This is a genomic window from Candidatus Finniella inopinata, from assembly GCF_004210305.1.
In the GTDB taxonomy this organism is placed as follows: Bacteria; Pseudomonadota; Alphaproteobacteria; order Paracaedibacterales; family CAIULA01; genus Finniella; species Finniella inopinata_A.
In genome coordinates this window covers 1-56,820 of record NZ_SCFB01000001.1, presented here as the reverse complement: position 1 = coordinate 56,820, position 56,820 = coordinate 1, and the positions used below count along the sequence as shown (strand labels likewise).

60 protein-coding genes and 3 tRNA genes (1 of these 63 only partly in view) are annotated in these 56,820 nt (G+C 42.7%); 33 read left to right on the top strand and 30 right to left on the bottom strand.

Annotated elements, in window-relative coordinates; genetic code table 11:
* Nucleotides 1-5: the 5' end (the start) of a hypothetical protein gene (locus EQU50_RS00315; RefSeq protein ID WP_165380268.1), read on the bottom strand. The gene continues 679 nt to the left of window position 1, outside the view; only the first 5 of its 684 coding nucleotides appear in the window; it begins with the start codon at nt 3-5; its stop codon lies off the left edge, out of view.
* A gap of 130 nt (nt 6-135) precedes the next feature.
* Nucleotides 136-855 (bottom strand): hypothetical protein, encoded by a 720-nt coding sequence (locus EQU50_RS00310; protein WP_130153178.1) that lies wholly within the window; start codon nt 853-855, stop codon nt 136-138.
* Between the two features lie 61 nt (nt 856-916).
* On the opposite strand from EQU50_RS00310, the gene EQU50_RS00305 reads away from it, so the two are divergent.
* Nucleotides 917-1,873 (top strand): L-threonylcarbamoyladenylate synthase, encoded by a 957-nt coding sequence (locus EQU50_RS00305; protein WP_130153177.1) that lies wholly within the window; start codon nt 917-919, stop codon nt 1,871-1,873.
* Nucleotides 1,874-2,082: 209 nt separating this feature from the next.
* Here EQU50_RS00305 and EQU50_RS00300 read toward each other — a convergent pair whose 3' ends face one another.
* Nucleotides 2,083-4,533, bottom strand: coding sequence for a hypothetical protein (locus EQU50_RS00300; protein ID WP_130153176.1), 2,451 nt, complete (start codon nt 4,531-4,533; stop codon nt 2,083-2,085).
* Nucleotides 4,534-4,792: 259 nt separating this feature from the next.
* Complete coding sequence (gene ftsA, locus EQU50_RS00295; protein ID WP_130153175.1) at nt 4,793-6,085, bottom strand: cell division protein FtsA; 1,293 nt, start codon at nt 6,083-6,085, stop codon at nt 4,793-4,795.
* A 240-nt stretch (nt 6,086-6,325) separates the two neighbouring features.
* On the opposite strand from ftsA, the gene EQU50_RS00290 reads away from it, so the two are divergent.
* The 4 genes from EQU50_RS00290 to EQU50_RS00275 all read left to right on the top strand — a co-directional run bounded on the left by EQU50_RS00290 (nt 6,326) and on the right by EQU50_RS00275 (nt 8,901).
* On the top strand, nt 6,326-7,132 hold the full coding sequence (locus EQU50_RS00290; RefSeq protein ID WP_242508794.1) for a cell division ATP-binding protein FtsE: 807 nt from the start codon (nt 6,326-6,328) through the stop codon (nt 7,130-7,132).
* Nucleotides 7,132-8,019, top strand: coding sequence for a cell division protein FtsX (locus EQU50_RS00285; protein WP_130153174.1), 888 nt, complete (start codon nt 7,132-7,134; stop codon nt 8,017-8,019). The genes EQU50_RS00290 and EQU50_RS00285 overlap by 1 nt, the downstream gene beginning before the upstream one ends.
* Nucleotides 8,016-8,591 (top strand): YdcF family protein, encoded by a 576-nt coding sequence (locus EQU50_RS00280; protein WP_130153173.1) that lies wholly within the window; start codon nt 8,016-8,018, stop codon nt 8,589-8,591. The genes EQU50_RS00285 and EQU50_RS00280 overlap by 4 nt, the downstream gene beginning before the upstream one ends.
* Before the next feature lie 82 nt (nt 8,592-8,673).
* Entirely contained in the window at nt 8,674-8,901 is a 228-nt protein-coding gene (locus EQU50_RS00275) for a type II toxin-antitoxin system prevent-host-death family antitoxin (protein WP_130153172.1), read from the top strand.
* Nucleotides 8,902-8,907: 6 nt separating this feature from the next.
* Here EQU50_RS00275 and lpxC read toward each other — a convergent pair whose 3' ends face one another.
* Nucleotides 8,908-9,831, bottom strand: a complete 924-nt coding sequence (lpxC, locus tag EQU50_RS00270; protein WP_165380267.1) for a UDP-3-O-acyl-N-acetylglucosamine deacetylase — start codon at nt 9,829-9,831, stop codon at nt 8,908-8,910.
* Nucleotides 9,832-9,984: 153 nt separating this feature from the next.
* On the opposite strand from lpxC, the gene tsaE reads away from it, so the two are divergent.
* Genes tsaE through EQU50_RS00255 form a run of 3 tightly spaced genes read left to right on the top strand, consistent with a single transcriptional unit; the run spans nt 9,985 to nt 12,121 of the window.
* Nucleotides 9,985-10,395: a tRNA (adenosine(37)-N6)-threonylcarbamoyltransferase complex ATPase subunit type 1 TsaE gene (tsaE, locus tag EQU50_RS00265; RefSeq protein ID WP_130153170.1), complete on the top strand. Its 411-nt coding sequence runs from the start codon at nt 9,985-9,987 to the stop codon at nt 10,393-10,395.
* Nucleotides 10,383-11,387, top strand: coding sequence for an aminoglycoside phosphotransferase family protein (locus tag EQU50_RS00260; RefSeq protein WP_130153169.1), 1,005 nt, complete (start codon nt 10,383-10,385; stop codon nt 11,385-11,387). Before tsaE ends, EQU50_RS00260 begins: the two co-directional genes overlap by 13 nt.
* Nucleotides 11,384-12,121, top strand: a complete 738-nt coding sequence (locus EQU50_RS00255; RefSeq protein ID WP_130153168.1) for a nucleotidyltransferase family protein — start codon at nt 11,384-11,386, stop codon at nt 12,119-12,121. Before EQU50_RS00260 ends, EQU50_RS00255 begins: the two co-directional genes overlap by 4 nt.
* A 96-nt stretch (nt 12,122-12,217) precedes the next feature.
* On the opposite strand, the gene smpB is transcribed toward EQU50_RS00255, so the two are convergent.
* Nucleotides 12,218-12,694 carry an SsrA-binding protein SmpB gene (gene smpB / locus EQU50_RS00250; RefSeq protein ID WP_130153167.1) on the bottom strand — a complete coding sequence of 159 codons (477 nt, stop codon included), beginning with the start codon at nt 12,692-12,694 and terminating at the stop codon, nt 12,218-12,220.
* Between the two features lie 246 nt (nt 12,695-12,940).
* Between smpB and EQU50_RS00245 the strand changes: the two genes are divergently transcribed.
* Nucleotides 12,941-13,273, top strand: coding sequence for an FYDLN acid domain-containing protein (locus EQU50_RS00245; RefSeq protein WP_130153166.1), 333 nt, complete (start codon nt 12,941-12,943; stop codon nt 13,271-13,273).
* Nucleotides 13,274-13,286: 13 nt separating this feature from the next.
* Here the strand turns inward: EQU50_RS00245 and EQU50_RS00240 are convergent, their stop codons facing one another.
* Entirely contained in the window at nt 13,287-13,964 is a 678-nt protein-coding gene (locus EQU50_RS00240; protein WP_130153165.1) for an ABC transporter ATP-binding protein, read from the bottom strand.
* Between the two features lie 151 nt (nt 13,965-14,115).
* Here EQU50_RS00240 and groES point away from each other — a divergent pair, with 151 nt between their 5' ends.
* The 6 genes from groES (at nt 14,116) to lptB (ending at nt 18,831) form a co-directional block, all read left to right on the top strand.
* Complete coding sequence (gene groES, locus EQU50_RS00235; RefSeq protein ID WP_130153164.1) at nt 14,116-14,415, top strand: co-chaperone GroES; 300 nt, start codon at nt 14,116-14,118, stop codon at nt 14,413-14,415.
* 44 nt (nt 14,416-14,459) lie between these two features.
* On the top strand, nt 14,460-16,100 hold the full coding sequence (gene groL, locus EQU50_RS00230) for a chaperonin GroEL (protein ID WP_130153163.1): 1,641 nt from the start codon (nt 14,460-14,462) through the stop codon (nt 16,098-16,100).
* Nucleotides 16,101-16,239: 139 nt separating this feature from the next.
* On the top strand, nt 16,240-16,899 hold the full coding sequence (locus EQU50_RS00225) for an MlaC/ttg2D family ABC transporter substrate-binding protein (RefSeq protein ID WP_130153162.1): 660 nt from the start codon (nt 16,240-16,242) through the stop codon (nt 16,897-16,899).
* Between the two features lie 74 nt (nt 16,900-16,973).
* A complete protein-coding gene (lptC, locus tag EQU50_RS00220) occupies nt 16,974-17,525 on the top strand; it encodes an LPS export ABC transporter periplasmic protein LptC (protein ID WP_130153161.1) in 552 nt (183 codons plus the stop codon).
* A gap of 122 nt (nt 17,526-17,647) precedes the next feature.
* Nucleotides 17,648-18,070 (top strand): LptA/OstA family protein, encoded by a 423-nt coding sequence (locus EQU50_RS00215; protein ID WP_165380266.1) that lies wholly within the window; start codon nt 17,648-17,650, stop codon nt 18,068-18,070.
* Nucleotides 18,071-18,072: 2 nt separating this feature from the next.
* Nucleotides 18,073-18,831: an LPS export ABC transporter ATP-binding protein gene (gene lptB / locus EQU50_RS00210; RefSeq protein WP_130153159.1), complete on the top strand. Its 759-nt coding sequence runs from the start codon at nt 18,073-18,075 to the stop codon at nt 18,829-18,831.
* Nucleotides 18,832-18,840: 9 nt separating this feature from the next.
* Here lptB and EQU50_RS00205 read toward each other — a convergent pair whose 3' ends face one another.
* From EQU50_RS00205 to EQU50_RS00195, 3 genes are all read right to left on the bottom strand, one after another.
* The gene (locus EQU50_RS00205) at nt 18,841-20,025 is read right to left on the bottom strand and encodes a glycosyltransferase (RefSeq protein WP_130153158.1); all 1,185 of its coding nucleotides are present in this window, start codon (nt 20,023-20,025) and stop codon (nt 18,841-18,843) included.
* A 398-nt stretch (nt 20,026-20,423) separates the two neighbouring features.
* Nucleotides 20,424-21,776 carry an NADAR family protein gene (locus EQU50_RS00200; protein ID WP_130153157.1) on the bottom strand — a complete coding sequence of 451 codons (1,353 nt, stop codon included), beginning with the start codon at nt 21,774-21,776 and terminating at the stop codon, nt 20,424-20,426.
* Nucleotides 21,777-21,955: 179 nt separating this feature from the next.
* Nucleotides 21,956-23,728, bottom strand: a complete 1,773-nt coding sequence (locus tag EQU50_RS00195) for an NADAR family protein (protein ID WP_130153156.1) — start codon at nt 23,726-23,728, stop codon at nt 21,956-21,958.
* A gap of 213 nt (nt 23,729-23,941) precedes the next feature.
* On the opposite strand from EQU50_RS00195, the gene EQU50_RS00190 reads away from it, so the two are divergent.
* Complete coding sequence (locus EQU50_RS00190) at nt 23,942-25,162, top strand: MFS transporter (RefSeq protein ID WP_130153155.1); 1,221 nt, start codon at nt 23,942-23,944, stop codon at nt 25,160-25,162.
* On the opposite strand, the gene EQU50_RS00185 is transcribed toward EQU50_RS00190, so the two are convergent.
* Nucleotides 25,130-25,375, bottom strand: a complete 246-nt coding sequence (locus EQU50_RS00185) for a DUF2312 domain-containing protein (protein WP_130153154.1) — start codon at nt 25,373-25,375, stop codon at nt 25,130-25,132. The two genes, EQU50_RS00190 and EQU50_RS00185, sit on opposite strands and share 33 nt — an antisense overlap.
* A gap of 232 nt (nt 25,376-25,607) precedes the next feature.
* On the opposite strand from EQU50_RS00185, the gene EQU50_RS00180 reads away from it, so the two are divergent.
* Complete coding sequence (locus EQU50_RS00180; RefSeq protein ID WP_130153153.1) at nt 25,608-25,940, top strand: hypothetical protein; 333 nt, start codon at nt 25,608-25,610, stop codon at nt 25,938-25,940.
* Between the two features lie 11 nt (nt 25,941-25,951).
* On the top strand, nt 25,952-26,959 hold the full coding sequence (locus tag EQU50_RS00175) for a hypothetical protein (protein WP_130153152.1): 1,008 nt from the start codon (nt 25,952-25,954) through the stop codon (nt 26,957-26,959).
* A 130-nt stretch (nt 26,960-27,089) separates the two neighbouring features.
* On the opposite strand, the gene EQU50_RS00170 is transcribed toward EQU50_RS00175, so the two are convergent.
* Entirely contained in the window at nt 27,090-27,305 is a 216-nt protein-coding gene (locus tag EQU50_RS00170; protein ID WP_130153151.1) for an Hsp33 family molecular chaperone HslO, read from the bottom strand.
* A 125-nt stretch (nt 27,306-27,430) separates the two neighbouring features.
* Between EQU50_RS00170 and EQU50_RS00165 the strand changes: the two genes are divergently transcribed.
* Nucleotides 27,431-27,517 (top strand) — tRNA-Leu (locus tag EQU50_RS00165).
* Nucleotides 27,518-27,610: 93 nt separating this feature from the next.
* Here the strand turns inward: EQU50_RS00165 and EQU50_RS00160 are convergent.
* Both EQU50_RS00160 and EQU50_RS00155 read right to left on the bottom strand, forming a co-directional pair.
* Nucleotides 27,611-27,687: transfer RNA gene (locus EQU50_RS00160), tRNA-Pro, on the bottom strand.
* Nucleotides 27,688-27,795: 108 nt separating this feature from the next.
* Entirely contained in the window at nt 27,796-28,383 is a 588-nt protein-coding gene (locus tag EQU50_RS00155; protein ID WP_130153150.1) for a peroxiredoxin, read from the bottom strand.
* Nucleotides 28,384-28,483: 100 nt separating this feature from the next.
* Here EQU50_RS00155 and EQU50_RS00150 point away from each other — a divergent pair, with 100 nt between their 5' ends.
* On the top strand, nt 28,484-29,578 hold the full coding sequence (locus EQU50_RS00150) for an alpha/beta hydrolase (protein ID WP_130153149.1): 1,095 nt from the start codon (nt 28,484-28,486) through the stop codon (nt 29,576-29,578).
* A 71-nt stretch (nt 29,579-29,649) separates the two neighbouring features.
* On the opposite strand, the gene EQU50_RS00145 is transcribed toward EQU50_RS00150, so the two are convergent.
* The gene (locus EQU50_RS00145) at nt 29,650-30,714 is read right to left on the bottom strand and encodes a protein-tyrosine phosphatase family protein (RefSeq protein WP_130153148.1); all 1,065 of its coding nucleotides are present in this window, start codon (nt 30,712-30,714) and stop codon (nt 29,650-29,652) included.
* Between the two features lie 288 nt (nt 30,715-31,002).
* On the opposite strand from EQU50_RS00145, the gene rpmB reads away from it, so the two are divergent.
* The 3 genes from rpmB (at nt 31,003) to EQU50_RS00130 (ending at nt 32,982) form a co-directional block, all read left to right on the top strand.
* A complete protein-coding gene (gene rpmB / locus EQU50_RS00140; RefSeq protein WP_130153147.1) occupies nt 31,003-31,299 on the top strand; it encodes a 50S ribosomal protein L28 in 297 nt (98 codons plus the stop codon).
* A 47-nt stretch (nt 31,300-31,346) separates the two neighbouring features.
* Nucleotides 31,347-32,144, top strand: a complete 798-nt coding sequence (locus EQU50_RS00135) for a queuosine precursor transporter (protein ID WP_130153146.1) — start codon at nt 31,347-31,349, stop codon at nt 32,142-32,144.
* 76 nt (nt 32,145-32,220) lie between these two features.
* Nucleotides 32,221-32,982, top strand: coding sequence for a hypothetical protein (locus EQU50_RS00130; RefSeq protein ID WP_130153145.1), 762 nt, complete (start codon nt 32,221-32,223; stop codon nt 32,980-32,982).
* Between the two features lie 63 nt (nt 32,983-33,045).
* Here the strand turns inward: EQU50_RS00130 and EQU50_RS00125 are convergent, their stop codons facing one another.
* The gene (locus EQU50_RS00125) at nt 33,046-34,953 is read right to left on the bottom strand and encodes a hypothetical protein (protein WP_130153144.1); all 1,908 of its coding nucleotides are present in this window, start codon (nt 34,951-34,953) and stop codon (nt 33,046-33,048) included.
* 212 nt (nt 34,954-35,165) lie between these two features.
* Between EQU50_RS00125 and EQU50_RS00120 the strand changes: the two genes are divergently transcribed.
* On the top strand, nt 35,166-36,440 hold the full coding sequence (locus tag EQU50_RS00120) for an MFS transporter (RefSeq protein WP_130153143.1): 1,275 nt from the start codon (nt 35,166-35,168) through the stop codon (nt 36,438-36,440).
* A 254-nt stretch (nt 36,441-36,694) separates the two neighbouring features.
* Here the strand turns inward: EQU50_RS00120 and dapA are convergent, their stop codons facing one another.
* Nucleotides 36,695-37,570 carry a 4-hydroxy-tetrahydrodipicolinate synthase gene (dapA, locus tag EQU50_RS00115; protein ID WP_130153142.1) on the bottom strand — a complete coding sequence of 292 codons (876 nt, stop codon included), beginning with the start codon at nt 37,568-37,570 and terminating at the stop codon, nt 36,695-36,697.
* Between the two features lie 27 nt (nt 37,571-37,597).
* On the opposite strand from dapA, the gene EQU50_RS00110 reads away from it, so the two are divergent.
* The 3 genes from EQU50_RS00110 to EQU50_RS00100 all read left to right on the top strand — a co-directional run bounded on the left by EQU50_RS00110 (nt 37,598) and on the right by EQU50_RS00100 (nt 40,855).
* A complete protein-coding gene (locus EQU50_RS00110; RefSeq protein ID WP_130153141.1) occupies nt 37,598-39,529 on the top strand; it encodes a transglycosylase SLT domain-containing protein in 1,932 nt (643 codons plus the stop codon).
* 11 nt (nt 39,530-39,540) lie between these two features.
* Nucleotides 39,541-40,131: a J domain-containing protein gene (locus tag EQU50_RS00105; RefSeq protein WP_130153140.1), complete on the top strand. Its 591-nt coding sequence runs from the start codon at nt 39,541-39,543 to the stop codon at nt 40,129-40,131.
* A gap of 163 nt (nt 40,132-40,294) precedes the next feature.
* The gene (locus tag EQU50_RS00100; protein WP_130153139.1) at nt 40,295-40,855 is read left to right on the top strand and encodes a hypothetical protein; all 561 of its coding nucleotides are present in this window, start codon (nt 40,295-40,297) and stop codon (nt 40,853-40,855) included.
* Nucleotides 40,856-40,868: 13 nt separating this feature from the next.
* On the opposite strand, the gene EQU50_RS00095 is transcribed toward EQU50_RS00100, so the two are convergent.
* Nucleotides 40,869-41,840 (bottom strand): glycosyltransferase family 32 protein, encoded by a 972-nt coding sequence (locus EQU50_RS00095; RefSeq protein WP_165380265.1) that lies wholly within the window; start codon nt 41,838-41,840, stop codon nt 40,869-40,871.
* A 452-nt stretch (nt 41,841-42,292) separates the two neighbouring features.
* Here EQU50_RS00095 and EQU50_RS00090 point away from each other — a divergent pair, with 452 nt between their 5' ends.
* Nucleotides 42,293-43,978 carry a hypothetical protein gene (locus EQU50_RS00090; protein ID WP_130153137.1) on the top strand — a complete coding sequence of 562 codons (1,686 nt, stop codon included), beginning with the start codon at nt 42,293-42,295 and terminating at the stop codon, nt 43,976-43,978.
* Between the two features lie 21 nt (nt 43,979-43,999).
* Here EQU50_RS00090 and EQU50_RS00085 read toward each other — a convergent pair whose 3' ends face one another.
* From EQU50_RS00085 to EQU50_RS00030, 12 genes are all read right to left on the bottom strand, one after another.
* A complete protein-coding gene (locus tag EQU50_RS00085; RefSeq protein WP_130153136.1) occupies nt 44,000-44,569 on the bottom strand; it encodes a cob(I)yrinic acid a,c-diamide adenosyltransferase in 570 nt (189 codons plus the stop codon).
* Between the two features lie 105 nt (nt 44,570-44,674).
* Complete coding sequence (locus tag EQU50_RS00080) at nt 44,675-45,172, bottom strand: hypothetical protein (RefSeq protein WP_130153135.1); 498 nt, start codon at nt 45,170-45,172, stop codon at nt 44,675-44,677.
* 167 nt (nt 45,173-45,339) lie between these two features.
* Nucleotides 45,340-45,429 (bottom strand) — tRNA-Ser (locus EQU50_RS00075).
* A 32-nt stretch (nt 45,430-45,461) separates the two neighbouring features.
* Nucleotides 45,462-46,826, bottom strand: coding sequence for a glutamate--tRNA ligase (gene gltX, locus EQU50_RS00070; RefSeq protein WP_130153134.1), 1,365 nt, complete (start codon nt 46,824-46,826; stop codon nt 45,462-45,464).
* Nucleotides 46,827-46,896: 70 nt separating this feature from the next.
* A complete protein-coding gene (locus EQU50_RS00065) occupies nt 46,897-47,790 on the bottom strand; it encodes a DMT family transporter (RefSeq protein WP_130153133.1) in 894 nt (297 codons plus the stop codon).
* Nucleotides 47,787-49,001 (bottom strand): cation:dicarboxylate symporter family transporter, encoded by a 1,215-nt coding sequence (locus EQU50_RS00060; RefSeq protein ID WP_130153132.1) that lies wholly within the window; start codon nt 48,999-49,001, stop codon nt 47,787-47,789. The genes EQU50_RS00065 and EQU50_RS00060 overlap by 4 nt, the downstream gene beginning before the upstream one ends.
* Nucleotides 49,002-49,122: 121 nt before the next feature.
* Nucleotides 49,123-49,707, bottom strand: coding sequence for a Fe-S protein assembly co-chaperone HscB (gene hscB / locus EQU50_RS00055; protein ID WP_130153131.1), 585 nt, complete (start codon nt 49,705-49,707; stop codon nt 49,123-49,125).
* A 14-nt stretch (nt 49,708-49,721) separates the two neighbouring features.
* Nucleotides 49,722-50,057: a HesB/IscA family protein gene (locus tag EQU50_RS00050; protein WP_130153130.1), complete on the bottom strand. Its 336-nt coding sequence runs from the start codon at nt 50,055-50,057 to the stop codon at nt 49,722-49,724.
* A 2-nt stretch (nt 50,058-50,059) separates the two neighbouring features.
* Nucleotides 50,060-50,449: a Fe-S cluster assembly scaffold IscU gene (gene iscU, locus EQU50_RS00045; protein WP_130153129.1), complete on the bottom strand. Its 390-nt coding sequence runs from the start codon at nt 50,447-50,449 to the stop codon at nt 50,060-50,062.
* Nucleotides 50,450-50,471: 22 nt separating this feature from the next.
* Entirely contained in the window at nt 50,472-51,686 is a 1,215-nt protein-coding gene (locus tag EQU50_RS00040; protein WP_207216272.1) for an IscS subfamily cysteine desulfurase, read from the bottom strand.
* Between the two features lie 47 nt (nt 51,687-51,733).
* Nucleotides 51,734-52,870, bottom strand: coding sequence for a cysteine desulfurase family protein (locus EQU50_RS00035; RefSeq protein WP_130153127.1), 1,137 nt, complete (start codon nt 52,868-52,870; stop codon nt 51,734-51,736).
* On the bottom strand, nt 52,861-53,367 hold the full coding sequence (locus EQU50_RS00030) for an Rrf2 family transcriptional regulator (RefSeq protein WP_130153126.1): 507 nt from the start codon (nt 53,365-53,367) through the stop codon (nt 52,861-52,863). The genes EQU50_RS00035 and EQU50_RS00030 overlap by 10 nt, the downstream gene beginning before the upstream one ends.
* 224 nt (nt 53,368-53,591) lie before the next feature.
* On the opposite strand from EQU50_RS00030, the gene EQU50_RS00025 reads away from it, so the two are divergent.
* From EQU50_RS00025 to EQU50_RS00005, 5 genes are all read left to right on the top strand, one after another.
* Nucleotides 53,592-54,254 carry an alpha/beta hydrolase gene (locus tag EQU50_RS00025; protein WP_130153125.1) on the top strand — a complete coding sequence of 221 codons (663 nt, stop codon included), beginning with the start codon at nt 53,592-53,594 and terminating at the stop codon, nt 54,252-54,254.
* A 65-nt stretch (nt 54,255-54,319) separates the two neighbouring features.
* Nucleotides 54,320-54,973, top strand: a complete 654-nt coding sequence (locus tag EQU50_RS00020; protein ID WP_130153124.1) for an LON peptidase substrate-binding domain-containing protein — start codon at nt 54,320-54,322, stop codon at nt 54,971-54,973.
* A gap of 33 nt (nt 54,974-55,006) precedes the next feature.
* On the top strand, nt 55,007-55,681 hold the full coding sequence (locus EQU50_RS00015) for an HAD family hydrolase (RefSeq protein WP_130153123.1): 675 nt from the start codon (nt 55,007-55,009) through the stop codon (nt 55,679-55,681).
* Between the two features lie 37 nt (nt 55,682-55,718).
* The gene (gene hfq / locus EQU50_RS00010; RefSeq protein ID WP_130153122.1) at nt 55,719-55,949 is read left to right on the top strand and encodes an RNA chaperone Hfq; all 231 of its coding nucleotides are present in this window, start codon (nt 55,719-55,721) and stop codon (nt 55,947-55,949) included.
* A 137-nt stretch (nt 55,950-56,086) separates the two neighbouring features.
* Nucleotides 56,087-56,785, top strand: a complete 699-nt coding sequence (locus EQU50_RS00005; protein ID WP_130153121.1) for a hypothetical protein — start codon at nt 56,087-56,089, stop codon at nt 56,783-56,785.
* The last annotated feature ends 35 nt before the right edge of the window (nt 56,786-56,820 follow it).

Genomic DNA, 56,820 nt, shown 5'->3' with positions numbered 1-56,820 from the left:
ATCAAACACAAAAAACTTTTCAAAAATTTCATTATTTACAACTGGTTAGGGAAAGAATATGGAATCAAGTCTAAAATTAAAAACCCTAACAAATCGTTAATTGATGGTTCACTTTTCATTTTTTCCAAATGGATCTTAAGCATTTTTGACAACTTTATACAAAGTCAACGTGCCATCAGATTTCAAAGTAGTCAGCATGTGATCTACATCCAATCTATCAATTCTGGGTTTTAAAGTACTATATAGCTCCAAAGTTGTTTTAAGCCCTGAAATAGACAAGGATGAAACCGTCAGATTCATTTTGCCACACGGTTTGGTTATTTCCGCCTTCCTGGAGTAAAGTAAGGAAAAGTAAGATGATGTATGCGAATATTTTTCCTGCAATCTTTTAAATTTAATGGGGTGAATCTCTTCGCCTTCTGTCACAAAACGTGTCTCATTAAAAACAAGCGGGGCATCTTTTTCTTTAAGGCATTCAATATCGGAAGATACAAAAAATTCATCTAAAAGCCCATTATTATCCTTATTCAACACTACCTCGCAGGTTGATCCAATCTGTTCTACAATTTTCCAGGCTGGCACCAATGGCGTTATAAGTTGTTTTTCAAAAAACAGAGCGACTTGATTTTGGGCATGAATTTCTTTGGCTCTTTTTTCAGGGAACCCCTGCGCCATTAATTTTTGCACTTCAGTTTTTTGGCGGTTTAAGTTAAGTTTTTCCTGATGAATCTGCTTTAATTGATAATGATCTGGTTTTTCAAAATCTTTGTCGGACATGCCTGTTGCATGAAGTTGGCTTTGATTGACGACAAAAGCAAACGAAAACAAAGTAAATTTTTTTAATTTATCATACATTGTTATTTTCCCCAAATAAAAAAATGAATGCTGATATACATATATTTTTAAATATTAATAAATGGTTAATATGCCCTCCAAAAAAAAAACCTCTATCAATCAAGCCTGCACACTTTTAGCACAAGGTGATCTGGTTGTGATGCCCACAGAAACAGTTTATGGATTGGCGGCTGATGCATTGAATGGGCACGCAGTGGCTAAGATTTATGAATTGAAAAAGCGCCCGCAGTTTAACCCATTAATTATTCATGTGTCAGATTATGTACAGGCCCAGCAATGGGCTTATTTCACCAAGGTTGCCGAAATACTGGCAACTTATTTTTGGCATACACAGCCCTCACCTTTGACCTTGGTTTTGAACAAAAAGCCAACAAATCTTAGCTCTTTGGTAACAGCTGGGTTAGAAACAGTGGCGATTCGGGTTCCCCATCATCCTGTGGCCTTAGATTTATTAAAGGCTTATGGAAAACCCCTAGCGGCCCCAAGTGCGAATCGGTCGCTTCATATCAGCCCAACAACAACAGAGGCTGTCCACCAAAGTTTAGGGCCTCGCACACCTTTTATCCTGGACGGCGGCCCCTGCCAAGTGGGCCTTGAATCAACCATTTTGGATTTATCCGGCGACGTGCCTGTTTTACTGCGCCCCGGCGGAACACCTGTTGAAATGTTAGAGGAAATTCTGGGACACGCGATCCACCAGGAAGTTGGCACAACCGCTATCAAGGCACCCGGCATGATGAAACGTCATTACGCCCCGCAACTGCCCCTTCGCATCAATTGTTTGCATGCTGAACCCGGCGAGGCCTTCTTGGGTTTTGGACACAACGATCAACCCGCCCACCTTAATTTAAGTAAAACGGGTGATTTAAAGGAAGCGGCAGCCAATTTATTCTCCATGTTAAACGAACTGGATAAACCAGGTTTGTTTAAGGGGATTGCCGTCATGCCCATCCCTTTGAAAGGTTTAGGGGCAGCCCTTAATGATCGCCTGCAACGGGCTGCCAGTTCGGAAAGTTAATTGTGACCCGATAATTCGTACGGATCAGCCTCTTCAAGAAATTGAATCAAAATGTGTAATTGGTGATCCCATCCCATAATTTCGTTATAAAATTCGAAAAACAAGATGAGATTTTCATTGTATTTGAAACCATTCCTTCCATCGGCAATTATCAATTGCGCATATTTGCCCCCATCAAGCCCCCTTCTTAAAAGCTCTCCATGGTTGGTCTATTTTATGGGTGGCAATAGATCTGCGTGATATGCGGCAAGGTTCTTTCTGCCTAAAATCTTGGAAACAATCGATGCACGTTCAGGTAAACGAAAATTTGCATTACCTACCCAGTTTCTAACGGTCTTGGCTACCGCTTCATGATATGGGGAAAGAGCATCTCTGTTTAAAATCAACTCAGCAAGAATTACGGAATTTCTGATAATAGAATAGTCACCTCTACCATCACCTAAATTAGACAGACAATTTTTAGCAGCTGCGGCTGCCTTTTCGTGATGTTCAATAAGAGCATCTCTCTTTAAAATGCTGGCAGCAAACCGTGTGCGAGCCTCGATAGCAATACGTGCATCATTCAGCAAACCTACAAGAACTAATGCTACCGTTCCGTGATGTACGGCAAGAGCATCTTCCTCCAAAATATAATAAGCAAGCCATCGGCGTGTATCGATATCAATACGTGCATCATTCAGCCAGCCTATTGCGATTGTCGCTACTTGTTCATCAAGATCATCTTGACTCAAAATATCCTGAGCAAGAAGTGCGCGCGTATTGATATCGATACTTGCATCATTCAGCAAACCTATAAGAGCTAATGCTACCGTTCCGTGATGTGCGGCAAGAGCATCCTCTTTCAAAATATAATGAGCAAGCCATCGGCGTGCATTGATACACATATCGGGCTTACTCAGCGTATTTATAGCCTCTTCTGGATATTGATCCACAATAGATTCAGCAATATCTGCGCGTGTAGATTCGTTTATGGCTGTATGATTTAGCATCCTTACAAGCGTGGGGTTTGAAACTCCGCTTAAAGGACCATCTACAATATACGCTTCAATCGTATTTCGAAGACTTTTCTCAATCTTTGTATTGCTCAACATATTCATCATTACGTCTACTGCGGGTTCCAAGGACGGGCCGCTAAGATCTATACTCAACATATACATGGCAATATCTCCACGCTTATTGATATCAATACGTGCATCACTCAACAATTTTATTGCTGCTACTGCAACCTCTATTTGCGTTTCTTCATAAACACCATTATAATTAACAAAAATTTTAAGAACAAGATTTGCGCAAGTATTTATATCAATATCTGCATTATCTAACCAACTGATCACCGTTTTCGCTACACTTGTACTATATTCACTGTCGTTTTCATCCCAACCGTTTGCATTCAAAATACCACTAGCCAGCTTTGCACGCTTTTGGATAGGTATATTATCGTTCGTCACCCAAGGCTCAACTGTGGATACCAGATCTTGTGTATTTTGATTATTACTAAAACCGGTCATTTTATCACTGTCAAATTCATTAAAAAAACGGATAGCAAGCTCTACACGACTATTTATATCAATATATTCACTGGCCAAAATATCACTAGCAATATCCTCGAAAGTCTTGATATGAATACTTTCATCACTCAGCCAACCTACTGCGATTGTCGTTACTGATTTATGATGTTCCTTAAGATTATCAGTAACCAAAATATTCCGAGCAAGCTTTGCGCGCGTATTGATTTTAATACGTGCATCATTCAGCCAACCTACTGCGATTGTCGCTGCTGGTGCATGATACAGATCAAGATTACTATTAGACAAAATCCTCCCAGCAAGCTCTGCGCGCTTAGTTTTATCAATAGTTGGATCATTCAGCCAACCTACTGCGATTGTCGCTATCGGCTCATAATGCGCACGAGGATACTTAACAGTAGCCAAAATATCCCCAGCAATAGCCACGCTCTTAGTTTTATCAATAGTTGGATCATTCAGCCAACCTACGATTCTCGCTATCAGCATATAATGCGCATCAACAAGATTATGATTAGACAAAAATTTCTGAGCAAGGCGTGTGCGTATCTCGATACCAATAGTTGGATCATTCACCAAGCCTACTGCGCCTTCTGTCGCTGCGCCTGCGTGATCCATTGCCACGAACATATTGTAAGCACGAACGACGCGTGCATCTGAATCAAGATTTGCATCCATCAATACATTACGTACCGATTCTATTTCTGTCGTTCTTTGTTGTTGTGCGGGTAGAGGTGGTAAAAAACCAGATAAGTCTTGATTAGCATCACTTGTAGGCCCTGCAGACGAGGAAGAGCTTGAGCTTGAGCTTGAGCTTGAGCTTTGGTTTGTGTCGCAACGCTTCTTAGCTTCAGTTTCAAGACCATCTTGCTCATTCTCAGAATCATCACGGTCTCTCTTCCGCGATACTGAAATTGCGGGATTTCTTGGCTTTTCAGCTGATTCTATAGGTCCTTTATCAGAGGAAGGAGGTAAGCTTTCCAATTTCATTGTTGCAGGAGTACGGAGAGATGAACCACTGGTTGCATCATACAGCTCCTCTCCAGCGCCACTACCTTTGGCTTGGGGGGCTAAGAAAGTTAGACCGATTAGCATTAATAATGCCTGCTCTTGCGCCTTATTCATTTTCTTCATCATGATCTTGGTATCCCTTATTGTATACGTCGAAATTTTAATACTTACGCGGTGGCGCAGAGTATTTCATGGCGAACATAATTCATTGGGATCACCCTTGCAAGTTAATATATCGTCGGTATATTTTTTTAATTGCAGTTTATTGTCTTTACCCCCCTCTTGTTTTTTGCTTGATTGCTGTGAATAAGTTCAGACAGATGTGAGACACTTGGGCGGCGAAGCGCGCTAATTATGCTAAATCTTGTATTTTTTTTGTAACAGTCTAAAAATTCTCTTTAAACCACAGCCCTAATCTTTGCGCAATTTGCCATTTTGCGGGCGCCAGCGGGCCCACTTGATCACCGTTATAATCTTGCAAGGCATAAAACAAAAGCCCCGCACAGGTTGAAAACGCGGGGTTGTTGATCATATCAACCGTCCCTGTCAGGCCCATAGGCAACCCAAGGCGCACTTGCTTTGTCAGCAGCTGACCGGTGACTTCCCTCAACCCCTGAAGCTGGCTTGCTCCGCCTGTAATAACCAAGCGCTGGTACACCAACGGGTCAACTTCAGAAGTCTTCATTTTTTGCGAAACCAAATCCAAAATCTCTTCAACGCGAGATCTGATTATATGAATCAGCATTCCTTTTGAAACGTGCTGCTGGTAACTGTTATCCGTTTCCCCCATAGACTGAATGAAGATGTTTTCACGATCATCGGAGCTGGATGGCATCAGCGTGCCATACAATGTCTTCAGACGCTCTGCCTGAGCTAAAGGTGTTCCAAGTCCTCTGGCAATATCTGCGGTGATACTGCCGCCGCCCAAAGGAATCGAATTGATTCGAACCAACGTACCATTGATGAAAGAGGCGATCGTAGTTTGCGACCCACCCATGTCAATCACCGTAACGCCCAGTTCCAATTCATCCTCAACCAACGTCGCCAAGCCAGAGGCGTACGCCGATGAAACATACCCAGCAATATCCAAATGACAACGACCGATGCAACCGCTTAGGTTTCGAATCAAGCTTAAAGGGGCGCTGACAACGTGCAGCGTCGCGGATAGGGTTTCCCCGACCATCCCTTTGGGGTCACGAATCCCTGTGATAGAGTCAAGGGTATATGATAAGGGTAAAATATGAATAATATGGCGGTTGTTTTTGACAATGCCTTCATAATTTAAGTTCAGCAAACGCCGTAAATGGCTTTCATCAACAGGGTTGCCAGAAAGGGAAATCTCTGTCCTTAAAATATGCGATTGGGTAAAGGAGGCCGGCAGGCTGACATAGACACTGTTAATATTCTGCCTTGCAGCCTGTTCGGCATTTTGAACAGCGCTTAGGATCGAATCTTCCAAAGATTCCAAATCTATAATGGCGCCTGATTTTAACCCTTTGGAGAGTTGATAGCCGACACCCACAACCCGAAGGGATCGACCCTCCATGGGCACGTCATCAGGCGACGGCCTTGCGCCATCAAGCTTTGCAATCGCACAGCAGACTTTGCTCGATCCTATATCAAGGGCCGCAAACAATTCTTTGCGTTGTATCGGTAATTTTTTAGTAAAAAAGCTCATAGCGGAAGACTACAATACTTTTGCGATAAATTACAGTTTTTCAAACAATTTTACCGCGAATGGCATCTAGCCTTTGGTTTGATGCGTTGATTTATCATTCTTCCTTTTGGTATTATCCACCCGTTTTTTGTTGAGTTTTTGAATTATTCGCCTGTTCGCCGGCAGTTTTAAGGAGCAACCCTGCACAACTAATGGACCTTAAACGGGCAACTAGCTTGTTATATAAATCGATCCTATCACGTGTTAGTGACACAAGAAAAACCCATCGTTGATTTCAAGGTCCAAAAACGATACTATCCAAAAAAACTTCAAGAAGAGCAGCCCTTGCCTTACCAACGGCGTCCTAATGTTGAAATTATTAAGTTTGAAGGGGTTGGATTACAATATTCAACAGGCCAAGCTGTCTTCTATGAATTAAACTATTCGTTGTTCGCCGGAACCTTTTACTTTTTAACGGGCCCCAGTGGCGCTGGTAAAACCTCATTACTGAAATTGATATACCGTGGATTTAAAGCCTCAGGCGGAAGAGTCAGCGTTTTCGGCCGTGATGTGAATAGTTTATCAGCTGCTGAACTGCCCAGCTTTCGTCAACGAATGGGATTGGTCTTTCAAGATTGTCGACTGATTGATCATTTGTCAGTAATAGATAACGTCGCGTTAGCTTTAAAAATAACAGGCACTGACACCCGTCGGGCTTACACATATGCGGCTGAGTTGCTTCATTGGGTAGGTCTAGGCGATCATCTTCATAACTTATCTTTTCAGTTGTCTGATGGTCAAAAACAAAGGGTCGCTATTGCCCGGGCGGTAATTACCCGCCCGTTGTTATTGCTGGCTGATGAACCAACAGGCAACTTGGATGCCCACAGCGCCCATCGCTTGATGTCGTTGTTTGAGGAACTTAATAAAATGGGCACAAGCATTGTTTTGGCCACCCACAACCAAGCATTGGTCAGTGCGTTTCCCTATATCGAACTGCAGCTGCATCAGGGGCGCATTCAGGCCAAACCCCCCGTTCAAAATCGCCGGCCTAGCGACTACTACTGATGTTGAAAACTCGAAACACTTCCCTGCACCAATTTCCCCTTAACCAAGATGGTGGGCAAACCTATCTGTCTTGGGCGGTTGGATTCCTTAGCATTATCATCGTTTTTATGGTGATGGGTTTTCTGTCGGTTTATGATCCGGACACAGGATCGAATCCGACCTTTACGGTGGAGATACCTTTAATCGAGAAAGATCCAGAACAATCGGCTGTTTTATTGGAAAAGGTGTCGACCTTTTTAAAAACCATCCCTTCCTTGCAAAAAATAGAGGTGGTGGAACGATCAGAATTGATAAATTTATTAGGTCCGTTAGCAAACGACTTGAACACGGTTGAGGATTTACCCTTACCCATTTTAATTGATGTCACTCTGGACAGTAAGGTTCCTGTAAAGATAAAAGGATTAACCCAACAACTCCGCCAGATAGCAGCCGGAATTCATGTGGAACCCTATGCCAAATGGCATTCGATGGTCCAAATTCATAACCGCACCCTTCAAACGTTGGTCTTAGGGGGCATTATTCTTATTTTGATGATTATGATGGCACTGGTCAGTTTAGTGACCAGAACATCGCTTACAGCCTATCGTTCAATTGTCGATATTTTGCGATTGATGGGGGCTAGAAATACCTTCATTGCACGGCAATTTCAAAACAAAACTTTTCTTAGTTGTTTGAAAGGAAGTTTTATTGGCCTGGTTATTAGTTTGGTTGTTTTGTACTGCCTGAGTATGTTGCCACCTTTATTGAGCTCACCCCTTCTGTTTGAGCCCTTAATCACATTCTATCAATTGCCTTTCTTTTTGTTGTTGCCCCTTGTGACAGCAATTGTCAGTGCTTTTGTATCCTATCTAACGGTCCTTCGCCTTTTGCACCATTTGGAACAATGACCTTTAAGAGTTGGCATTTTTGGGGTGTTGGATTCCTGATCCTTTGGTTGGGTGGATTTTTAGTCTTCGTTTACAATATTCCACGAACGGTATCAGACACCACCACCACGACAGACGGAATCGTGGTTTTGACGGGGCGAAAGGGACGCGTACAGTTGGGCTTTCAATTGGTACAGCAGGGTTTGGGTAGGAAACTGTTAATATCAGGGGTCCACCCTGCTGTTAAAATGTCCGCCCTTTTAAACCATCAACATGTCGAAGCTTTGGATTCAACTGCTGGAACGTCTGCCGAATTGGGATACCAGGCTAAGAATACATTGGGGAATGCAAAAGAAGCCGCCCTTTGGGTTGAGCAAAATCACATTCAATCATTGCGATTGGTGACGACGAATTACCATATGATAAGAAGTTTGCTGCATTTTCGATATTATTTGCCAGCATCCCTTATCATCCTTCCCCACCCCATCATGGAAAAGAAGGCGGGCAATACAGAAACAGTTATTCTTTTAATCGGCGAATATCATAAATTTTTGCGCGACTATGTGAAGTTAAAGTGGTTTTTAAGGAAATAAGTCGGCTTATTAAACACTTGAAATCTACTAACAATTGATTAGATTGGTCTAATTAGTAAAACTGGCCCTATTGGGGGATAAAATGCAATCTTGGCCATTAAAAGAGGCAAAGGCAAAGTTTAGTGAAGTTGTCCGCAAAGCAACAGTTGAAGGTCCTCAGGAAGTCACCATAAGGGGGCAACAACAGGTTGTTGTTCTTTCAAAGAAAGCTTACGAAGAATTATTAAATCCAAAGGCATCTTTCTTGGAATTTATTTCTAGCTCACCTCTTAAAGGGGTGGAGCTTGATTTGAGGCGTAGTAGCTCTTAAAAAATCCTAACACCACGCATCGGGCGTATTGAATAAAGCTCGAAGCAATTGGTTATTCAGGGCATGACCCGAATTGACGCCTCGGAAGTGTCCTTGAATGCGAACACCGGCCAGAGCCAAATCCCCAACCGCATCCAAAATCTTGTGACGAACCAGTTCATCGGATGATCGCAGTCCTTCTGGATTCATGACCGTATTTTCATCTTGAATGACGACTGTATTTTCAAGGGAAGCCCCCTTGGCTAAACCCATCGCCAATAGTTTTTGCGCATCATCATAAAATCCAAACGTGCGCGCATCAGCCAGCAAATCATTGAAGTCATCATGATCCCAATCAAAGGTCATCTCTTTCTTGGCAGCTAATTTCTTCAATCGACCATGGCCATCAAATGTCATTGTGACAAGGCGATCCTCACAGGGTACAAACTCTGCGTAAGACTGGCCAACAGTCACACGAACAGGCTTTAGAATTTTTATGCCACGGACAACGGTGTTTTGTGGTTGTATACCCGCCTTTTCAATAAGTTGGCTGAACACAGCAGAGCTGCCATCCATAATGGGAACTTCAGGGCCGTTGACCTCAATGATAGCATTGGTAATATGGGCCCCTGCAAGGGCGGCCAACACATGCTCGACCGTGCTGATGCTAAAACCTTCTGCATTCGCCAACTTTGTACATAATTGTGTATCTACAACGTGATCATAACGTCCCGCAATCTTGCTATTTGAGGTAACATCGGTTCTAACAAAAATATACCCACTGTCCACTTTTCCTGGCCGCAAGGTTAAACTCACCGGTTGGCCAGAGTGAACCCCTACCCCACTGCAGCTAACGGTCCCCCCCAAAGTAGATTGAAGCGTCTGTGCCATTTCAGAATGACAAACTGTTGGATGGTAAGACGTTTCTTGATAAAATTGTGGAGAAGGCATGGACATAATGCATTTATCACTTATTTGAGGCAGCTAACATTTCTAGAACCATAATCGCCTGATTATCCTGGTCTAACAATATCTGGTATGTTACAAACTATGACAAATTCTTAACAAAAACTTAACAAAGATAGTATTCAAACGCCTGAGCTTATGAAAAATCTTACACAACCCCAACTAGAAGAACAGGCACATTTTCTGGCAACAGCTGTGGCTGCCCCTTGTGTTATTGCGCTGTGGGGAGATATGGGAGCAGGAAAATCAACCTTTGCCAGGGCCTTCATACAAAGCCTTTTACCGACTACGGATGTACCTAGTCCAACCTTCACTCTGATACAGACCTATGACACGCCAAAGGGGGAAATTTGGCACTGTGACCTGTATCGTCTAAAGGGACCAGAGGACGCAGAAGAACTGGGATTACTGGAAGCCTTCAACCAACATATTTGTCTGATTGAATGGCCAGAACGTTTAGGTGATTTTTTACCCGACTTCCGATACAATATTTACATTAAAGTTTCAGACATAGATCAACGGAGTTGTAAAATAGAGTGTCCATTATAAGTCCATCTCGAACAGCACTTCGTCACCAGTTTCTAAGAAATAATGACTATCAGCCAGAACAACTTGAATTTTTGGCTAACGATATGTCGCTGCGTCAATACTTTCGGCTACCTCAATCCCAACGTATTTTGATGGATGCCCCCTCCCCTGAAAATCCAGCCCAATTCATTGCTATTGCCCATCATTTGAAAGAACTAGGTCTTCGAACCCCAGGGATCCTGGGTCATCATATAGAAGAAGGATTCGTTCTGTTAGAGGATTTTGGCGATCAGACATTCTCCAAAATTTTAGAAGACTCCCCCCAACGGGAAGCAAGTCTTTATAAAGAAGCTGTAAGAGTTTTAAAATATCTGCACCAAAACGGTTTGGAAAAACCCGCATTCATCGCTGATTACTGCCTTGAGAAATTATTGACTGAAGTTCAAGTTTTTATGGATTGGTATTGGCCAGCGGTTGAAACCCAAACCACTTATGAAATAGCAAAGCAGGATTTTCTGGGCGCTTGGCGCACCGTTTTTTCGAACCTTCCTGATCTACCGCACCGGTTGGTTTTACGCGACTATCATGTCGATAACTTGATGTGGTTGCCAGCCGCAAATGCCCCGTTGCAACAATGCGGCCTTTTGGATTTCCAAGATGCTGTATGGGGCCCTGTTGTTTACGATTTTATTTCTTTAGTGGAAGACGCCCGCCGTGATGTAAGCCTTAATCTGCAAAAAAGTTTATGGGAAATCTTTTTAGAAGAGGTTCCCTCAGCCCAGCAGTCTGATTACCGTACCGCAGCCGCTATTTTGGGGGCCGGTCGCCACGTCAAAGTTATTGGGGTTTTTACCCGTTATGCTTTAAGGCAGGGCAAGCCAAAGTATTTGTGCCATTTACCACGTTTATGGAACTATTTAAAAGATTCCCTTCAAAAACCATCTTTAAAACCTGTTCATGATTGGTTTGAAGCCTATCTTCCCTTACATAATCAAGGTATTCCAAGCGTATGACAAAAAGTATCAAACAAGCCATGATCCTAGCCGCTGGCTTTGGTAAGCGCCTTCGCCCTTTAACAGATGTCACGCCCAAGCCCTTGATTTCCATTGGATCAACAACATGTTTGGATGAAACGATCAATCGTTTACACGCGGTTGGGGTAGAAAAAATTGTCGTGAATACCCATCATTTAGCTAAAGAAATTCACCAGCATTTGGCAGAACAGCCTAAAATTTTGTTTTCCTATGAGCCTGTAATTTCAGAAACAGGTGGCGGCATAGCCAAAGCCTTAAAGCATTTTGGTGACCAGCCTTTTGTCTGCATTAATGGGGATATATGGTGGCAAGATTCGCCAACAGAACCTCTTTTAACGAAAATGGCAGATGCATGGGACCCTGACACGATGGATGTTTTGTTAGCAGTGGTGCCCAAACATCAAACAATTGGTTACTATGGACGCGGGGATTATAATAAAGATGACCGTAGTAATTTGCATTTAGCAGAACCAGAGAATCCTGGTGATTATGTCTACACAGGTATTCAAATTTTATCGGCTGAGGTTTTTCAAAAATCTCGGGTGTGGCCACACCAAACCATTTTCCCTGTGACGAAAATATTTGCCGAAGCAGAACATCGCAAAAGATTACATGGATTGACGCATGAGAATTTATGGGCTGACATCGGAAGCCCGCAAGGGTTAGAGGAAACAAGGCAAAAATTCGGGGGAGAAAAAGAACCGGCTATTTAAAGAACCACAAAATTCCCTTCACCGCATAGGCTAGAACAGCGACCGTTCCAATACCACCCAGACTTAGAGTAACAAACCATCCCCAGCTACCTATTTTTAGTCTCCCTTTAAGATTCTGGCTTTATCCCTTTGCCAATCGCGCTCTTTAATGGTTTCCCGCTTATCCACAGTTTTCTTGCCCTTGGCCAGGCCAATTTCCACCTTGATGCGTCCTTTGGCATTAAAATAAACCTGCATAGGGACAAGGGTCATGCCCTTGCGACGAATGGCGCCCAAGAATTTATTAATTTGGCGTTTGTGCAGCAACAACTTACGCGGACGCTTCGGTTCATGGTTAAAACGATTAGCCTCTAGATATTCAGGTATATTGGCATTAAAAAGGAAAATGCCACCCCCTGTTTCACCCAACATCTCGCCAGCAAAAGACTCGTTAATGCTGGATTTTCCAGCGCGCAAAGACTTCACTTCACTGCCGGTCAACATAATACCCGCCTCAATCGTTTCTGCAATGGCATAATCGAACCGTGCCCGACGATTCTGCGCCACAACTTTATATGCTGGTGCCTGTGCCATTGTTAAATCTTACCTTAATACATTCATTACGAGTATGAATTATGACTCAAATCCCATAACTTGTCTTTAATTAATCGCCAAAGAACAAACCGCATATCCAATTTTAGAGTGTATTAAGGATCGAGCTTGCACAAGATGATTCCACGCCTCAAGAGAGTATATTCAACAAACTTGTCATTTACGCTGATATCAGCTAAGTACATACAATGCAGTAAACATTGAGCTTTATAAAGGAAGGGTACCAACGTGATTAAGCCAGAATGGGGAATTAAAAGAAGCTGTCAAGGGTGCGGGGGTCGTTTCTATGATTTATTGAAAAGCCCAATCCTGTGCCCGAAATGTGGCACAACCTTTGAATTGCAAACCTCAGGCCGGGGCCGGCGCGGTCGAGCTGCAGTTGATGTAGCCAAAGCCGTTGGGTTAGAAGACAGTCTGTTGGTTGGTGATATCGATTTGGTCGATGATCTGGATACTGATCTGGCGGATGACAGCAGCTTAATGGAAGACACGTCGGAGTTAGGTGAAGATTTGGATGATATCCCAGACGTGCTGGATCATGCAGGCAGCGACGACCACTAGGTCGTACCTGCCTTCATGCCAACAGAACGCCATCTTTCAAATAAACAATCCGGTCCATACGAGCCGCTAACTCCATATTATGGGTTGCGATTAAAGCGGATAGATTGGCGTTGGAGACCAGATTAAGCATCTCAGAAAATACTTTTTCTCCTGTTGCATTATCAAGGTTTCCTGTTGGCTCATCTGCCAATAAAACTTTTGGACTGTTGGATACGGCTCGGGCAATGGCCACCCGTTGCTGCTCACCTCCTGATAATTGATTTGGTCTGTGGTGCAAACGATGTTCCAAACCCATATTTTTCAGCAACAGTTCAGCTTGTGCCCGTGCCTTTGGTTTTGTTTCCCCATTAATAAGCTGAGGGAACATCACGTTCTCTAAGGCTGAAAATTCAGGCAAAAGGTGGTGAAATTGATAGACGAACCCCAGATATTGCCGGCGTAAAATTGTTCGCTGGAAATCGTCAAGGCTTTCACAAGACTGTCCGTCAATTTTCAAAATTCCAGAGGTTGGCGCCTCTAATAACCCACAAATCTGTAGCAAGGTCGTCTTTCCAGCGCCGCTGGGGCCAACCAAAGCCACACTTTCGCCTTTTTTAAGCTGCAGGTTAATGTTTTTTAAAACTTCCAGAGTCTGACCACCTTGAACGAAATGGCGCTTCACCTGGTGCAGTTGTAACGAGTATTTAATCATAAAAAAAATCTAAACAATAATTCTGACATACCGTAACTCAATTTACTAAGTATGGGAAAAAAAACTTGACAGCGAGAAGGCGCCCGCCTTAAATTAGCACTCGAAAGCAGAGAGTGCTGATTTTAACCCAGATTATTTAACGGAGGATAACATGAACTTTAGACCATTGCATGACCGCGTACTTGTCAAGCGGGTAGAGTTGGAAGAAAAAACCACTGGCGGTATTATTATCCCTGATACTGCCAAAGAAAAGCCCATGGAAGGCGAGATTGTAGCAGTCGGAAGCGGAACACGCAACGAGTCAGGCAACCTGGTTCCTTTGGACGTGAAAGCTGGCGATCGCATCTTGTTTGGCAAGTGGTCGGGCACCGAAATTAAAGTTGGCGGTCAAGATTATTTAGTTATGAAAGAATCTGACATCATGGGAATTATTACCCACAAAGTAGCCTAAATCGAAATTACGTTAGTTAAATTTTATAAAGGAAGGAATTAGTTATGGCCGCAAAAGAAGTTCGCTTTTCAGCAGATGCCCGCGAAAGAATGTTACGCGGCGTCGATATTTTGGCTGATGCCGTTAAGGTGACGCTTGGACCGAAAGGACGCAATGTCGTTATTAGTAAATCGTTCGGTGCGCCTCGTATTACAAAAGACGGCGTTTCCGTTGCTAAAGAAATCGAGTTAAGTGATCCATTTGAAAACATGGGCGCACAGATGGTGCGTGAAGTTGCCACCAAGACATCAGACTTGGCCGGTGATGGCACCACAACGGCAACTGTTTTGGCCCAAGCGATTGTTCGCGAAGGCATCAAGGCTGTTGCGGCTGGTATGAACCCGATGGATTTAAAACGGGGTATTGATCTGGCTGTTGAAGCTATTATCACTGACCTTAAAAGCCGATCCAAGAAAGTTTCAACGCGCGCTGAAATTGCACAAGTAGGAACCATTTCTGCCAATGGCGAAAAAGAAATTGGTGAAATGTTAGCCACAGCCGTTGAAAAAGTTGGTAAAGAAGGCGTTATTACTATTGAAGAAGCTAAATCCTTGCAGACAGAACTTGACGTTGTTGAAGGTATGCAATTCGACAGAGGATACATCTCACCTTATTTTGTTACCAATTCAGAGAAAATGGTTTGCGAATTAGAGAATCCTTATATCTTGATTCACGAAAAGAAATTGTCTGGATTACAAGCGATGCTTCCTGTCCTAGAAGCCGTTGTTCAATCGGGTCGTCCGCTTTTGATTATTGCTGAAGATGTTGAAGGTGAAGCCTTGGCAACCTTGGTTGTTAACAAACTGCGTGGTGGTTTGAAAGTGGCTGCGGTGAAGGCTCCTGGATTTGGTGATCGTCGCAAAGCAATTTTAGAGGACATCGCTATTCTAACAGGCAGCCAGGTTGTATCAGAGGACGTAGGCCTTAAGTTAGAGAATGTAACTATTCAGATGCTGGGAACAGCCAAGAAGGTTTCCATCTCTAAGGATGATACTATTGTTGTTGATGGCGCTGGCCAAAAGAGTGAAATTGCAGCACGTTGCAATCAAATTCGCGCACAGGCGGAAGAGTCAAGTTCTGATTATGATCGTGAAAAACTGCAAGAACGCCTAGCAAAACTAAGCGGCGGTGTAGCAGTCATTCGTGTAGGTGGTGCGACAGAAGTTGAGGTTAAAGAACGCAAAGACCGCGTTGAAGATGCAATGCATGCAACACGAGCAGCCATTGAAGAGGGTATTGTCCCAGGTGGTGGTGTAGCGTTGGTTCGCAGCCTGAAAGTTTTAGATGGCCTAAAAACATCCAATAGCGATCAAGATGTTGGCATTCGGATTATCCGACATGCTTTAACGTCTCCCATTCGTCAAATTGCGATTAATGCGGGCGCTGATGGATCGATTGTTATTGGTAAAGTTTTGGATAACAGCGATTATAACTTTGGGTATGATGCGCAACAAGACATCTACGGTGACATGGTTAAATTGGGTATTATTGATCCAACCAAAGTCGTCAGAACTGCCTTGCAAGATGCAGCGTCTATTGCCAGTCTGTTAATCACAACGGAAGCCATGGTTGCTGAGAAGCCTGAACCAAAATCGTCAGCGATGCCTAACCCTGGCATGGGTGGCGGCATGGGAATGGATTATTAAAAATCTGTTCTTATAATAATAATAAAAGAAAGGCGAGCATACCTCGCCTTTTTTCGTTTGCAATTAATAATTTGTTAAACATACAACCGTTACAGTATAATTAATATTCTCGAATTAACTTCAAAAATGGACCGGCATAATGCTCACCAGAACACCAAAAAGGAACGCTTTGTTTCTTGTCTTTTGTACTTTTATTCTGTGCGCTGCATTGTTTGGGGCTCTACAAGCCTCACAATTTCAGATTCCCAACGAAGAAGAGTCTAAATCCTTTGTGGAAGATCTTGTCAAGCAGGGTATGGAAGTTGCCAACAGAGAAACCGCTGGGCAAGACGAATTCGGTCAATTACTGGAAAAAAGCTTTGTAACTAGGGAAATAGCTAATTTTGTTTTAGGAAGTAATGGCCGCTCGTTCACTCCAGAACAAAAGGAAAGGTTTCGTCAAATTTTTGCAAAGCGATTAGTGAAAATTTATTCCACCCCCGAAAGAGTTAAAACTTTCAGAAACACGACTCATAAGGTTGAATCTGCAGCGAAACAAATTGACGGTACTATGCAGGTGAAAACCCTTTTTTCCTTTAACGACTCACCAAGTTCTGAGCCTGCCAAAGTTTATTGGAAGGTTGTCAAAAAAGATAATGAACTTCGCATTTTCGATATCTTATTTGAAGGCATAAGCCAACTTTTAGCCCTTCGAAGCGAATATGGTTCTATTTTTACATCGGGAGATAAAGGGAATAATGATCCCCAGAAGTTTTTAGTGTACCTGGAAAAAGAAGTTGGCATTAAAACAGCCCCTTAAGTTTATTTGTGTTAGTCAAAAATTCATGTTAGAAATACACCAGTTAAGATGTCGGTTGTAGAAACGGATGTGAAATGATTTTTAAACGGCGTGTTGTCCTAACACAGTATTTGTTGGTTCTGCTTAGTGTTAGCCTTTTAGCATGTATTTTATTTTGGCCACTAAAAAGTATGACAAGTTTAAAAACTTCCAAACTACCACCATCGACATCTAATCAAGCGACTAGCTTGTGCTTTAAAAGTGTTGATAAGCAGAATAGGCCCTTTGTTATCAAATCTAAGACGGGTCAACAGATATCGCCGCAAGAAATTTTGCTACATGACATAGAAATCACCCTTCATTTGATTAATGGTGAGCAAATTAAAATGAAAGGCGATCAAGGGATTTATAATCAAACCAGCAGAAAAATGAATCTAACAGGTCAAGTCTGCCTTGAACATACAAATGGTATTCAGCTAACGACCCATAAGGCAACCGTCGACCTTGATAAAGGAACTGCACACAATAATGAACTTGTGGAAGGGCATAATAAACAAGCCAATATAAAAGCCCATGGGTTTAAAGTTTTGGAAGAGGGTCAACGTATTGTTTTCTTAGGTACACCTGAGCTGACTGCCCGTCGTTAAAGAAAAATGGAATGCACGTAAACTTTTTTATTTTTTGTCTTTTTATTATTGCAACTTCCTGGGTAGCCGCTTCTGCCCCATTAAAGGTCGCTCAACCTTCTTTTCTTATTAAGGGAAAGGAGATGCAATACGAGCCTAAAAAAAATCAATCTCATGTTAAGGGTGACGCCCATGCCATCAGAACCCGTCCCCCTTCGAAAACCTCCCCCCTACCCCGCACGCAGACTTTAACAGCGGACTATTTCCAAGTGAATTTTTCTAATTTATCGGATCAACAGTCATCTCAAAATATTGATACCATCGAGGCTGAGGGGAATGTTTATTTTCAAGAGGAAGATTTCAGTATAAGAGCAGAACGCTGTACTTATGATTGCAAAACAAATATCATCACGTGTGATGGAAAAATCGTATTAACTAAGGCCGGAAGTACCATTAAAGGTCAGAAAGCAACGGCCAACCTGGAGTCAGACTATTATAATGTGACAGGTAAGGACAAGTCTGATACAGTCCAGGCAGTTTTATTGCCTAACTCCATTCATCCTTAGACATGCGCACATCATCACCCTTCTCCATACCATCTTCCCCCCAAACCCTCAGTGCCCAGAATATTTATAAAAATTTTGGCAAAAGGCCCATTTTGCAAGGTATCGATTTATACGTACAGTCTGGCGAGGCTGTTGGTCTTTTAGGTCCAAACGGCGCAGGAAAAACAACCTGTTTTTCTATCATTAGTGGTCTTATTCAGCCTGATCGTGGGGAAATTCATCTGAACGACGTCAATATTATGGGCATGCCTTTGTATCAACGTGCCCGTCTAGGCATCGGTTATCTTCCCCAAGAAAGTTCTATTTTTCGGGGGCTGAATGTTGAACAGAACATTTTGGCAGTTTTAGAATTGTCTGAAAAAAATCCAGAAAAACGTGAACAACGCCTAAATTCATTGTTGGACGAATTCGCCATCAGTCACCTGCGACAATCCCCTGCCCTTGCCTTATCAGGAGGAGAGAGGCGTCGCGTTGAAATTGCGCGCGCTTTGGCGCGATCGCCAAAGTTTCTGTTGTTAGATGAACCGTTGGCTGGCATTGACCCCATCGCCGTTGGGGAGATTCGCGAACTCATAGCCCATTTGAAGACTTTAGGCATTGGTATTTTGATCACAGATCACAATGTAAGGGACACTTTGGATATTATTAATCGTGCGTATATCATCGCCCATGGCAGGGTTTTGATGGAAGGCGTCCCCCAACAGATTGTTGAAAATGCTGAGGTGAGACGCCTTTATCTAGGTGATAATTTTAACCTTTAGCGTTCAAAATTAGCCTTTGCTGCCAAACTCTGGCTTTAACCACGTTCCAGAAAATGCATGGACTCCAAATGCATTAATATCCCTTCCACCTTCATAGGCAAAGAAGACCTCAGGGGGAAAAATAATGGTGCGATCTGTTTGTTCGTTGACTTTTTGACTGATGTGCTCTCCGAATGATGTAGGTCCTTTGGACAGAAGAGCTGTGTGCAACGCCACACCTAAAGCAATAGGGCCAGTCGTACATAGTGTATGCAATAAATCTCCGTGCTTTTGTAGGGAATCTTGGATGTAAGCAGGAGCCAATTTTGGGTCAAAGTTACGTTTCATGTTCTCAATCATTTTTGACATGATGGGATGATCAGGACGACAACCCATTATGGCATTACAAGGATAGGAATAGGCATATTCAATCCCTGCAAAAAACGTATAGGCCAAAGCCAAACCCGTAAAGGGACGTGTCATGACAAAATCTATATCGCGGTAAATTCCGCCGTATTTTTTCAAAATAACGCAACGAAAGATATCGGCAGCCCGTCCAAACTTTGATTGGGAGATTTCGTGATAGACGTGATTCTTAAGACCACAAAAATCGTCATCGGTTAGTGTTTTGGATATTTCCTTGATTTCAATGCCACGGTGTTCCAAGAAACCTGTGGTGTGAGGTAGTTTTGTTCTATCCTGAACCCACAGATAGTGTTTCCATCCTTTATCCTTCAGATGAAGTCCACAAGAATACGTATACCATTCCAGAAACTGCTCTGTTAGTTCTTTTGGGGAATCTTGATTGGTGAACCATACACTGTGCGTAATGAAGGGCATGCTAGGTTCTTTTTTTGCCATAAGAGTTTCAAATTTGCAGGCTATGTCAGGATGATTTTCCCGATAAAGCTGGTCCAGCATTTGATAAGCCTTGTAGGTATCAATTCCTTCCTGGGGTAGAACACAATTTCGATAATAATTTGACCCTGGTTCCCATTGATGTTGCCTATCATTAGAATCCTTCACGAAATTGGAAACAGGGAAGATATTAATACCAAATGTGATTCCAAACTGTGGATGCTCAAAACTTTGATTACGAGCTGTTTGATCGTGATCAAAAAGATGGGAAGCTGTTAAAGTGTTGTAACTCACCAAAGCCATGAAACCTAGAGCATATATACTTTTGAAAATTTTTCTTTTTATAGAATTCGCCATAAAACTAACCAAAATAGATTAAATATATAATATATTTTAGGCATTAAGATGTTAATAAAAGTTTAATATGAGCGACTCTTTATCCATATTTTGAGATTTTCTCTCTTCTTGGCGAAGAACCACAAGGCAGGCCCCTGCAAACTCCAGTTATGGATTAAACTTTAGTTAAACTAATGGAATATATACCCCATTCAAATCATTTTGCGGGATTCCCCTCGTCATTGCGAAGAACATCGTTCTGAAGCAATCCATGTATTTTCCTGGATCACAGCGTTGCTACGGCTCCTCGTGATGACGGCGAAGGTGGAAAATGATTTGAATGGGCACTATACCCTTTGGGAACAAAGAACTGGGTTTTTCAAGGGGTAAGTTGGGATGGTCTAAAAAAATCAAAATACTTAATGTTGGTCCGCAACAGCGGCGGCGGCGGCGGCAGCAGCAGCGCCTGACGTCTGATGCGAATGTTGAAAGCTGTAGGACGCAGAGGACGAAGCAGTCGTAACACCATCAGTCTCTTTCAAATACTCACGCAGCGCAGCAAGCATAAGCCCTAACATATTTATAGGCTTACCCGCATAATTCACGTCGTTTATATCATTCCCCCAATATCCATCCGGATATTCTGGATAAGCTTTAGAGGTGTTTTCAATAAATGCGCGAGGATATGTATCCATCAATTTCTTTTTTATGTTCTTGTTCGCTGGATTTGTGAATTTATAGTACAACGCCCTAACCATCACACGGTCTTTATAAGTCAAGGATTCCAACTGTGTATTATAAACCCCCGGCTTAAACGGACAGAGTCCTTCTGAATCGATTGGCCCCGGTCCGATACCATGCCAGTTATTGCTTATTTTATTTGTTATACCGTTATGTATAACTGTTGCTAATTGCTTCGCCACGCCTGGATCGGATGCGGCAACCACGGCATTAAATGCTTGAGTGCCTTTGACAAATTTATGGGCCTGAAAGTAATGCTCACTGGTTTTGTAAATAGTCCCATCCGGCGCTGTAAACCCATGGGGCGAATAATTACTCCCCCAGCCGTTAGTGGGGTCATTTTCCATATGAAAGAATTCAGGCAAGCAACCCAGGCGTTCAGCTGTTATCTCTCCGAATATCCTCAGCCAATCATCTGCATCGATTCTGTCCGTAATTTTGTGCACGCCCTTAGCTCCCCCTGTCTTTAAAACTTTCCCCCATTTGCCAGCGGCTGCATTCTTGTCGTATGCTTTTTTAAAATCGTCTACCTGTTTCTGTACGTCAGCCCATATGCTTGTTCCTCGCAATGCGTTTGTAACAGCCCCCACCACGTCTTTCGCTGTATTAAGACCTATATTAAAATGCAGCTTATTCTTATAATCGTACAGGTTGCATTCAAAAACGTTATTCAAATATATAATTGCTGTTACGCACAAATAATGCACCAGCATGGGGTCTTTAGGATTGCTGTAAATTTTTTGCTGTAATAATTGCCCAGCGTGCAAAAGAGTTTCGAGTTTCTCAGGTATTTTCGTTAATGTTTTCAAAAGCATTTTGCCACATTGCTTTTGCAAGTCTTCGTCAGTTATGGAAAAAGACTTTGGGACATAGAAATGCGTTGAGTCATAAAAAGGATCTATGTCAGTAATGGATCCAGTCCCATGGGCATTTCTACCTATTGCTTGATGAAGGGAAGATTGAGCACATATTGGCTTGATAACCCCGCACCATGCAAACAACATATAAAGGATCAAAAGACTTTTTCGCACGTCAAAAACTTTTATCAAAATCTCATTTATATTTATTTTGAAGGAAAATGATTAACAGAATGTTAATATAAATTATTTGGGATTCGACTTCACCCCTATATCCTGCCTTGGTCTACCTCCCCCTCTAGGACCTTTGGAGGAGGCAGCGTGTAAACATTAAAAGTTAATATTGTGGGACGCTATCTATATTGATTCATAGACCAATCCCAATTGCATACGGATCCATCATTCATGAAAAGCTGCAATCCATCATGCGACGCACTAAGAGCCCACCGACGGCTGGGTAGCGTTGGAATCGGAAAAGGCACTATACCAGTCGGGCAGTCGTTATAGAACCACTGGCCATTGTTCGATAACTTCCAGATCCCTTTTGGCGATTGAAAAACAATTGAATATTGCTGGTTCTGAATATTACTCTGATAATGTTGAACAGAAGGAGCAACATAGTAGTTTGATTGCACTTGAGCATTATATTGCCCAGGTGCCCCAAAGGGAACCGCGGGAGCCGCAGCGGCGGCGGCAGCAGCGCCTGGAGTCTGAGCATATTGCTGAAGTTGAGGTTGGAAGGTGGAAGACGAGGCGGGGTACCGGTATGCCTGATGAGCACTTTGCGCAGGTGCCCCAAAGGGAACCGCAGGAGCAGCAGCGGCAGGATTATAGCCCGATGTCGGCTGTTGAGCCTGCCCATGTGAATTTGCTGGCGGAGGGAAAGTGACACCATTTTGAGGATCCCTAAAATGCTCACGAAGGGCAGCCAGTAAGAGACCCAACATATTTACAGGCCGTTTCTTAACACCGGGATCTTCTATATCATTTCCCCAATATCCATCTGGGTATGGTGCCTTAGAGGTGTTTTCAATCAGCGGCCGAAATCCGATAGCTATTAGCTTCTGTTTTATGAAGGGGTTTTGTGTGAATTTATAGTACAACGCCCTGACCATCACACGGTCTTTATAAGTTAAAGATTGCAACTGTGTATTATAACGACCTGGGTCGAACGGACAGGGTCCTTCTGAATCGATTGGCCCCGGTCCAATACCATGCCAGTTATTGCTTATTTTATTTGTTGGGCCGTTATGTATACCTGTTGCTAATCGCTTCGCCGCCCCTGGATCAGCTGCGGCAACCACGGCATTAAATGCTTGAGTGCCTTTGACAAATTTATGGGCCTGAAAGTAATGCTCGCTGGTTTGATAAACAATTCCATCTGGTCCTTTAAACCAACCCTCACTCTGCTGGGTAGTTGGATCCACTTTGTAATAATAATTACTACCCCAGCCGTTAGATTCAGTTTCCATATGAAAGAATTCAGGCAAGCAATCTAGGCGTTCGGCCGTTATTTCTGCGAATATCCTCAGCCAATCATAGCCATCGATTCTGTCCGTAATTTTATGCGTTGCTCTTTTAACTCCTCCCCATTTTCCAGCGGTTGCATTTTTATCGTATGCTCTTTTAAATTCATCCACCTGGCTCATAACACCTTGCCACATGCTTGTTCTTCGCAATACGTTTTCAACACGGTCCACAAACCCTTTCTTTGTGTCACCAGACGAGTTAGTACGATAATCAACCAGGTTGCATTCAAAAACATTGTTCAAATATATAATCGACGTTACGCACAAATAGTGCATCACCATGCTAGAATTTGAATTCGATCTAATTTGCGTTTCAAGATTGCTTACCGACCTTTGAAGCGCGCCAACCTTATCAGGCGTTTGCGTTAATGTTTTCAAAAGTAATTGCGCACATTCCTTTTGCTGTGCCTGTTCTTTGGAACTAAGAGGCCCCGTCGGCTCATAGAAATTAGCTGGATTATAGAAAGGGTCTACGCCGTTAACACTTTTGGGTTGAGTTCTAGCCAGTTCTTGTTCTAAAAGAGTTTGGCAAAATATTGGTTGAACGACCAAACATAAGCCAGCCAGCGACATCATTAATAATGATTTTCTTTTCATGCTTCACCTGATTTGAAATTCATATAGAAGATACATAGGTACTAGATTTATATTTATCAAGTCAATATTTCCGTTAACAATCGCTTTGTCGGAAAAATCAAACCAAAGAATTCATGCCGATCGTGCGTCCATGGAAAGGTTACTGCTTTCAAACAACCGGGGGCTTGTGGTATGTTCCGTAATATGTCTTAGAGAATAATCCCTTAAATTTCCGTGAACAATCAAATCGCTTCTTCTTGGCGCATCAAGTTAGTGCCCCCCTTGTTATTGATGTCCCTGGTCTTGAAAATTGCCAGCATGGATATCTATATCCCCTGTATGCCTCATTTAACTTGTTGTTTTAACACCAAGGAATGGGTCATTCAGCTCAGTCTGATGGTGTCCCCTTTACTCTCGTCCATAACGGCTCTATTTTATGGACGCTGGACTGATACGCATGGCAGACGAAAGATTATGCTGATATCCCTGATGATTTTTGTGGTGGGGTCTTTAATTTGCGCTCTTTCGTCAGAGATTTATTTGTTTCTGGTGGGGCGTGTCGTGCAAGCAGCCGGATCGGGCGGCATGAGTATCCTAACCCTTGTCATTTTATCAGATATGTTCCATGGCATAAAATATGCCCGTTATATTGCACTGTACCACACCATGTTCCCGATCACGTTTGCCATCGCCCCGGTCTTGGGTGCCCAACTTTTTGAACGATACAACTGGCAATTAAATTTTTGGGTCTTGATGGTTGGCGCCCTGTTTGTATTAATATCATTGTACTGGATTTTACCGGAAAGCTTGTCCCTTGAAAAAAAACAGGAAGATTCGTGGTCGTCCATATGGGGAAAAAGTCTTCTTTTGATTAAGAACTCTTACTTTATGACCATGACTTTTGGTCATTGTTTGCCTATTGCAATTGCTTGTATCTTTTCAGCAAATAGTGCGTTTTTGTTTATTGATCGTTTCCAATGCACGCCCATCACATTTTCTTATATTCAGCTGATCCCCGTCGGGGCAAACTTTTTAGGGGCTGTTCTTTACAGGCAATACTTGCCCCGTTTGGGCCTGGAAAAATCTTTACAAGTTGGAATAACAACCCTTGGATTATTTGTAAGCTGCGCGCTTTTTTGTTTAGTGTTTTCAGATGGGGGATTGCCTGTTTTTATATTAAGCACTATTTGCGTGTTAAATTTTGGACTGCCCTTTTCCAATTCCACCTGCGCCACGTGGGCCTACGAGAGCACCACCGCCGACAGAGGACTGGCGATTGCCTGGGTGGCATTGGTCCGAAATGCCCTGATTTCAAGTTGTGTGATGTTGACCGCTATTTTTTACAACGGATCAATTGCACCCATTTTTATCATTATGGCCAGCTTAAGCACAATCGCCGTCGTTATTTTGCAAAGCGGACTATCACTCGCCAAGCGCCTGGCGGTAAAGTCCTAAAAGCTCTTCCTGTTCAATCAGTTCTTCCTTTTTCATGCGCCGGATTTTAATCAATTGACGCATAACTTTCACATCGAATCCTTCTGATTTGGCTTCGGCAAAGGTTTCCCGAACAACCTCTCCAAGTTCAGCTTTATCTTGTTCCAAGCGTTCGATCTTTTCGATAAATAACCGTAATTGTTGGGCGGAAATTCCCCCGTGCAGTGCTTCCATTTTCAGGCTCTTGATTTGTGTTTCTAGCTTGCTTGGAAGATAATCATTCGGACTTCAAAATGCAATCAGATTGAGAAGATTGTGATTAACATGTGATATATATAAGTGTGCATAAGTCTGAATTTGAACACACGTAGTATTTTTATTAAAAAATCACCTATAATTAACTATACATTAACAAAATTCTGTAAAAATACAATAATTATGTTTTTTTATTTAAGGAATTTTCATTATGCGTAACAGTTTATTTTTGTTAGGTGCCAGCCTGTCGGCGTTGTCATGTGCGTATGGGAGTACGGCGGGGGAGTTGAATGGTGGGTCAAGCCATTCATCAATTAATGGGACGCTCAGGGCGGGATCCCCCCTTGCAACACTGCCGGCCCCGGCAGCCATGGACAGGTTAGAAAGAGTAAGAGTTGTGACAAGACAACAGGCAAGAGATTATCCCTCATGTTTTATAGGGGAGTCGACTCTTCGTTCTTTGTGCACGGCCATAGGGTTTCCTAACACAGACACAGCGGCAGTCACAACTGGTGCTAAAATGCCCCCCTTTCGGCCCTCGTGAATGATATTAATGTGCATATTGGAACACCCAGTGATACTTCTTCCAGTGTTGATAGCCCAACTATCTTTTCAGTACTAAATAATTTCTTTTCAGTGCTAAATAATTTGAACGACCATTGCCCGTCAACTTCCGCCAATAGTCAGATGCTTACCAGGGCTGTGGATAATTTGATGGATCATGTGTTTGGTTTTAACGCCCTTTCCGGGCCTATATACTTTAGTGGAACAGCAAGTGCGACACTAACCTCGGGGTCAATCACCGGAGAGTATACTATAACTGGCGGTGGGTCAGGCGTTTCTGCAGCAAACGTTGCCAACTTATTCACCCTACCAAGTCAATACTTCCCAAGTTATGGGAGAGCCGGCAGACCCAACAACGCTGACATGAAATCACCTGCCGATAAATTATCCATTTTCTTTAGGGCCATTTTTGGAATTACGGACAGCGCATACCAAGGGTTATTTGCAACGAATCCTATAGGTCAAGAAGATTCGGGAACAGTTTTGACGACTATTTTTAATTACGTGCTGGGAGCCGATCGTAGTGGATACCAGACAGCTGCCAATGGGATAACAAATCCGAATCCATCGACACGTCTTGCAACTTGTAAATTTGGGGGATTAAATACGAGTGTCTTTGGTCGCATCAATGCAACAGCAAACTCGTCTCTAAAACCTTATGGTTCTATCACTGCTAGCGCCAGTGCAAAAGCTTTAACAAATCCTGCTGACTATTTTGCCTTCACACTTCAAAAATACCCCATTGGTACCGAAAGTGGTATTTCCACTAAGACTGGCCATATTACCGCCCCAAGCAATGCCTATGACATTGTGCGTTTACAGGCGTTGATTCAAGATTTGATCTTTGTTCAGGGTTATACGACTACAATACGAGATACTCAAGACCAACATGACAATGAGAATTCAGGCCAGGGGAATGGCGACAACAATGGCAACAATGGCAACAATGGCGGCAATAAGGCTAGCCTAGGCGATACGAATGCAAGCGTCAGCAACTAAGGCACTTAAAACACTTCGCCATAACAAACCATCCTTAACAATCGCCAGCCCCCACAAAATTTTGTTGGGGCTGGGATTAGGTTTCAGAAGAATAACTTCGCTAAAACGAGTTTGCTGTTGCTGTTAGTAACTAAAATACCTCACAAACGGTGTATACCTTTCCAACCCTTTGCTGTTGACCCTTTAATTGGAAACCGATAAGGGCATTACAAAATTCGCGAATAACTTTGATTTCTCCATCAAGGGCTATGTCCATGCGATCCTTCAAAGGGAAGCTTTGAATAACCTTTTCGATACGACCTTTTGAACAAAAGCATTGGGCCATCGATGTATTTTCATGGAGCACCCTGTCTCTTAGCGTCCCTTGTGATAACGGTTTGGCGGCAAAAATGATCTGAATTGTGTATAACAACAAAAAATATAAAAAATTTGATATTTCCTAAGGCTTTTGCTAGGGTCTTTGTATGCGTCGCGGTCGTGGCGGAAATGGTAGACGCGCAGCGTTGAGGTCGCTGTGGGGGAAACCTCGTGGAAGTTCGATTCTTCTCGACCGCACCATTCTTATTCCATAATAAATAAATAAAAAAGCCCACCCAGAATAAGGCGTGGCTAGCTTTGTGCAAAATGTTCGGAAAATTTGGGAATGAAATTTGGTCGGGAAGAGAGGATTCGAACCTCCGACATCCTGCTCCCAAAGCAGGCGCGCTACCAGGCTGCGCTACTTCCCGACTATAACTACATATAACTTAAAATAAAAAAAAAACCAAGCGCAGAATCGTGGCTGTGCGAATTTTACTAAAATCGCACCCAACCACGACAAACCATCCACCCTCAAACTATGCTGTTTTGTTGGCTAGATAGGCGCTAACGCTTGCTTGAGTCGTCTGAATGGCTGCCTGGTTTTTATTCCAATCAGCAGGGCAGACTTCCCCATGTTTTTCAACATGCTGCAGGGCTTCCAACATGCGAAGGCATTCTGTCACGCTTCGGCCCAACGGAAGGTCATTGACCACCTGATGGCGCACAACTCCTTGCTGATCAATCAGAAAAAGGCCGCGATATGCGATGCCATCTTCGTTTAGAACATCATAATCTTTGGCTATTTTTCCACCTAAGTCAGAGATAATCCCATATTGTATTCCCTGAATACCCCCTTTCTCTTTAGGTGTTTCAATCCACGCTTTATGAGAAAAATGGCTATCAACACTGCATGCCAAGACAGTGGCGCCAAGACGGTTAAAATCTTGAAGCTTTTCTTGAAAGGCGTGAAGTTCAGTGGGACATACAAACGTGAAATCAAGAGGGTAAAAAAACAAAACAACATATTTACCATTGTAATCATCCAGATGAACGGTCTTAAATTCGCCTTCATAGACGGCTGTCGCCTTAAAAACAGGGGCTTTTTTTCCAACAAGAACAGACATTTTTAGTTCCTTTATAAATATGTTAATTAAGATCGATGGTTGACCATATCAGAAAACACCGCTTCATTAAAATTAGAAATCAGAAGAGGATCAAATCAGCATGAGGACATTTCAATTCATATTTGCATCTTTATGTTTCGCTGGAATGCCCTGCAGTGCAACGGTAACTCTCCCCTCTCCCACGGGCCCCTTTGGATGCGGCACCCAATCATTTGAAGTGACAGACACATCAAGGCAGATGCTTCGGGACTCACCGCCCAGGCGATGGATGGTCCAGGCGTTTTACCCAACGACTAAACACACTCAGACATATCCTTACAGGCCTGGAACACTTGATGAGGGTTTGGTTATAGACACAAAGATTCTCTCCCACTCAAAGCCAGAGGCAAAATTACTGCAAGGCAAAGCTTGTCCAGTCGTTATTTTCATACCGGGCCTGGGCCATGGGCGCCAAGATTATACAATTTTATGCGAAGAAATGGCTTCCCACGGGTATATGGTTTTAAGTCTGGACCAACCTTATGTTTCAAATTTTGTTAAATTTTCTGATGGGACCAGGATCGTTATGACCCTTAAAGACAGCTGGAAAGTGCCTCGTGATCGTGATTATCGTTATCAATATTACGATGAAGCTATGGGGGCAGCCATTGGGGATGTTCGATACATGCTTGACCATATCAGAGAAATAAGCGCCAAATACTTTGGCGGGCTTTTGGATGCCACCCACATTACCTTGATGGGGCACAGTTTTGGGGGAAATGTCGCCCACACACTTGGCTTTGAAGACAATCGCATTCAAGCTGTTATTGATATCGATTCGAAGATTACAGATCGCAAAATTTATGGTCGCCATGGAATTTTGCCCAATTCAACCGCTAAACCGGTCTTGTTTATCCGGGGGATGATGCAGTATCAAGACGATTTGGGTGATCAGCTGACCAAGATTCAAAACGCTGAAATGTGGTCCCCCAAGGTGGAACACAGCGCCTTTTCCGATGATGCCTTCTTGGTGCGACACATCCCTAAAATGGCCACCATTGGTTTCTTTTCTCTTTTATGGAATTGGATCACCAAAGGGGGGCCTTGTTTTAACGCCGTAGATTATAATCTTGGAGATAAGAATGCAGATGAATGGTTTCAGGAATTTAACGGGCAAATCATTAATTGGTTAAGGCTCCATGTGAAAGGTCGGTAAATGCTCGCATATTTCTTACGGGTTTTAATACCTTAAGAAAGAAACGAGCATTAGCTATTTCTAACAGCTCTTTAATATCCCATTACCTGTCTGGCCTTCTCATGCTCGTTACTGCCCCAAGTACGTTTGCTTTCCCAAACTTGCCATGAAGATTTTTTGGCCGCATACAATCCTTCGGAATTATCAGTTACGTAATTATGAAAAGTAGTTAACAATAACGAATAACCCTTTGAATAAGGGAAATGGCCGTATGGAGTTCCAGCACTATTTAAAGGAACCAGCCCCCCTAAGAGCCATTGTCTCATTAATATTGTCCCTATTGATGAACCTGATTGATTCCAATCACTTGGTCTGGCATTTTTCATTATGTCATACATGCTCATCCCAATGCTGGTTCTGCCAATGCCGCAACGACAATGAAAGTGTACCCAAGTATTGGAATCTATGAAAGTTTGCAAAGTCACCACGTCAGGAAATCCATGATCAGGAACAGGAATATTAATATACCCAACCCCCAGTTGTCCTGCGACTTCTGCTTCGGTTTCGAATTTAACACCATTAGCTAATTTCTTTTGTTCTTCAACAACCCCTTTGATAATAGATTCAATTCCTCTGCCGCGCTTTTTGTCTTCCACAATCTGATCTTCGCCCACAAAAAAATGATCTTCCTCTCTAAAGTCAACAATTGCTATTTTGGTGCATTTATTCCTTTTGTAAAATTCGTTATCTTGAATACGTTTTATAGTATTTCGCAATCCCGCTTTAGAAAATTGCGCGCTCCCAGAAATGCAAAGCGCTTCCAAACCACCTTTTAACAGTGCATTCCTCTCATGTTGACTTGATTTGGCATCAGGGTTGGGTTTAGATCCGGAAACTTCTTTCTCCATCCTATTGCAGGGCAGAAGAAAGTCTTCAGCTATATGAAAATTTTCAGGGAGGGTTTCTTGAACAAAACAATTACAATTAAACTGCTTACCTATATCAAGGGGCTCCTCTGCTTTCGCCCTACCAAAGAAACCGAGGGAAGGCATGGCTGAAGCTGCTGCTTGGGTTCCATTTAAAAACATCGTACTCAAGGTTAAAATGAGCCCGGAAAGAACTAGTTTGTTGTTGTCAAAAATTTTTGGAATCGTCATGTGTTCTCCTGATGATTGGATTTGTTTGCATAATGGTGTCTGCCACCATTATGGCGCATAAGTATGGTCTGCCAGTCAGTCACCATAAGTCAATTTGATTTTTATAAAATTATTGCTAAATTTTTTTTAGTTTAAGCGCGCATATACCCAATTCAAATTAGCAAGGAAGGTCCAAAGAAAATTTAAAAATTATTTGTTGTTCATCGCAGTAATATAAATGATTGCATTCTGATTGACGTTTACCTATGCATCTGCTAAGTTTTTGACACTACTATTGAGGAGAATAATATGGCTAGACGATGCGAAGTAACAGGTAAAGGTGTTTTGACGGGAAATAATGTAAGCCACGCTAATAACAAAACACGGCGTCGTTTTCTTCCGAACCTTCAAGAGACATCTTTGATGAGCGAGACTTTGGGCCGTATGGTTCGTTTAAGACTTACGACAACTGGCATTCGTACCATTGAATTTCATGGCGGCCTTGACGCGTTTTTGACGCGCACAGCGGCTTCGAAGTTGGGGCCAAAAGTTGCTGCCCTTAAAAAAACCATTATGCTACGTGCTGCGGCAAAAGCTGCTTCATAGTCTGCAAACATTAAAGGCTTAAGGCGTGCCTTGAACGCCTTCATCTTATGGATTCTATTGTTTTTCAACTTATCTCGTACCTGCAAGGCTTTTCAGTTGAATTCGCCTCATTTTTGACATTTTGCGTTTGCGCGTGCAGCATACTGTTCCTGTTGAAAGGATTCGGTCATTTAGGGTTGTGCACTTATAACGTTCTTGCCGTCATTGTTGCCAACATTCAGGTTTTACGTCTTGCAGAATACCATTTTTTTCCTGAGCCATTGGCGTTGGGAACCATTGTTTTTGCCACAACTTTTTTGGTAAGTGACATCTTAACCGAGCACTATGGCGCAAAGGCGGCTCGCCAGGCTTTATGGCTAAGCTTTATAGCCCAAATTTTGATGACCGTTTGGATGGTGTTAACCTTGGGGCATCCAACGGTTGATTATGGAAAGCTTTCCTGCAATTTGGCCGACGTTTTTTCAAAAAATGACCAGGGAATGTTGCAAATTTTTGCCCCCTCCCCCCGCTTATTAACGGCCAGCCTTATTGCCTATTTTATCAGCCAACAATGCGATATATGGTTGTTCCAAAAAATTCGCGGGTTAAGCCATAACCGTTTTGTCTGGTTACGTCAAAACCTGTCAACTTCTCTATCTGGTCTTTTAGACAATTTTATTTTTGGGTTAATAGCATGGGTTATCTTAAGCCCAACCCCCCTTTCCTTTTCGCTTTTTTTCAGCAGTTATGTCATCGCCAGCTATATCTTACGCATGGTTGTTAATGCTGCAGGCACACCCGTCATGTATTTAAGTTATCATTGTCTGCCGAAAGCTGACAAAAACACACGAATCCAACAAACATAAAATCAATAGAATTAACCAATATTTAACATATAGACGATATTATCGGGCTCTAGTATCTAAACAATACGAGCTCTATATGAAATTAAATTATACATATTTATTTCTATTTTTAACAAGTATCAAAAATTTGTATGGATCAACCGAAATTGACACCACCCAGAAAGCCTTAATACTCACGGCCTCAAAAGTGACCAGATCTTATTGCTTTAAGCATAAATTTCCACCTTTAAATAGAAAAAAAGATATTACGGCCAGAGATGATATGCTCGATAGAATAGAGATGTTGTTCGGGAAAAACCTTTCTGCCAATCCGAATTTTCACAAATTAATTGACCCTCTTATAAACATTAAACCTGATGCAAAAGGCAAATTTTGGGTTAGTTTCATTGTGTCAGACAATTATTTGTCGTGTTTAAAAATATACGAGGGATTCAAATTTTTTAACTATGACGAAGTTTTAGCCGAGCTTGAAAAATCAAAGGGTCTGGAAAGATATAAGTTTGGCATCGTTCATATGTCTTCATTGTCTGTCCCAATGGATCTTTCAAAAAAATTTTGGAGGCGTATTTTTAGTCTGGAAGATGACCGGTTTGAAAAGTTAAAAAGTATCACACAGATGACTGCTAATATCCCTGTTTTCAATGCCCTTGTTTTACCGAAAGTATTCAGTGAGATTTTTAACAAATCGAATTGGGATGAGACTTATTGGAATCGCTTTTCCTCTCTCTTAAGTCAAGTCGAACCAGAAATCGAAAAGGCTGATGACCGAACACAAGTGCACCTAATATGCGCCTTACTACAGGCGGCAGACACACCCTCAAAAGGGGAGCCCCTCTAGCAGCAGCAGCCCCTTATGAATAGGCATTAGGTACGCACCGCATAAATGTTAGATACCACTTCCCTATTTGCCTGAAGGTCCCAATATAGAAAGGATCCTGTTAACGTGATCATCAATAATTTTCCTTACAGTTCCAGATGCATATCCTTCACTTTCAGATCGTCTAACAACACCAAGCTTAACACCCCCCCCTGTTTCAATAAGACGCACTTCTTCCGCTTGATGAGACCCCCTAACAGCAGCTGCACCTGTTTGTTCAATGCCTATTTTTGCAAATGAAGCTTTTAGGTTTTCCAACAGTTCTTTTGCCGCACTGCTGTCAAAATGTCTCCGATCTTTTGTTTTTTCTAAATATTTTGTCCTTAGCGATTCTAGAATTTTCTTTTTTGCCTCAATTCGTGGATCTTTAGCAGCTACCTTGATTCTTGCTCTCTCTTCAATAGCTTCACGAATAGCTTGCGCTTTCGCACTGCCACGCTTTTCACCCCATTCAAGACTTTTCTTGGACTTCACAGGCTTAGAGGTTTTGTATTGTGGAAAAATCTTTTCTGCTTTTATTTCAATTTCTGCTTGTATGGCACCATCTTTGGCATCAAGGGCTTCTGTCACCTCTTTTTCTGCGTCCGCATTCGCTGCTGCTTTTATTGCCCTTAGCGCTTCGACTTCAGCAAAAGTGCCAAGTCTTGTATAAGCATCTTCAAGCAGGACCAGCTCTAACTGTGCGGCTGCCTGCTCTAAAGCAGGAGGAACATCGGCCCCTTCTAATTGCATTTGGCTTTTTAACTCATAGATATACGGCAGCAAAAATTGCGCATCAGGAGCAGTTGGGCTGGAAGTTGGGCGATGCACACCATCATCTGTGAACACCGGGTTGGGGATAAAGAGTAGTTTCTCACGTCGCAATTTTTCAACGCCCCCTGCCATCTGCACAAGCATTTGCAAATAAGGTTGTTCATGTAACGAATCATAGCCGCAATCCTTAGACAGGCTCTGCAAGGTTCTTTGACCAACAGCCCGGGACGTTCCATAAAAAAAAGCATTTACGCCCTGTTTGAATATCGAGCCTAAGATAATAGCAGTTCCATCTTGATCAAAAAGTTTGCCACTTTTGTCAAGAATAGCAGCAGAATATTGACGATGAGAAGAATCGACTCTAGCTGAAATGCAGCCTAATTGGTATCTACTAAATTGGGGGTTTTCAGCTGGTAAATCATGAATTCCGTCATCGTAATCCTCACCTGTCAAGTAAACCCGACAAAGGTATCTATCGCCTATATTTTCTGAGTAGTAACGAATGGTTGGAATGGGCAATGATCGCTCAATCGATTTCCAGACTGTTTGATCAACAACTATCTCTCCTGTTTCTTTGTCGCTGTTGGATTTCAGAAAGCTCCCTAAAATGGGATCTTTTAAACTAAACACGGCGGAAACAGCAAGATGATCCATAATCTGAAAAGAGATAGGTATATTTAGATATCCCTTCGTTATTTTAGCATCCCTTTCAAAACCCTCCATGACTCCTAACATCTTATGTTTGCTTAGAGCTCTTAATATTAAATAGGAGTAAAGAAAGGTTTTATCACTTAGAATTTCTTCTAATCCAGAACCTTTCTCAATAAAACTAAAAAAATGATCTATTTTATTATAGTCAATTTTTAATTCCTTGAAATGCGTCTTAATATGATGATAGACCTGTGAACGCGCAGAAGGTCCATTATACAAGGGGTTGTCCCAAATGGAGGTGAACCCATCTGCTTGATCGGCGGATGCTTTTCCAGCTTTGGTATTTGTTGATGCAGCTACTGACGACGACGAAGAAGAAGAAGACGAAGCGCCCTCTTTTGGAGCCTCGACCTTTTTTGCAAGAAGAAAACCTCTTGGAAATGATCCTAAAAATCCTTTGCCATCATCCATAGAAAAAATAGCACTAGAACTTAATAAATACAATAAAAAGCTTTTAAATTTTATCACGTATAAACCTATATGAATTCTTCTGCACTTGGATTATAAGTATTTTTTCTGGAAGGCAATCTATATATTTCAAAAGTTTTTCGAGAAATACTTTGCATCACAACCAAATTTGCACTGCAGAACTTAATGGAGTTATTTATTCCTATAAGCTATCATCCTGTACCAAGCCTCTAAAGACAAAAAATACTTAAACCCCATGAAGATCAGTTTGCATGTTACGCCTTTATTTTAACCGGCATCTTTTTGTCTTGCTGGCTCTGGGTTTTTCCAGCGGTGTCCCGTTCCTTCTGATTCTATCCACGCTCAGCTTTTGGCTAAGCGAGTCTCATCTCAGCAAAAGCTTGCTGGGACTTTTGATGATCACCAGCCTGCCTTACAGTCTCAAGTTTTTATTTGCCCCGTTTATCGAAACCCTTGTTATTCCTTTTTTGACAAGAAAGCTTGGGCCTTATAAAAGTTGGGGGTTGCTCTCTCAAATTGCCCTTGTCGCCTCCATAATTGCCTTAGGCCATTGCCACCCTGCTCAGAACCTTTTGCTTTGTGCTGTCCTATCCCTGTTCATTTCGTTTTTCTCTGCTATACAGGACATTGTAATTGATTCGTATCGGTTAAGCCTTTTGTCGTTAAGTAAAGGTTCAAAAGATCTGTTAGGGCCAGGGGCGGCCATGGAATCCATTGGTTTTCGTCTAGGCATGCTGATGTCAGGTGCGGGAACCCTTTATTTGGCAGCTATCTTTGATTGGGCAACGGCGTATACCTTCACGGCCATGACAGTTGGCATAGGAATGGCAGCATTTATAACGATCACTCCTCCACAAACTTCAAACAACAGAACGATAAGCAATTTACCAAAAAATAATTTACAGGGACTAAACCAATGCTGGAAAACTCTTTTTAATCAGCCCTATTTTTGGTCTTTAGTTGGTTTTATTATGTGCTTTAAAATTGCGGATACCGTTCTAAATTCCATGTCCGCACCCTTCTTATTTGAGTTGGGGTTTACAAAAATTGAGTATGCTCAAATTTCCAAGTTTTTTGGCATCAGTTTAATGGTCGTGGGAGGCCTTACAGGTGGTGCTGTCATTCAGTATTTGGGACTTCAACAGACTGTCATTCTTTGTGCCCTTGTTCAAACAGTGTCATGTCTGATGTTTGTTGTTCAAGGGTGGGCTGGGCACGACATGAATATTCTCATGATTACAATTGGGGTTGAGAGTTTATGCTCTGGCCTAACATCAACGGCCTTCATCGCTTATCTGTCGCATTTTTGTAAAGGGGACTTTAATGTGACACAATTCCTACTTTTATACTCCTTAGGTTCATTCAGTCGCGTTGTGATTTCAGCATTGTCAGGTGCATTCGCCGATATCTTCGGCTGGACTTCTTTATTCTTTTTGGCAAGTTCTGCTTGTATTCCCTCTGTCTATTACCTTATGAAGGTGTACAAAAAAAAATCCAAGATACTCCCGAAATTTCAAACCCTTTAACGACAGTTCAAATCTTATGAAAATACTTTCCAAACAAGAACGCCTAGCTGAAGCTTTGAAAAAAAACTTGGCAAAACGAAAGGAACAAAGACGCGAAAGGGACAGTAAGTCCATGTTATCCGAAAATGAGCCGGTTGAATCCTCCAGAATTGTCCCACAAAAAAAATCAAGTCCCTAAAAACGCTGGGCTACGGCTTAGAAAATAACAAAATTTTATAGTGCAATTTTTTTAAAAATAAATCAGAACCGAATAATTAAGACAAAGTTAATTCGCTCAATACCTGATCAATCTTGGCCCTATTTTCAGCAGTAATGGGCAATAAAGGCAGGCGCAGTTCATGGCGAATTTTACCTATGGCTGACACGGCATATTTAATCGGGCAAGGATTGGTCTCGCCCATCAACGCATAGTTCAAAATCATCAGCTTTTGGTTAAGGGCCTGAAACGTGGGAATGTCGTAATTTTGCCAAGCCTCTATCATCTGTTGACACAAAGCAGGCGCCACATTTGCCACCACTGAAATGCTGCCCTGCCCCCCTTGCGCTAAATAGGCACCTGTAATGGGATCATCACCGGCCAACAACGCAAGGCGATCACCCAGCCGGTTTTTCAAAAACACAGGGCGGCTAAGGTCAGAGCTGGAATCTTTTAAGGCCACAATTCTTGGCAATTCGGCCAGCTGGCAAATAAGGTCAATGGACTGATCAACGGCTGATCGTCCTGGATTGTTATAAAGGATGATGGGCAAGTCAACAGCCTCATGCACTGCATGAAAATGTTGATAAAGGCCAGTTTGACTGGGTTTGACGTAATAAGGCGATACGACCAAAATGGCCTGCGCGTTTAATTCTTCGGCTTGCTTTGCCATCAAAACAGCCTCTTGCGTTGATGCAGAGCCACACCCCACAATAATCGGCAATCTGTTGGCAGCAGCCTCTAGGGCATGAAAAATGATTTGTTCCCGTTCGGCGAAGGTTAAAAGATTCGCTTCACCCGTGGAGCCACATACAACGACACCTTGTGTTCCCTGTTGGCAATGCCAGTCAACCAACCCTTGCAAAGACGCAAGATCCACTTTACCTTGATGAAAAGGAGTCACAAGGGCAACGATTGATCCTGAAAACTTCATAGGTTCCACTAAAAACTGAGTTGTCGTATGGTTAAGATACTGGTGTCCCCAACAAATGCCAAGAGATATGTCTGTCTAATTTTAGGCTTTCTATGTCTCGCCATATCTTCACCCCTTTCATGCTCACCGGCCCAAGACTTTGCCACCTGGAAACGGCTATACGAGGATCAGGCGTCTTTTGAAGAAATTACAGCTTTTGTTGAAAAACATCCTGATTGGCCCAGCCAAAAAACATTGCAAAAAAAGGCTGAAAAGGCCCTTGACGCTAGCCAATCCGCCCATCGGATCATTCAGTGGTTTAGCAAATTCCCCCCCTTAACGGCTGAGGGGGCGTTCTACTATGCTAAGGCCTTGTTAAACCAGGGCCAGACGCAACAAGCCCGTGACGTTATAAAAACCGCTTGGCACGAAAAGGAATTCACAGCTGATTTTCTGAAAGTTTTCCGAACAACTTTTCAATCTTTTCTAACACCTGACGATGATAACAAAAGGGTTAAAACTTTACTTTACAGAGAGGAAAGTCAGGCCGCGAAAAACATGATCCCTTTCCTTAGTTCCGATCAACAGAAAACAGCCAAAACACGTCTGGCATTATTGGATTACAAAAGTCAGCAGATCAACACGCCTCATAAAGGTCTTGTTTACGACCAAATCAAATACCACCGGCGCCTAAAAAATTATGATGAGGCGTTGCAGCTTTTGACCCATGCCCACCCTGACGAAGTACAATTTGCCGAGGCTTGGTGGCTAGAGAGAAACCTTTTAGCCCGTCACCTTATTGAAAACCAGCAATACCAAAAGGCCGCTAACGTCATCAAAGGACACCGCTTGAAAATGGGGGAAAGTTATGCACATGCGGAATGGATGCTGGGCTGGTTGCGTCTGCGTTTTTTAGGACAGCCTGCGCCTGCTTATGAACAATTTAAAAAAGTATATGCTTTAGTCAAAAGTCCTCAAAGTCAGGCTCGCTTTGCCTTTTGGGCAGGTGAAGCTGCCAAGAAACTTGGTCATGGACAGGAATCGGTAATCTGGTATCAAAAAGCCGCGCTTCATAATGGCACTTTCTATGGGCAACTCGCGATTAGCAAGTTACGGTCAGATCATAAAAAAACATTATCAATTTTTCATTTTACCAAAATCCCTGGATCTTCTGAACCAGCCGCAAAACAATTTGACAAAAGACCCCTTGTTAAAGTTTTGAAAAATTTAAATAAAACTGACAAAGACAAGTATTTGTTTTTCTTCTTATTCAAACTAGCAGGTTTAATTCATGAAGCAGAAGAACAAAAGTTACTTATCCAATTAGCTTACCAATTGGGTGGGCACCATGCCACCACGGAGGTTAGCCTTGAGATCAACAAGCAACGATACGTTTTGACAGAAACAGCTTATCCAACATTGCCCACTACCCAGCAAATTCAGCTGATAAATAAAGTCGCTGGGAAAAGAACTTTATTCAGCAGTTTGGCACATGCGATTATTCGCAAAGAAAGTCGTTTCAATCCCAAAGCAGAAAGTTCAGCTGGAGCATTGGGAATGATGCAGTTAATGCCAGCCACAGCCGCCGACCAGGTGAAAAAGCTAAATGGATACGGCCTGACCATTCAACAAGGAGCCTCCTTATTTAACCCTGAAAAGAATTTAGCCTTAGGGGCTGTGCACCTTGATCAACTTATTGAGGAATTTGGTGGGAACATTGTCCTGATCAGCGCAGCCTATAATGCAGGAAGCGGTAATGTCAGAAAATGGCTGAAGCTTTTTGGTGATCCTCGTCAGACAAACCTAAGTTGGATCGATTGGATCGAGTTGCTACCCTATAACGAAACGCGGAACTATGTGCATCGTGTCCTAGAAAACTTTGTGGCTTATCAACATCGCCTGCCTCAAAGTAAAAAAGCGCCATACGATTTAGGACGGTCTCTGACCATCCCCCTTCAAATGAACCGTGATCAGGCCTAAGGCCCCCTCTTATGAAATTCACTTTATTCACAAAAAGAAAGGTGCCAAAAACTATTCCCTCCAGAATGTGTGAAGCCATAAATTGTCCAAAGCCCGCAGACTATAGAGCCCCTAAAAAGGATGGCACCTCCGATCCTCAACAAGCTGAGACATGGCATTGGTTTTGCCTGAACCACGTAAAAATCTATAATCAGAGTTGGAATTATTTTTCAGAAATGAGCGAGGCGGAAGTCATCGATACTTGGCGAAAAGACATGACATGGGAAAGACCCAGTTGGCCTTTGGGAGGGTGGCACGGAAAACAGTGGAAAACCTATCAAAGCCGACCGTCAGAACAAGGTTTTGCAGACCCCTTTGGGTTATTTGATCAGGCCATTAATCAACCCAGTCCTTTAAAGTCTCCTCTGACCGCTGATGAACAACAGGCAACAAAAACGCTTGACCTTAACTTTCCCTTTACGTTCAAACAGTTGCAAGCCACCTATCGAGATAAAGTTAAAAAATTCCACCCTGATGTGAATCAAGGCTGTCTAAAGGCTGAGGAAACCTTTAAAAAAATTAATCACGCCTATTCCATATTGAAGAATCACACGATCGATTAGATCAGCCAACAATAAAAACAACCCATGAGAATTGGTTTACCTTCTGTTAACGATTAGGAGGATACAATCCAAGATAGATGGTAAAATTTAATTCAAATAAATTACATTTTGTTACAATTACCTTGTTTATCATATTCTCGGAACACTAATACTGGAGGAAAAGGTGAAAAAATTAGGCTTAATAGTTCTATTAACAACAGGACTTGTTCTGGTCTCAGGCAGAACAGCGCATACTTGTGATCAAGCTGACAGTTTCGAAAAAAAACACTCAAAAGTCAGGATAATGAAACCACGTCGCGATCTTTTAAATCTGCAAACGATTGCTGCTATATGCAAAAGCATGATCATAACGCGATGCGTAAACTTCTCAGTACTTGGTGGGACCCTTGGTGGCCATGATCTTAAAACGTTCACCCATTTAACCAAGCCAGGGGAAGGTCTGGTCCTTGAGTATGCCATGAAAGGCTGCAATAGCCCATGGACTTCTGTGATCCTATCAACCGATAAAAAACTGGTGCTGGATGGAATATCCCCCGATAGTCAATATCCTGCATGGAATGCCATAGGCAAATTGAGCGACGGTTTATACACAGCGAAGCTCTACATTGCACCTTTCGAAAAGGCAGGACCAAAAAACGCATTTCCTCTATTGATCACAGAATTTACTGTTAGCCCCCATAAGACCTGCGTGAAAATTGATCCGGCAACCTCGCAAAAAAATTAACGTATGACCGGTCTCAACCATTGCTTCCAAAAGAGGCGTCCATCCAAGACCCCGTATATCCATGGCTTGTTAAGGTTTCATGCTCTTCCCCTTTGCTTAAAAGTACTTGGGGGGGTAAAACGATATCTTTATCTTTGGAATCCCTTTTTGCCGTTGCCAAGGCTACACCCAACACAACGGGACCTGTCTGGCAAATGGTTTCCATGGGACCATCCCAGTCCAAATATCTTGTGTTATTTATGTATTTTGGAGCCCTTTTCACATCAAAATTTCTATCAATAATTTCCAACATTCTTTTAATCACCGGGTGCCCTGACCGACTCGCTATAAAGGCATTTCCTGGGTAACCGCAGTGATATTCCATACCGACATAAAGATCATACCCATAGTTCATCGCAGCTAAGGGTTTCAGAAATTCTAAATCCACATCGCGGTAAACGCCACCATAAGAATCAAGAATAACACACCTTAGTATATCGCTGGCTTTGCCGTACTTTTTGCCCGTAAGTTCCTGCTCAAAATAATTCTTAAGGGGAAAATCGGTAGGCAAATCTTTGCCAATCAGTTTAACTTCTATATCAGAGCCAAGAGCCTGCAAAGTTTTAGGCAATAATTTTTCATCTTGAATCCAAAAATAGTGCTGCCACCCATTTATCCTAAGGTTATTTTGGATGGATGTCTTATACCAAGTTAAATATTGATGGGTTAGTTCCCTTGGATTTTTGGTACTTGTCAACCAAATAGTATGACTGATCAATGGGATTCTAGGCTTATCCAAACCTAGCAAAATATCAGGAGAACACGCAAACCTTGGATGGTTGACCAAAAAATTTTCATCAGCGTTGCGACACATAGCGTCGGCGTTAATTTTCTCTTCAGGTGCAACCGCATACCGAAAATAACGCGGACCTGTTTGCCAGTCGTCTATTCGCTTTAATGCGTACTGCGCCAGAAAAGATCCAACCGTCAATTTTGGAACAAACATAACACCCGCTTTTGGATGCTTAAAATGTGTTGGATAATCAACATATGATGTTTTATCAAGAACTTGGACCGCTACAGTGCCAGCAGATGTGGTAAGTGAATCAACAGTCCCATTCCCTGCTTCGCTAGACCAACATATGGGAGGATTAATTTGGATTAACAAAATGGAGTAAAGGAACAATTGATTTATTGATTTATATTCAATATTACAAAACATATATTTTTACTGAATTGCACAAGACTAATTTCAAAGGTATCTCTAACAAAATTTATTGTCAAGTTTAATAAAATTAAGCTATAATTTTATTATTATTTTGTGCCAAAAATTCCTAAAATTAACCTTTTGAGCGGGATTTTGTGTTGTTTTTCTTTTGTCTGTTAAAACCATTTTTCTTCATAAAAAGAAACCTTGCCTTGGGTTTTCTTTTTATATTTGCATTACATAGCGAAAGGATGGACGCTTCAGAATTCCCCGAACATATATACACAGCTATTGATGAATTGTGTAAGGATTCTGAGGGAATTTCAGCCAATCAAATTCTTCATATCTATGAATCGGATGAAGGTTTAGGGGTCCCTTACAAAACCAAAAAACTTGAGCATAAAGGTTCAAAGCTTGAAGCTTCTCTTGAACCCCGTATTGAAGCCTCTCTTGAAACGTCCCTTGAAGGTTCCCTTGAATCTTCTCTTGAAACGCCAGACACCATAACATTACTTAATCAAAATGGTTCCTTTTGTGGACAAACCCCTAAAAGCGTTAAAAAGATCTCAAGAATTCAGCTAGCTAAAGAAAAAAAGGTTATAGGACTTGTTGTCAGTAGCCCGCTGGGTTACTGGCCATCAGCCCCCACCTTAAAGAACCATTCCGTTGACCTAGGTCAAAACGGAACAGTGATAATATCGTACATAAAAAATTATCGCGGGTATCATAAGAAATTTAAAACTAATTTCTTGGCTTTCCAAGCTTACAGCGAGGATAAAAGAACAGAAAATGGGTACGGTTTTCCTTTGGCTGTTAACGGAACTCTGCAGGGCGCAAATATTCAATTTATCAAAAATGCCGTCACCTTAACAACATCCAGCAACGGGTACGGAGGGACGAGTTATCAGTTTGAACGAGAAAGCTTTTATACTCCCCTTGAGGAGCCGTTTGAAGATCACAGTGGCAACATACTTCGGTTTGAAATGGTTAGACATCATTCAGATGCTTATTTAAGAATCCACCCCTTAACAAAAGAAGATACCCCTCAAGATACAGAATTGACAAAATGGGCACGAATGCTTGGGCGTTTATCCTTCAATCGCCGATTATATGCCAGCAATGAAAGACTTATCACCCCTTCCATTGCTTCATCTTGCTTGGTGAGCAAACCAATCATAAGTACGAGGGACTTACCTTGCCTGCTTCCTTTGGCCCCCCAAATTATTTCTTTTGCAAGAAACTGTTTGAGTAAGAATGATGTGCTGCAAACATTATCAGTTCCTGTAAAATCTTTATTTAGAGAGGCGATGTCTGATCCATTGGTGCTAATTCCAGAGCCCAGTGTTTACGGTAATTCATCATACTTGTCAACGCCTGCACTAAATATTGGGCAAAAATCATCTGATGACTTGCGATTAAAGGCCAAAAATTGGCTATCAAATAATTTGCCTGGTTTTGAAAAAGCTGGGGAATATTTTGAAGGTCCTGTTAGCGTGCCTACTAAACAAACCACCACAAAACGAGAGTTATCAGACCCTGAGATCATATCTTTGATCAATGGCCAGCTTAGGATTACCCCCCAGCTTTTAGAACTTTCAGGAATACAATCTGTTAGTGACAAACACCTTCAATACCTAGCGTCCCAGCGAAATACAGGTGAATTACGCATGATCAGCTTGGCAGGAACATCCATCACCGTCGAGGGGATTATGGCGCTTGGCAAGTCAAGGTACCTGGGCCGTAACCGAGTGGGCACCACTAAATCAAAGATTAGTGTTCTTATTAAGGATAGCCCGGCGGCCAAAGATTATGAAACCCAAGAACGCGCTGAGGGCCAGATTTTCTATCGAATGATTCAAAAGAATTTCTCTATTATTGACCCTATCACAGGGAAAAAGACAAAAGGTGGCAAGAAGGTCCTGCAGATATTTAGCTAGGAGGGGTATAGCTGGTTCAAATCATCTATTGGCGCCAGGAACCCACAATACATCCCCCTGCCCTTCTTCGGTATTGACGAAACGCGCCATCACAAACAATAAATCAGATAAACGATTCAGATAACGCATGATTTCAGGATTCAGCTTTTCTGCAAGGCTTAGAGTTACAATTCCTCGTTCTGCCCGTCTGGAAACAGTTCTGGCCAAATGCAAGGCCGCCGATGCTTTGCTGCCACCTGGTAAGACAAAACTTGTTAAGGGTGATAAACGAGCATTCAGTTCATCAATTTGGTGTTCAAGATAATCAACCTGAGCAGACGTTACCGTTAGACGATGAGTTGTTGAAGTTTCTGCGGGTTCGGGCACACATAAATCGGCCCCCACATCAAACAAATCATTTTGAATACGCAGCAAAAGGTTTTTGAGGTTCCCTGCACAAAACTCTAAAGCCCACCCAACGGCGGCATTGGTTTCGTCCACCTCACCAATGGCCTCAATACGGGCAGAGTTTTTATAAACCCGCTCATCGTTTCCAAGGCCCGTTTTTCCTTTATCACCACTTTTGGTGTAAATCCTTGTCAGCTGTACCATCACAAAACTCCATAACAAAAGGGTGCCCTCAATGACATAAGATAAGTCATTATCTTTTCTGAAAGCAATTTAAAAGAAAAAAGGCAAGGGAAAGGAAATTTTTATCTATTGAAGGTTGGCCAGAACTTTTAATAATTCGACAGACCCTTCCTTGCTTCCGCCCTCTCCGTAATCTTCATGAATGTAATAGGATTTTTCTGTGTCTGAAACAAACCACAACCCAGCATTCCCAAAAGAAAGACGTTTTGATATTACGAAAGTATAGGGTTCAAATTCCAAATCTGTTACCACGAAAAATGAATTAGCCCTTCCTTCATTTCCGCACTCTATAAAGATTCCTTCTTCCATAGAAGATCTTAGAATTGTCTGCTTAAACGCATCCATTGTCGGACGGGAATCCCCTTGTTTTGATATAACGTTGGAAAGGATTTTTTCGAGATCAGCGGCTTTTTGGTTGAGTTGAACTTTTAAGTCCCGAAGTTTTGTGAGATCTGTATTATCTTTTTCAATATCCACAGAAGTGGACGCAATGGCTTGCATGCCCATTACCAAAAAGCTTATAACAGCAACACGAACTATATTTTTAAATATATTCAAATACATTGATTAGTGTTCTTATTAAGAAATATATTCTCCATTATATTAGAATAAAATTAAAAAATAATTAATTTTTCAAGAAAAAAGGCGGGACCTTAAAAAGGTCCGCTAAATTAAATTTTTAATGGAAAGATCAAAGACACAACTATCGGTTTCGTCATGTCTTCAAAAGGTGGCGGATGGGGTGGGATTCGAACCCACGAAGAAGTTGCCCCCTTGCCGGTTTTCAAGACCGGTGCCTTCAACCGCTCGGCCACCCATCCGTTTAGGAATATTCATAATGTCTAAAATACTGCTAAATCGCAAGCGGCTTTTTTTCTAATCGTGCTTTTGTTCGATCATAACCAATCAACGGCAATAACTCTTTCATCTCTGGCCCGTGATCAAGGCCCGTCAACGCCTGGCGCAACGGCATAAACAATGTTTTACCTTTTCGATCTGTTAGTTCCTTCAACTGTTGCGTCCATTGACCCCAAGTATCTTGGTTCCAATCGCCATCCGGCAAATGGGATACTGCTAGTTTTAAGAAGCCTTGATCCTCTGTTGAAAAAACAGGCTGATCAAAGTCGCCAAACAATATTTCCTGCCACTTTTCCACATCGTTCAACGTATGTAGATTTCCCCGAATTATCGCCCATACAGCCTCTGTCACCTGACCGGCTTTTAAGGACCCTAGACGGTCTTTAACCTGATCATAAGGCATGATTTGAAACAACTTATGGTTAAGGTGCTCCAGCTCCGCCTCGTCAAAGCGGGGCGGTGTGCGACTAAACGTCTCTAGATTAAAATGGGATGCCAGGGTATCCAGGGTCAAACAAGGCTCAGTTGGCAAAGACGTTCCCAATCGTGCCAAAAGGCTGTTAATTGCCATCGGTTCTATACCCGATTCCCGCAATGTCTGAAGGCTTAAACTGCCAAGACGTTTCGATAAGGCCTGGCCCTTTGCATCCATCAGCAACGTTGTATGTCCGAATGTGATATTCACCGGTTGATTATTGTTTAAAGCCGTGAACAGCTGAATTTGAACCGCCGTATTGGTGACATGATCCTCTCCCCGCAAAATGTGGGTGATGGCAAAATCGATATCGTCAACCACGGATGTTAAGGTGTACAGATAAGCGCCATCGGCTCTGACCAACACAGGGTCACTTAAATGGTTACTGTGAAATTCCACATCTCCCCGTACCAAATCGTGCCATTTCACCACACCTGGTTCCAGCTGAAAGCGCCAATGGGGTTTGCGCCCCTGGTCTTCAAAGGCCTTCTTTTCATCTGGTGTCAGCTTAAGGGCCGCCCGGTCATAAATAGGTGGCTCGCCCTTCGCCAATTGGCGTTTGCGCTTAAAGTCTAATTCCTCTGGCGTTTCATAACATGGGTACAGGCGCCGTGATTGAATCAAGTCTTGCACGGCCTGATTGTATCGATCAAAACGATCCGACTGTTTGGCAAAGCTGTCGCGATGCAACCCCAACCATGCAAGATCGGTTTGAAGGGCCTGGGCAAAGCGTTCTTCTGATCTTTCCAGATCTGTATCGTCCAACCGCAACATAAAATGACCACCGTGGCGGTGCGCAAACAACCAGTTGATCAAGGCCGCCCGGGCGTTTCCAATGTGCAATAACCCCGTTGGACTGGGGGCAAAACGAACCTTAACTGTCATATCTGAACCGCGAAAATTTGTATTGAAGTTAGGGTTACTATAGTCTGGGTGTTTTAATCGTGTCTATATCTTAGCGATCATAGTGGGTCAACAAAGCCCCCACCAGAATGACGACAACGCCGACCATTTGTATGTCTAAAAGTGTTTCGTTTAAAAACAAGATCCCAATCAAAACGGTCGACAAAGGCTCGAATACAGATAGCAATGAAGCTTTGGTGGCCGTGATATGCTTCATCGCCTGTAAAAATAAGACAATTGGCAAAACTGTTGCCAATAAAGCCGTCAATAATACATGAAACCAGGATGCATCTAAAGAAGGGATCAGCAGCCCTCCATCTACAAAACTGCCAAAGGCCCAAGTCCCAAACGCGCTGCCAAAACACACAATAAAGCTAGACAACATAGGGTCAATTTTAAGCTTTTTCCCCATATAAACATAAACGGCGTAGCTGACCCCTGACCCCATGGCAAGTAGCCCTGCCATCCAATGAAATCCAGACCCGCATTCGTCAGCTAGCAACCATAAACCACTGAACAATAAAACCATGGAAATATAAGTTAGACGCCCCAATCGATGACGATCAAATATCCAGGCAAACAGGGCCACAAAAACAGGGAACGTGAAAAAGATAACCATCGAAACACCGGTGCCTATTTCTTTGGCTGCCAAGAAATAAAATACCGATGATAAGCTATAAGATGCGCCCCCAACAATAAATAGATAGGGTAAGATTTTCAAAACAGAGGGCGTCCAAAGCGATGCTTTCAGGACAAAAGGCAGCAATAACAAAGCCGAGACCACAAACCGCCAAAAAAGCATGTCATAAATGGTGAAGCCAAGTTGAATCTGGGTTATACCTAAATACCCCAACCCGCTGTACAAAACGCCCGATACAATGGCCAGCGCAGTCCCCCGGTTTATGGAAATCTTCCCTGCGACTGTTACCAATTTTATCTCATTCATTTTTCCATAGGCCTGTTGTACAAAGGATTCAAAATCCTTCGTGTTAATAATGCAAAAGCGCCGTTACCCATGACATTAGCACCCGTCAAAATGGGATCTTGTAAAATATAGATGGTGGCCAGCAACGTTGTCATTTCTGGGCTTAGCCCTAAATAGGCTTGAATCACCGGCAAAATCACAATGACCCCGCCACCAGGAATGCCAGCGCAAGAAAACTTAGCCAAACAGTAGTAGAACGTGAAAGTAAGATAGGTCGCAATATCAGGAAAAGGATGTCCCGACATAATCAGCAACGCTAAGGCTGTCAAAGAAATACTCAGACCATCGCCAACCAAATGAATATTCACCGTGACCGGAATCACAAAATCAGCGTACGAACGATCATTAAGGTTTTTCTCTGTCGCCTCCAAGGTAACGGGCATGGTCGCCGCACTTGACATTGTGCTGAACCCAGTTAAACCTGCTGGCAACATTTCACGCACATAACGTACCCAAAGGTCTTTTCGAAAGCCTGCGGCCAAGCCATACAAAAACAGCAGATAAAAAATGATCAACAAACAGCCAAGGACGAAAATCTTACCGTAACTTTGAATCAAAACCCCCAAAGATCCTTCTCGGTCTAGTTTCAAAACGAACCCTAAAACATACACTGGTAAAAAGGGAATGAACCCTTTTTTCAAACCAACCGTCGTCCAATCACGCAACTGAAACGCCCACGATTTAGCTTGATGTTTTAAACTTGCGGAGGGGATGAAGTTGACCAACAAACCCGCGACAATCCCTGCCAACAAAGCTCTGTCGGGCGACAAAAAGGGCGATAGCCCAAGCGACCAAACGGGATGAACAGATTGATTAACAGCGGTTAGTCCCTGCGATGACAATCCCCCCAACCAGGGAAAAACCAAATGACTGACGCCAAACGCAGTCAGCACACTAACAGCATTGGAAAGGATAACTAAACCTAAAATAGCAACGATTAAAAAGGGCCCCTGCTTGTCAAAGGAAGCCAACGCCGCTAATAAATAACTGAAGATAATAATCGGCAAGGCAAACATTAACAATTCTTTAATTAGAAGGCTTGCCGTATAAAACAAGGAAACGGTGTGATTACTTAAGAAATCGCCGAAAAGCAACCCGCCAATTAAACATAATAGAAGCTGAACGGGAAGATTCTTCAAAACTAAATTTTTTACAATTAATAAAACGGACATGAAAGAAATCTGCCTTTAAAAACGCAAACGGCAAGGACGGATGGTTGTCACAACATTTGCAAGTGCCTTGTGTTCTTGTAGCACAAAGCGTCTTGCAGCAACAATATCTTTGATCTGTTATTCATCTCGACAAAACACGGGGATCCTGGTCTTCAGCCTGCATGGATTGCTTAATTTGACCCTGTTTAAATGTTTTCATCAAGTAGCTCAGCCGCAGGTAAGACGTCTGCAATGCTTGCTGGTCTTGTCGATCCCAGGCCTTGCTAAAATCATCTTCGCAGGCTTTTATTGCTTCCTGCAAATCAATCTGAAATTGTTTTTGATGCGCGCTTGTTTGCAATTCTTCCAAACGTTGCCGCCATTCCATAGCTTCCTCTAACAAAGCGTTGTCTTGAAAAACTGTGCATTCGTCCACCATGCATCCCTTGATTTTCAGCAACGCCTTTGCCCGAAGGACGGGGTCTTTCAAAGTTGTGTAAGCTCGGTTAATCCAGGCCGACATCATTTCGGCCGTTTGGGCCTCTCTCGGCGATTTATTGATAAAACGATCGGGATGCAGCTCCCTTTGTAAAATCAGGTAGTGTCGTTCCAAAACTTCCATATCCAAACTGTAAGCCGGCAACAAGGATAACAATGCAAAAGGCGTTGCCTGGGGGCGAATGCTTTCAATATCCCAATTTCCAGGATTATGAAGTTGGCGCGTCATGCCATTAGTCCTCTTTAAACATGGAACGATTCACCGCATCCGCATCGCCCCTTTTCATTAGGGTTACGAAAGATGAAACCTGATTGCAGGTCGTCTTCGACGAAATCCATTTCTGTACCCAAAATAAATAAACTTGCCTTAGGATCAATTAGAACAGTGACGTCCTCTTTCTCAACGACTTCTTCAAAGGGTTTGCGATCATCGGCATATTCAATGGTATATTTTAATCCTGAACATCCTTTGGTGCTAATGCCAACACGAATACCAACCGATGGTTTTCCACGATTCGCTAACAGATGCTGGACCCGTCGAACTGCAGCATCTGTGATTGTTAAAGGAGCAGCCCTCATCCCTACACGCCTGCGTTCTGTTTCGTTCGATAATCAGCGATAGCCGCCTTGATCGCATCTTCGGCTAAAATTGAGCAGTGAATTTTCACAGGTGGCAGGGCCAAATGCTGGGCTATTTCCGTATTTCGAATGGTTGTCGCCTCCTCAATCGTCTTCCCTTTGACCCATTCGGTCACCAAGGAAGAAGACGCAATCGCTGATGCACATCCGAATGTTTTAAATTTGGCATCCTCAATCAGACCTTGATTATTCACCTTAATCTGCAGTTTCATGACGTCGCCACATGCGGGGGCGCCGACCAGGCCCGTGCCGATTGTGTTATCGTTTTTGTCAAACGCCCCAACGTTGCGGGGCTTTTCGTAGTGTTCAAGAACTTTTTTGCTATAAGCCATACTGACTCTCCTCTTTTTTTAATTAATGGGCCGCCCATTGAATGGACTTTAAATCGATTCCTTCTTGGGCCATTTCCCAAAGCGGACTCATTTCGCGCAGACGCTCAACAGCTTTCACCACTTTTTCAATCGTCAAATCAATCTCAGGCATGGTTGTATATCGGCCAATCCCGAAACGAATAGAAGTGTGAGCTAACTCTTCCTCTACCCCAAGTGCTCGCAAGACATACGAAGGTTCCAAGGAGGATGACGTGCAAGCCGACCCTGAGGATACGGAGAGTTCTTTGAACCCCATCATTAACCCCTCTCCCTCTACATAGGCAAAACTGAGGTTAAGATTACCTGGGATACGCTGAACAGCATCGCCATTCAAATAGACATAGGGCAATTGGTCGGTTAGCCCCTTATACAACCGCTGACTTAAGACCCGAATTCTCTGGTCTTCCTTAGACATTTCACGCCAGGCCAAAGCACAAGCCTCTCCAAATCCAACACATAAAGGCGTCGGCAAAGTTCCTGAACGCATCCCCCGTTCTTGCCCGCCACCACTGATCAAAGCCTGCATTCGAACACGTGGCTTGCGTCGCACAAACAAAGCCCCAATTCCTTTAGGTCCATATACCTTGTGGCCCGAAATGCTTAGCAAATCAATGTTCATCTCATTAACATCTAAAGGAATTTTACCCACAGCTTGGGCAGCATCCGTATGGAAAAGTGTTCCTTTCTCGCGGCAAATCTTGCCAATTTCACTTAAAGGTTGGATCACCCCAATTTCATTATTCACAGCCATGATGGAAACCAAGACTGTCTTGTCAGTGATGGCATCCCTCAGCTGGTTCAAATCGATCAAACCGTTCGGTTGTACGGGCAGATAGGTCACTTCAAACCCTTCTTGTTCCAGTCGCCGACAACTGTCCAAAACACATTTGTGTTCTGTAACACACGTAACAATATGATTTTTCTGATCTTGATAAAATGAAGCAACACCTTTAATCGCCATGTTATTCGATTCTGTCGCCCCACTGGTAAAGATCACTTCCCGTTCGTCAGCACCAATTACGTCGGCAATTTGCTGGCGGGCTGTTTCAATGGCTTCCTCAGCCATCCAACCATGCAGGTGGTTGCGAGAATGGGCATTGCCAAATATGCCGCTAAAATAAGGCAACATTTTTTCCAAAACCCTTGGATCACAGGGAGTCGTAGCCTGATAATCTAAATAGATTTGTTCAGCCGGCATGAGGGAAGACCCACTTAATTTAGGTATGATTGAGGTAGCCATGATTATCAACTCGTTTTCTGTTTTGTTACATATACTAAAGCAGTGTTGTTATTATTAGCACAGCGTTCATAAACCTGGTTCCACGCTTGAATGAAGACTTTGACTTCTGCCTCGGTCGTTGTAGGACACAGACTGACTCTTAAGGCACTACTTTGCGCAGCTTTTGGTACGCCCATCGCCTGCAAAGAATGAGAGGTGCGCACTTTACCTGATGAACAAGCAGCCCCACTGCTAACAGCAAACCCCTGCAAATCCAAATTCATGACCTGTGTTTCACTTTTAACACCAGGCATGGTGATCAGGGTTGTGTTGGGTAATCTGGCACTGTGCTGACCAATAACAACGGAATCAGGGCTTAAGGTTAACAAAGTTTTTTCCATATATACTCGAAGACTGCTCACCTGCGACCAGTCCACCTTTTTGGATTGACTTAATGCTGCTGCCATACCCATAATGCCGATTATGTTTTCTGTACCGGGACGCAAAGACCGTTCCTGCCCGCCACCCTTTAGTAAAGCCTTAATCGGCCAATCAGGGTGAACAATCAAACATCCCACGCCGGCTGGGCCCCCTATTTTGTGGGCAGAAAGTGATAACATATCTAGGGTATGCCAGGGAAAATCAAGCCGTCCAACCCCTTGCACGCAGTCACTGTGGACACAAGCCTTGTATTTTCTGGCCAAACCAATGATAGCACTTAAGGGTTGAATAACGCCCGTTTCATTGTGAGCCGCCATAACCGAAATTAAAGTCGCACCTTCATAACCCTCTGCCAACAAATTTTCCAATGCCAGAAGATCAACAATGCCAGCCTCGTTCACGGGTATCATCATGGCATCAGGGCACACAAGACGGACAGAGTCGTGTTCTATCGCTGAAACAAGAACACGCCCTGGGAAATGGGCCAAAGCCATGTTATTAGCCTCAGTGGCGCCACTTGTAAAAACCACGCGTTGACTGGAAACATTTAAGCAGTTGGCAACGTCCTGGCGCGCTTGCTCAATTACATGGCGACTTTTCCGCCCATAACCATGAACGGAGGATGGATTTCCTATCCACATCATAGCATCGTTCATGGCCTGAATGGCTGCGGCACAAAGGGGGGCTGTGGCATTGTAATCCAAATAAACCGTCATTGACATGGACTCATCATAAGAGTGGTATCATCTGTTAGTGAAACAGGGACACTTTTGACAAAGCCCATTTGCGCTTCTCTTAATATGGGATTGCCCAGAAAAACATCCTCTAAACTGACTTTATTTAAAAAGGTTTGAACAACAACCCCCAAACCGTCCCACAAATTGTGCGTCAAACAACGAACGCCATGTGGTTGGCACCCTTGTTCAGAATTCAGCGGACACCGAGTTGCCTTTAAAGGGGTATCCACCGCCTTTATAACCTCAAAAACAGGGATATTGGCCGCTGCTTTTGCCAGTGTATAACCACCGCCATTACCCCTTATACTTTTGACAAGGCCCTTTTTACGTAATTTTAAAAAGATTTGTTCTAAATACGCCAACGGCAAATGCTGCCGTTCTGACAAAGTTGCCAAAGACACAGGTCCCTGCGTGGTCATTTGCATCCTGGCCAATTCAGCCATGGCCATAACGCTGTAACGAGCTTTCGTACTAAGGCGCATATTATTACCAATTTCCTAGATTTGGCGTTCAGGGAATGTTAGAGTTCGATTTAACAAACGGAAAACATATAACACATCTGTAATTTAAATAACTATTCCGACCAATGAAGTCAACAATCATTCGAAGCTTTAAAAAAAATCTTGGTAAGGTTGTGGAAATTAGTTAAATTAGAAAAATTTGATTGTACACCGAATACGTAGTCATTGAGGGTAAAGGATAAAAAATGCCAGAGGTAATATTTAACGGATCAGCTGGAAGATTAGAGGGTCGTTTTCACCCCCATGCCGACAAAGAGGCGCCCGTTGTTTTGATTCTCCATCCTCACCCCGCCCATGGTGGGACCATGAATAGCAAAATAGTTCACACCCTTCATCGTGCATTCAGCGATCAGGGATTTACAACACTTCGCTTTAACTTTAGAGGCATAGGCCGATCAGAGGGCTCCTATGACAAGGGCGAGGGAGAACTGAGCGATGCAGCCTCTGCCCTTGATTGGCTGCAGTCCATTAATCCACAAAGTCACAGGTTTTGGGTTGCAGGTTTTTCCTTTGGCGCATGGATTGGCATGCAACTGCTGATGCGTCGCCCTGAATTGGAAGGGTTTGTGTCCATCAGTCCACCAGCAAGCTTGTATGATTTTAATTTTCTGGCCCCCTGCCCCGCATCAGGCCTTATTGTTCAGGGACTAAGTGACACAATTGTCTCTCATGAAAGCGTAGGGGTTCTTGTGAATAAGTTGCGGAACCAAAAAGGAATTAAGATTGACTTTGAGACTGTTGAAAACTGTGATCATTTCTTTACCCAACATCTCTCAAATTTGCAGGCTAGTGTGAGCCGGTATCTTCAAAAACGGATGCAGACGTTTCCACAATCCCTTGCTAGTTGAGTCTTTTTTGTGCATGCGGTTTTTAAGGACGTTTATGGAACTAACAAAACAACAGGAGGTCTGCTTTGAAAAAGTTTCCTCATGATTTTGAAAAATTGCCCACCAAACTGCCCTTGTTGGCCGTTCAAGGCGCTGTTTTATTGCCATTGTTACAATTACCAATTCCTATCCATGAATTGTCCCATCTTGAGATGATATTTGAGATGTTAAGAACACATCAAATAATTGGGATGGTACAACCTGTGTCAACTGATCGATTAATCGACGTTGCATCCCCTATTTTCAAAACAGGTTGTGCTGGGAAGATTGTTGACCTGCATGAAGTGGAGGAAAACCAATACCTTTTGACTTTGAAAGGCATTTGCCGTTTTAAAATTATCAAAGAATCAAACCACGAGTGTGGCTATAGGCAAGCGCTTGTTAGTTATAATGACTATCCCATGGACTATGTTGAGGATAGCGACTTTGCCTTCGATCGCGTAAGATTCCTGAAGGTATTGGAGCAATATTTTAAAGTGGTCGACATTAGCCCGAACTGGGAAGAAATTGATAAGACATCAAACCAAAAACTGATCTCTGCTTTGACGATTGTTTGTCCGCTGGAGGCTCGGGAAAAACAAGCCCTATTGGAAGCCTCAACCCCCCAAGAACAATCTCGAGTGATGATGACATTGCTTGAGTTGGCGGGACGCGAGGGCGGGTCACAGACATGTCATTAGTACAAATAAAATTATAAGAACAAGGGATAGAAAATGAAAAAACCACACGCCATTTTGTTTGATTGGGATAACACACTGGTCAATACCTGGGAAGTTCTCCACCAAGCCGTCAACGAAACCCTGGATCATTACAATCATCCAGCATGGGAACTTGAGGAATTTAAGAAATATTCCCATGGAACCACAATCGATTTATTGCCATCAATTTTTAAAGACAAATGGTCGGAGGCTGCTCCCTTTTATTACCAGCGAGTTGAAAAACTGCACCTGGAAAAACTGCAGGTTTTACCCCACGCTAAAAAGCTTTTGGAATTTCTTTTTGAACAAAACATTCCTATGGCCCTGATTAGTAATAAACGCTCTGATTTTTTGAAAAAGGAAGTCGCCCATTTGGGGTGGGATTCTTTCTTTGAAGTTGTTATTGGTGCTGGAGATGCGGCGCGTGATAAGCCTCATCCCGACCCTATCTTGTTGGCTTTTGAAAAAATGCAAACACAACCTTCCTTAAATCATTGGTATGTGGGTGACACCACAATAGATTGGCAGGCAGGTCAGGACAGTGGTTGTCAACCTATCGCCCTATGGACGGATCCTTCTCTTTTAGAAATGAAGCCTAGTTTTTATTTGCCCTATTTAAAGGACTGTTTAGATTTTCAAGCGACAGTAGCCAACTTTTTAAGCTTACCAATTGAAAAAAATATAGCCTAAATTAACATAACATTTTCAATAAAATTAGGGGGGCCAGTTGGTAATTGATCGACCAGTCAATATTCAGGATGTCTTTTTAGATCATGTTCGCAACAATAAAATTGTAATAACTATTTTCTTAATCAATGGGGTTAAGTTGCAAGGCGTTGTAAGTCGGTTTGATGTAAGAACAATTCTTTTAGAACGCGACGGTCATTCACAGTTAATTTACAAGCACGCTGTTTCCACGTTGATGCCACAAGTCGCTGTCGATTTGTTTGAAGAATGAAATTTAAGCACGCACAGAATTCCTTTTTTTATATTCCGGGGAACTTTATAAACTGTTTATTACAGCGTTAATAAATTATTAATACATTTCTGTTAATAGTAAAAAGCAATAAGATCACAAATTCTAAAGGTGTCTCTATGGCTTTTAATATTAAACATTTTATTATCTTAACCGTATTCTTCATAACATCCTTCAGCCTACCTCATCAGGCGTTGTCCGTGGAAGATCAACTCGAACCTGGACAGTCCAAAACGGCCAATATCTCTAGTAACCAGAACACACAAGACTTAAATGCTCCAGCAAAGCATAAAGAAATGCCTAAACCTGCACGCGGAAAAATTTCGCAACTAGAGCCGTGGACTCATGAAACTCTTCTAGATAAATCAGCTATCCTTTTACCTTCTATTTTAATAGGCGGACGTTTTCTGATGATGTCCGCCCAAAATTTAACCCTCTTTGAATTAGGATCTGGGATTGCTTTAGGAATTTTTGGGGCAGACTTGGCGTCTGGGATTGTACATGCTATTGGCGATTTCATAAGTGATGATGAACCACAGGAAAAGCCATCGCCGTTAACAAAACTCCACATGAAGTTATTTCGCTCAGCTTATGGGCATCACGAAAATCCACGTCACCTGGTTAAAATGTCCTATTGGGAAAAAACACGCGGATTTAATATCTTACTTATCCCTGTTTTAGGGGTTGCAACTGTATGGGGCGGTTGGGGCGGATATACTTTGACCGTGGGTGGTATGTTTTTGGCAAATTCTGAGGTTTTTCATTCAATGGCCCACAGTGCGTATTCCGGCGAAAATCGAATAGTGATTCCGGTCTAAACCGAACGGCAATTCCGGCTCAATTCGAATGGTGA

What these genes read in the sequence shown, in the direction of transcription:
- EQU50_RS00310 (WP_130153178.1), bottom strand. Translation starts at nt 855, where the DNA reads ATGTATGATAAATTAAAAAAATTTACTTTGTTTTCGTTTGCTTTTGTC.
- EQU50_RS00305 (WP_130153177.1), top strand. Translation starts at nt 917, where the DNA reads ATGGTTAATATGCCCTCCAAAAAAAAAACCTCTATCAATCAAGCCTGC.
- EQU50_RS00300 (WP_130153176.1), bottom strand. Translation starts at nt 4,533, where the DNA reads ATGATGAAGAAAATGAATAAGGCGCAAGAGCAGGCATTATTAATGCTA.
- ftsA (WP_130153175.1), bottom strand. Translation starts at nt 6,085, where the DNA reads ATGAGCTTTTTTACTAAAAAATTACCGATACAACGCAAAGAATTGTTT.
- EQU50_RS00285 (WP_130153174.1), top strand. Translation starts at nt 7,132, where the DNA reads ATGTTGAAAACTCGAAACACTTCCCTGCACCAATTTCCCCTTAACCAA.
- EQU50_RS00280 (WP_130153173.1), top strand. Translation starts at nt 8,016, where the DNA reads ATGACCTTTAAGAGTTGGCATTTTTGGGGTGTTGGATTCCTGATCCTT.
- EQU50_RS00275 (WP_130153172.1), top strand. Translation starts at nt 8,674, where the DNA reads ATGCAATCTTGGCCATTAAAAGAGGCAAAGGCAAAGTTTAGTGAAGTT.
- lpxC (WP_165380267.1), bottom strand. Translation starts at nt 9,831, where the DNA reads ATGCCTTCTCCACAATTTTATCAAGAAACGTCTTACCATCCAACAGTT.
- tsaE (WP_130153170.1), top strand. Translation starts at nt 9,985, where the DNA reads ATGAAAAATCTTACACAACCCCAACTAGAAGAACAGGCACATTTTCTG.
- EQU50_RS00255 (WP_130153168.1), top strand. Translation starts at nt 11,384, where the DNA reads ATGACAAAAAGTATCAAACAAGCCATGATCCTAGCCGCTGGCTTTGGT.
- smpB (WP_130153167.1), bottom strand. Translation starts at nt 12,694, where the DNA reads ATGGCACAGGCACCAGCATATAAAGTTGTGGCGCAGAATCGTCGGGCA.
- EQU50_RS00240 (WP_130153165.1), bottom strand. Translation starts at nt 13,964, where the DNA reads ATGATTAAATACTCGTTACAACTGCACCAGGTGAAGCGCCATTTCGTT.
- groES (WP_130153164.1), top strand. Translation starts at nt 14,116, where the DNA reads ATGAACTTTAGACCATTGCATGACCGCGTACTTGTCAAGCGGGTAGAG.
- groL (WP_130153163.1), top strand. Translation starts at nt 14,460, where the DNA reads ATGGCCGCAAAAGAAGTTCGCTTTTCAGCAGATGCCCGCGAAAGAATG.
- EQU50_RS00225 (WP_130153162.1), top strand. Translation starts at nt 16,240, where the DNA reads ATGCTCACCAGAACACCAAAAAGGAACGCTTTGTTTCTTGTCTTTTGT.
- lptC (WP_130153161.1), top strand. Translation starts at nt 16,974, where the DNA reads ATGATTTTTAAACGGCGTGTTGTCCTAACACAGTATTTGTTGGTTCTG.
- EQU50_RS00215 (WP_165380266.1), top strand. Translation starts at nt 17,648, where the DNA reads ATGCAATACGAGCCTAAAAAAAATCAATCTCATGTTAAGGGTGACGCC.
- lptB (WP_130153159.1), top strand. Translation starts at nt 18,073, where the DNA reads ATGCGCACATCATCACCCTTCTCCATACCATCTTCCCCCCAAACCCTC.
- EQU50_RS00205 (WP_130153158.1), bottom strand. Translation starts at nt 20,025, where the DNA reads ATGGCGAATTCTATAAAAAGAAAAATTTTCAAAAGTATATATGCTCTA.
- EQU50_RS00195 (WP_130153156.1), bottom strand. Translation starts at nt 23,728, where the DNA reads ATGAAAAGAAAATCATTATTAATGATGTCGCTGGCTGGCTTATGTTTG.
- EQU50_RS00185 (WP_130153154.1), bottom strand. Translation starts at nt 25,375, where the DNA reads ATGGAAGCACTGCACGGGGGAATTTCCGCCCAACAATTACGGTTATTT.
- EQU50_RS00180 (WP_130153153.1), top strand. Translation starts at nt 25,608, where the DNA reads ATGCGTAACAGTTTATTTTTGTTAGGTGCCAGCCTGTCGGCGTTGTCA.
- EQU50_RS00155 (WP_130153150.1), bottom strand. Translation starts at nt 28,383, where the DNA reads ATGTCTGTTCTTGTTGGAAAAAAAGCCCCTGTTTTTAAGGCGACAGCC.
- EQU50_RS00150 (WP_130153149.1), top strand. Translation starts at nt 28,484, where the DNA reads ATGAGGACATTTCAATTCATATTTGCATCTTTATGTTTCGCTGGAATG.
- EQU50_RS00145 (WP_130153148.1), bottom strand. Translation starts at nt 30,714, where the DNA reads ATGACGATTCCAAAAATTTTTGACAACAACAAACTAGTTCTTTCCGGG.
- rpmB (WP_130153147.1), top strand. Translation starts at nt 31,003, where the DNA reads ATGGCTAGACGATGCGAAGTAACAGGTAAAGGTGTTTTGACGGGAAAT.
- EQU50_RS00135 (WP_130153146.1), top strand. Translation starts at nt 31,347, where the DNA reads ATGGATTCTATTGTTTTTCAACTTATCTCGTACCTGCAAGGCTTTTCA.
- EQU50_RS00130 (WP_130153145.1), top strand. Translation starts at nt 32,221, where the DNA reads ATGAAATTAAATTATACATATTTATTTCTATTTTTAACAAGTATCAAA.
- EQU50_RS00120 (WP_130153143.1), top strand. Translation starts at nt 35,166, where the DNA reads ATGTTACGCCTTTATTTTAACCGGCATCTTTTTGTCTTGCTGGCTCTG.
- dapA (WP_130153142.1), bottom strand. Translation starts at nt 37,570, where the DNA reads ATGAAGTTTTCAGGATCAATCGTTGCCCTTGTGACTCCTTTTCATCAA.
- EQU50_RS00110 (WP_130153141.1), top strand. Translation starts at nt 37,598, where the DNA reads ATGGTTAAGATACTGGTGTCCCCAACAAATGCCAAGAGATATGTCTGT.
- EQU50_RS00105 (WP_130153140.1), top strand. Translation starts at nt 39,541, where the DNA reads ATGAAATTCACTTTATTCACAAAAAGAAAGGTGCCAAAAACTATTCCC.
- EQU50_RS00095 (WP_165380265.1), bottom strand. Translation starts at nt 41,840, where the DNA reads ATGTTTGTTCCAAAATTGACGGTTGGATCTTTTCTGGCGCAGTACGCA.
- EQU50_RS00090 (WP_130153137.1), top strand. Translation starts at nt 42,293, where the DNA reads ATGGACGCTTCAGAATTCCCCGAACATATATACACAGCTATTGATGAA.
- EQU50_RS00085 (WP_130153136.1), bottom strand. Translation starts at nt 44,569, where the DNA reads ATGGTACAGCTGACAAGGATTTACACCAAAAGTGGTGATAAAGGAAAA.
- EQU50_RS00080 (WP_130153135.1), bottom strand. Translation starts at nt 45,172, where the DNA reads ATGTATTTGAATATATTTAAAAATATAGTTCGTGTTGCTGTTATAAGC.
- gltX (WP_130153134.1), bottom strand. Translation starts at nt 46,826, where the DNA reads ATGACAGTTAAGGTTCGTTTTGCCCCCAGTCCAACGGGGTTATTGCAC.
- EQU50_RS00065 (WP_130153133.1), bottom strand. Translation starts at nt 47,790, where the DNA reads ATGAATGAGATAAAATTGGTAACAGTCGCAGGGAAGATTTCCATAAAC.
- EQU50_RS00060 (WP_130153132.1), bottom strand. Translation starts at nt 49,001, where the DNA reads ATGTCCGTTTTATTAATTGTAAAAAATTTAGTTTTGAAGAATCTTCCC.
- hscB (WP_130153131.1), bottom strand. Translation starts at nt 49,707, where the DNA reads ATGACGCGCCAACTTCATAATCCTGGAAATTGGGATATTGAAAGCATT.
- EQU50_RS00050 (WP_130153130.1), bottom strand. Translation starts at nt 50,057, where the DNA reads ATGAGGGCTGCTCCTTTAACAATCACAGATGCTGCAGTTCGACGGGTC.
- iscU (WP_130153129.1), bottom strand. Translation starts at nt 50,449, where the DNA reads ATGGCTTATAGCAAAAAAGTTCTTGAACACTACGAAAAGCCCCGCAAC.
- EQU50_RS00040 (WP_207216272.1), bottom strand. Translation starts at nt 51,686, where the DNA reads ATGCCGGCTGAACAAATCTATTTAGATTATCAGGCTACGACTCCCTGT.
- EQU50_RS00035 (WP_130153127.1), bottom strand. Translation starts at nt 52,870, where the DNA reads ATGTCAATGACGGTTTATTTGGATTACAATGCCACAGCCCCCCTTTGT.
- EQU50_RS00030 (WP_130153126.1), bottom strand. Translation starts at nt 53,367, where the DNA reads ATGCGCCTTAGTACGAAAGCTCGTTACAGCGTTATGGCCATGGCTGAA.
- EQU50_RS00025 (WP_130153125.1), top strand. Translation starts at nt 53,592, where the DNA reads ATGCCAGAGGTAATATTTAACGGATCAGCTGGAAGATTAGAGGGTCGT.
- EQU50_RS00015 (WP_130153123.1), top strand. Translation starts at nt 55,007, where the DNA reads ATGAAAAAACCACACGCCATTTTGTTTGATTGGGATAACACACTGGTC.
- EQU50_RS00005 (WP_130153121.1), top strand. Translation starts at nt 56,087, where the DNA reads ATGGCTTTTAATATTAAACATTTTATTATCTTAACCGTATTCTTCATA.